Raw genomic sequence first — 55265 nt, 5'->3', positions numbered from 1 at the left:
CCTTGCCCAGGCCTGCCCATGCGCCACCTCCAGCACCTCGCCCTGGGCGCCCACCAAGTCCTCGGCACCGCTCACCACCGGCGCACGCCGCGCACGCAGCGCCATGCCACCGCCCAGCAGCACGGCAGCCGCCGCACTGAGCGCCACACCAAAAATGAGCGGCAAGGGCACCCCCATGCCGGGCACATCGCGGTCAAACAGCAGCAGGCCGCCAGCCACAAAAGCCACCACACCGCCCACGCCCAGCACACCAAAAGCTGGGGTGAGCAACTCGGCGGCCAGCAGCGCAAAGCCCAACACAATCAGCGCCAGCGCGGCGTAATTCACCGGCAGCAGTTGCAACGCAAACAGCGCCAGCAGCAAACAAATGGCGCCCACGGTGCCGGGCACGCCAAAGCCGGGGGACGAAAATTCGAACATCAGGCCGTACACCCCCACCATCAGCAAGATCAGCGCAAAACTCGGGTTGGCGATGACGCTGAGCAAGCGGTGGCGCCCGTCGGGCGGTTGCACCTCAAACGCCAGGCCGTGCGTGCCCAGGCGCAGTTCACCCTGGGCGGTGCGCACCGTGCGGCCATCAATTTGCGCCAGCAGGTCGGGCACGTCGCGGGCCACCACGTCCACCACCCGCTCGCTCAAAGCCTCGGCTGCTGTGAGGCTCACGGCCTCGCGCACCGCACGCTCTGCCCACACCGCATTGCGGCCGTGGCGCTCGGCCAGCCCGCGAATGAAGGCCGCTGCGTCGTTCACCTGCTTGGCCGCCATGGCGTTCACCGGGGCTGCGGGCGGCGTGGTGGGCTCACCGCTGGGCGCAGAGCTGGGTGCACCTTGGGGTGGCTGCGGCAGCCCGGGCAAGCCCATGGCCACCGGCGTGGCGGCGCCCAGCGTGGTGGCCGGTGCCATGGCCGCAATGTGACTGGCATACAGCAGGTAAGTGCCTGCGCTGGCCGCGCGCGCGCCCGACGGGCTGACATACGTGGCCACCGGCACGGGCGAGGCCAAAATCGCCTGCACGAGCTGGCGCATGGCCGTGTCCAGACCGCCCGGCGTGTCCAGCTCCAGCACCACCAGCGGGGCGCCTTGCCGGTGTGCGCGCTGCAGGCCGCGCAACACATAGTCGGCGCTGGCAGGGCCAATGGCATCGTGCACGGTGAGCACCACCACCGGTGCCGCAGGGCCAGTCGCTGGGGCAGCACGCGCACCCCAGCCCACCACCAGCAGACCCACCGCGAGCAGCCAGGCGGCCCAATAAGCGGACCACAACGCGCCGCCTGCAGCGCCATTGCGCGCCCGCTCCGGGAGCGCAACGGGCCCGAAGCCGGTCAGCCCATCAACCCCACCAAGCCCGCCACGGTTCCACGGCATCGCACCCTCCAGCTGGGAAGCGCACCACACCAGCCTGCGGGCTGGCACCTGCGCCACCTTGAACGGGCATGTTGGCCGGGTGCGGTGGGATCGGGCTTGAGTGGGCTCAAGCGAAAGCGCTAAATGCACAAGCGCAGACACGAAAAAAAAGCGGCGGGCCGTGAAGCCCGCCGCTGCAAGGGTTGCCTGCTTAGGCGCTCAAGCGCTCAGGCGCTCAAGCGGTCAGCGCCGGGTAGTCGGTGTAGCCGGCTGCACCGCCGCCGTAAAAGGTGGCGCGGTCGGGCGTGTTGAACGGGCCACCCTGACGCAAGCGGGCCACCAGGTCCGGGTTGGCAATGAAGGGTTTGCCAAAGGCCACCAGGTCGGCGCCGTCGGCCAGGGCTTGCTGGGCCAGGGCCAGGTCGTAGCCGTTGTTCACCATCCAGGCGCCCTGCCCGCCCGCGCTGCGGTAGGTTGCGCGCAAGGCCGCGTAGTCAAAGGGGCGGTCTGCCAACTCACGCGGGCCGCCCGTGGCGCCTTCAATCAGGTGCAAATACGCCAGGCCCAAAGGAGCCAACTGGCGCACCACATGGTCAAACAGCGGCTGCGGATCGGCATCCACCACGTCGTTGGCGGGTGTCACCGGCGACAGGCGGATGCCGGTGCGGCCACCGCCAATGGCACCCGCCACGGCCTGCACCACTTCCAGCAACAGGCGTGCTCGGTTTTCAACGCTGCCGCCATAGGCGTCGGTGCGCTGGTTGCTGCCGGTCTTCAAAAACTGGTCCAGCAAATAGCCGTTGGCGGCGTGTATTTCGACGCCGTCAAACCCGGCTTCGATGGCGGCCAGCGCAGCGCGGCGGTAGTCGTCCACGATGCCGGGCAGCTCGTCCAGCGCCAGCGCGCGCGGCTCTGAGGTGTCCACAAAGGTGGGCACACCGTCCACGATGAGCACGGTTTTGGTGTTCGCGCGAATGGCCGAGGGCGCCACGGGCGCGCCCTGGAGGGGCTGCAAACTGGTGTGCGACACCCGGCCCACATGCCAGAGCTGCGTCACGATCTTGCCGCCTGCGGCGTGCACCGCGTCGGTCACCTGCCGCCAGCCGGCCACCTGCTCGGGCGCGTACAGACCCGGCACATCGGCATAGCCCTGGCCCTGGTGGCTGATGGGCGTGGCCTCGGTGATGAGCAAACCTGCCGTGGCGCGCTGGCTGTAGTAGGTGGCCATGAGCGGCGTGGGCACTGCACCCGGCGCGCGGTTGCGCGTGAGCGGCGCCATGACGATGCGGTTGGCCAGCTGCAGGCTGCCGGCGGTGATGGGGGAAAACAGGGAAGCGTCAGACATGCGTTGTACGGGAAGAACAGGAAGGCCGTGAGTATTGAACATCAGCGGCACTTGCGCAGTCACCCATGCAAAAGACACCCGAGCGCCCGCGAGCAATGCCAGCGCAAACCGCTACTGGTTGCCGCCAATGTGCATCTGGTAGGCCGCACCGTTGGAAAAGGTGCAGGTGCCCGCGCCTTGGTAAGGGGTGTTCATCTGGTATTCGCACGACATGAACAGACCTTGCGGGCTGAACGCGCTGGCCACACCACGGCGCTCTTCGTTGGACACGCGGGTCGCCTCGCCGGTCAAGACCTCCCCTTGGTAAGACACGTTGAACACGCCCTTGCCGGTCATCATGTTGGTGACGGAACCCGTGATCACGCCGGTGCGGGTGGCCACGTCGTTGGACGGGTACAAGCGCACCGGCAAGGTGGCTGGCGCCACGCGCCCAACGGCGGCGGGCGGTACCACGGTGCCCACCGGGGGCAAGGGGTAGTGCTGGTAGATCACGCCGCCGTCTGGCGTGCGCTCGGGCACCACATAACAACCCGTCAAAGCGGCGCTGGCCAGCAACGCAACACCCCAAACCGCGACATCTCGCATGGCAATCTCCTCAACCGTTGATAAAAACCCGCAGGCTTTCAATCTACGTGGGCGAGGGGCCGCGGCCATTGCGTCGCATCAACGGCCCGTGATACCGATGCCGTGGCGACGCGGAAAAGAAAAGGGGGTCAAACTTTGGGAAAACCCGGCAGAGCCCGAAGCGCAGCCGCCACCGCCGGCACGATGCTCACCGCATTGCTGGGGTGGGCAATGCAGTCGGTGCTCCAGATGGCGCCCACGCCAGCGTGGCGCACCAGCTGCTCGGCGCCGGGGGCAAACAGCGCGTGGGTCACCGCCACGTCCACCGACGCAGCGCCGGCTGCGCTCAGCAACTCAGCGGCGCGCGCCAGGGTGTGGCCGGAGCTGGCCACATCGTCGATCAGCACCACCGCGCGCCCGGCCACCGGCAAGGCGGGCAGCTCAATGTCCACCTGCCGGTCGCCATGGCGGGTTTTGCGGCACACGGCGTACGCCCAGCCGTGGCGCTGGGCGGCCACCGCCACCCATTGCAGGGCTTCTTCGTCGGGGCCGACCAGCACCACGTCGCCACGCTGGGCGGCAATGTGGTCGGCCAGCAGCGGCGCGCCGCTGAGCACCACCGCGTCGGGCACGGGCACGGCCTCTTCCAGGGTGGCCACGCGGTGCAGGTGCGGGTCGACGGTGATCACGGCGTCAAACAGCGTGGCCAGAAAAGCGCCCACCACCCGCTGGCTGATGGCCTCGCCGGGGTTGAACGCAATGTCTTGCCGCATGTACGCCAGGTAAGGCGCCACCAGCGTGAGGTGCCGGGCACCCAGCGTGCGCGCAGTTTGCGCCAGCAGCAGCAGCTCGACCAGCTTTTCGTTGGGCTGGTGCAGGCCGCGCCACACCACCACCCGCGCGGGCAGGCTGGCCGGCAGACGCAGGCGCACCTCGCCGTCGGGAAAGCGGTGGCGCACCACCACGGCCAGTGCCAGCCCGGTGGCGCTGGCGGCGGCTTGGGCGGGGGCTTGTTCGTCTTCAAAACACAGCAGGCAACCTGCGGTGTCGGCCAAGGTTTCGGTCATCAAAACTCCACAAAAACATGGGGCACCTGCTCGGCGCTGCCGATGCTGAAGCCGTGGGAACGGGCGCTGGCCTGGCGGGCAAATTCCAGGTCGGCGGGGTAGCTGGCGTACACGCGGTAGAGCACATCGCCCACGGCCACCGGCTCGCCCAGTTTGCGCATCAGGTCCACCCCGGCACCCTTCACCTTGGGCGCCCCAGCCAGGCGGGCAATTTGGGCCATTTGCAGGTTGTCGATGCCGGTCACCACGCCGGACTCAGCGGCCAACACGTCGAGCGTGAGCGCACCCAGCGCCGGGTGGTGGTGGTCAAAATCCCGCCCGCCCTGCGCGGCGATGATGGCGCGCATGTGCGCCAGCGCGCGGCCCGAGTCGAGGATGTCCCTGGCGATCTTGAAGCCATCGCCACCGCGCACGTCGGGGCTGCATTCGATGATACGCCCAGCCAGCCGCAGCGACTTTTGGCGCAGGTCGTCGGGCGCTTGCGGGTCGTTTTCCAGCACCTGCATCACGTCGCGCGCTTCCAGCACCGGGCCCACGCCCCGGCCTACGGGTTGGCGGCCATCGGTGATCACCACGTCCAGCGACAGGTGCATGCGCTGCGCCACGTATTCAAACAACCGGCGCAGGCGCTGCGCTTCGGGCATGGACCGCACCTTGGCGGTGGGGCCAATGGGAATGTCGAGCACCAAATGCGTGGCGCCCGCCGCGATTTTTTTCGACAGGATGGATGCGACCATTTGCCCCGGCGAGTCAATGGACAGCGGGCGCTCCACCGAGATCAGCACGTCGTCGGCGGGTGACAGGTCGGCCGTGCCGCCCCAGGCCAGGCAGCCCTTGTGCTCGCGCACAATTTCGGTGAGCTGGTCAAACGGCAGCTCCACATTGGCCAGCACCTCCATGGTGTCGGCGGTGCCGGCGGGCGAGGTGATGGCGCGCGACGAGGTTTTGGGAAACACCAGCCCGTAAGCCGCCACGATGGGCACCACCAGCATGGACGTGCGGTTGCCCGGGATGCCGCCAATGCAGTGCTTGTCCACCACCAGCGGTTCGCGCCAGTCCAGGCGGCGGCCACTGGCCACCATGGCTTCGGACAAAAAGTACACCTCTTCGCGGTCCAGCTCGCTGCGGTTGCTGGCCACCACAAAGGCGGTCAGCTCGATCTTGGAATAGCGCAGCTCGGCGATGTCGCGCACGATGGCGTGGAAGTCTTCGCGCGTGAGGCGCTCGCCGTTGATTTTGCGAAACAGCGCCGGAATGGACTCCGGCGGTTCGGCCTGCGACACCGAAGCGGGGTGTCCGTCGGCCACTTCGAGCCGGGCAAAGGCGTCTTCCGACACACCGAGCTCGTTGCAGCCGACGATGCTGGCGTCGTCCACCACATTGAGCGACGCCAAAATGCGCTTGCCGTTGGCCCGGATCTCCACCTTGGACAGGGCCTGAAAACCTTCAGCACGGTAAACCGCGCAGTCGCGGTGCAGGTAGGCCACGTTCTCGTGGTAGGTGTCGATGGCCACGCGTTTGAGCGTGAGGCTGGCTGGGGGGTCTTTGTGTGTCTCCATGCCGCCACGATACACCGGCTTGAACCGAGCAAAAACAGATCAGCCCACCACCAGCCGCATCACCGGCATCACCTGCTCGGACTCGGCCCGCCGCTCCAGCGCCAGGCGCATGTTCATTTGCGCCACCTCGGTGTGTTCGGCCGCCAGCGCCTGTGCGCGCGCGCCCTCGCCGCGCTTGAGCGCGTCAAACAGCATGTGGTGCTGCCGGTGGGCGTAGAGCATCCAGTCGCGGTCCAGCGCCACCGTGCCCTGCATCGGCAGCATGGCCGACGCCGGGGCAAACGGCAGCTTGTCGTTCAGCGCCACGGCGCGCTGCAAGGCGCGGTTGCCGCAGGCCTCCAGCAGCAGCGCGTGGAAGCGGTCGTTCATGAGGGCATAAGCGGCATAGCTTTCCATCGTCAGCGGGTGCTCGGCCAGCAGGCGGTCGCCCTCGTCCAGGCAGGCCTGCAGCTCGCCCTGCAACTGGCGCGGCACGCCGTGTTCGGCCACCAGGCGCGCGGCCATGCCTTCCAGGTGCCCACGCACGGCAATGGCGTCGGCCACCTCTTGCGCGGTGAACTGGCGCACCAGGTATTTGCCGGTGTCGTTGGCCTCCACCAGTCCCTCCTGCTCCAGCGTCACCAGGGCGCCGCGCACGGGTGTGCGCGAAGCCCCCAGTCGCTCGGCCAGTTGCTGCTCGGCCAGACGGTGCCCCGGCGCGAACTCACCGCTCAGGATCAGGTCGCGCAATTGCATCAATACGGTGTCTTGCAGGTTCATGGCACAAACTGTACACTGAAACCACAAAACGGTATACCGTTTAGCCATTTCACACCCAACCGCCGCCGGAGACGCCATGAAAGCCGAACACAACGAACGCATCACCCGGGTAGGCCCCGGCACACCCGGGGGCGCGCTGCTGCGCCACTACTGGCAACCGGTGGCCCTGCTCGACGAGTTTGACCCCGCGCTGGACCCGGCCATGGCGGTGCGCCCGGTGAAGGCGGTGCGCGTGCTGGGGCAAGACCTGGTGCTGTTTCGCAATGCCGAAGGCGGCTATGGCCTGCTCGACCGAGACTGCCCACACCGCGGCGCCGACCTGGCCTACGGCCGCAATGAGGGTGATGGCCTGCGCTGCCCGTTTCATGGCTGGAAATTTGACGTGAGCGGCCAGTGCACCGAGACACCGGGCGAGCCCGCGGGCAGCAAGCTCTGCAGCCGCATCCGCCAGCGCAGTTACCCGCTGCTGGAAAAAGCGGGCACCTTGTTTGCGTGGCTCGGCCCCGAGGGCAGCACGCCGCCGCCCTTCCCCGCGCTCGACTGCTTTGAAGCCCCGGCCAGCCACAGCTTTGCCTTCAAAGGCCTGTGGCACTGCAACTGGCTTCAGTCGCTGGAAGTGGGCATTGACCCGGCACACGCCTCGTACCTGCACCGCTTTTTCAACGACGGCTCGCTGGAAGACAGCTACGGCAAGCAGTTTCGCGGCGCCAGCGCGGGCGAGGTGGGCGGCGAGCGCTGGCCCATGACGCGGGTGATGCGCGAGTTTGGCCAACCCGAGATTTCGTTTGAGGCCATGCCCTACGGTCTGCGCCTGACCGCGCTGCGCAAAATGACCGACGCGCTGACCCATGTGCGCGTGACCAACGCGGTATTTCCGCAGACCTTTGTGATCCCGTTGTCCGAAACCATGACCATCACACAAATGCATGTGCCGGTGGACGACACGCACAACTACTGGTACGCCTTTTTCACCAGCTTCGACGGCCCGGTGGACAAAACCACCATGCGCAACCAGCGCCTGGCCACGGTGACGCTGCCCGACTACGTGCCCAAGTCGGGCCGCCACAACCACTGGGGTTTCAACGCCGAAGAACAGCACAACCGCACCTACCTGGGCATGGGCGAAGACGACATCAACGTGCACGACCAATGGGCCTGCGAAAGCATGGGCGCCATACAGGACCGCACCCGCGAGCACCTGGGCACCACCGACAAGGTGATCCTGGCCAACCGGCGCATGCTGCTGCAAGCCCTGGACACGGTGGAGCAAGGCGGCATACCGCCGGGCGTGGCCGATGCCGCCCAGCACGCCCACATCAGCGGGCCCGACACGGTGGATGGCATTGCCCCCGCGCAAGACTGGCAAGCCTGGTGGCAAGCTGCGGTGCAAGCCAAACGCGCAGCGGCCCCGTGGCGCAACCCGGCTGCACCCGCCGAAGCCCCGGCCAACGACACGGCGGGCGCGGCATGAGCCACTTTGCCCACCGCTGCGGCGTGCACAACGCCGCCCGCGAAGCCGCCTGCCTGCAAACTGCCCACCTGATCGAAGCCAGCGGCATCGAGCGCGTGCGCCTGGGCTGGTGCGACGCGCACGGCATGCTGCGCGGCAAAACACTCATGGCCCATGCCGCCATCAAGGCGCTGCGCGATGGCTCGGGCATGGTGGGCACCATGATGCTGAAAGACACCGCCGACCGCACTGCCTGGAAGGTGTTTGAGCCCGGAGGCACGGCCGACCTGCCTGGCTTTGCCGGCGCCGCCAACCTCATGCTGCTGCCCGACCCGACCAGCTTCACCCCCCTGCCCTGGCAAGCCCACACCGGCTGGCTGCGCTGCCAGCCCTGGTTTGCCGACGGCACGCCGGTGGCGCTGGACACGCGCCATGTGCTGCAGCAAGCGCTGGCGCGGCTGGCCCAGGCCGGCTACGGGCTCAAGACCGGGCTGGAGGTGGAATTTCACATCTACCGCATCACCGACACATCACCACAGCTCGACCCCGAACTGGCCGGCTGGCCCGGCCTGCCACCCACGGTGGAAATGATCCACCCCGGCTACAACCTGCAGGCCGAAGCCATGATCGACATGGCCGACGAGCCGCTGGGTATCGTCATGCGCACCGCGCAGGCGCTGGGCTTGCCACTGCAATCGCTGGAAATCGAGCTCGGCCCCAGCCAGGTGGAAGCGGTGTTTGACGCCACCGACGCACTGACCGCCGCCGACCAGATGGTGCTGTTTCGCAACGGCGTGCGCCAGGCGCTGCGCCGCGCCGGCTACCACGCCACCTTCATGTGCCGCCCCCCGTTTCCCCACATCATGTCCAGCGGCTGGCACCTGCATCAGTCGCTGGTGAGCCTGGCAGAAGGCCACAACGCCTGCATGCGCAACAGCCCCGCGCCCAGCACCACACCGCTGGACGCGCAGCACACCCTGTCGGACACCGCCAGCCACTGGCTCGCCGGCCTGCTGGCCCACGCCCGGGGCATGAGCGCACTCTGCACCCCCACCATCAACGGCTTCGCCCGCTTTCGGCCCAACGCGCTGGCACCGCAGTCGGTCATCTGGGGGCAAGACAACCGGGGCGCGATGCTGCGCGTGGTGGGTGGCGCGGGCGACCCCGCCACCCGCATTGAAAACCGCCTGGGCGAGCCCGCCGCCAACCCCTACCTGTACATGGCCTCGCAAATACACGCCGGGCTCGATGGCCTGGCGCAGCGCCTGCAACCGCCCCCCGCCTGCGAAACGCCCTACGCCGAAACCGGCGAGAAAATACCCACCTCGCTGGGCGAGGCGCTGGCCGCGCTGCAGGCAGACGAGGCGCTGCGCGCCAGCCTGGGCGAAGACTTCGTGCGCTATTTCTGCCGCATCAAGCAACACGAAATAGAGCGCCACGCCGACGCCAAAGACAAATCCGACTTCGAGCGCCGCGAATACTTTGCCCGCCTCTGAACCCGACACCTTCACCACGACCGACCATGATCCACATCCGCTTCATCTCTGCCGACCACACTGTGCAAGACCTCCAGGCTGCGCCCGGCCAAAGCCTCATGAAGGCCGCCACCGAAGCCAACATCCGCGGCATTGAAGGCGACTGCGGCGGCACCCTCACCTGCGCCACCTGCCATGTCATCGTCGACCCCGTGTGGGCCAAACAACTGCCGCCGCCCGTGGCCGACGAGACCGACATGCTAGACTTTGCCGCCAGCCCGGTGGAGCCTGACAGCCGTCTGAGCTGCCAGATCCAGCTCACCCCCGAGCTGGACGGCCTGGTGGTGCGCCTGCCAGCCGCGCAGCACTGAACGCAACGCACCCCAGCGGCACCGATAAGATCGTTCACCGACAACCGCCAAGGAAACCCCATGAGCTTCGTCTTCACGCCTCCCGCTGTTGTGTCCGTGCCGGTGCTCGGCACCGCCGAGCGCTTCCCGGTGCACCGCATTTACTGCGTGGGCCGCAACTACGAAGAACACGCCAAAGAAATGGGGTTCACCGGGCGCGAACCGCCGTTCTTTTTTCTCAAGCCGGCCGACACCCTCGTGGTGGCCGACGCGGGCCAGACCGCCACCATTCCCTACCCCAGCCTAACCAGCAACCTGCACCATGAAATCGAGCTGGTGGTGGCCATTGGCCAGGGCGGGCGCAACATCCGCGCCCAAGACGCCTCGCGCCACATTTACGGCTACGCCGTGGGCCTGGACATGACCCGCCGCGACCTGCAAAACGACATGAAAAAACAGGGCCGCCCCTGGTGCATCGGCAAGGCCTACGACCACTCGGCACCCATCGGCCCCATCACCCCTGCCGCGCAGGCTGGCGACATCCACCACGCCGCCATCTGGGTGCAGGTGAACGGACTCGACCGCCAGCGCAGCAACGTGGCCAAACTCATCTGGAGCGTGGCCGAAACCATTGAGCACCTGTCCCAAGCCTGGGAACTGCAGGCTGGCGATCTGATCTACACCGGCACGCCCGAGGGCGTTGGCGCTGTGGTGCAGGGCGACACCATGACCGGCGGTGTGGATGGCCTGACACCCATCAGCATCAAGGTGGCCTAAAACCACGGGTTTACCCTGTGAACCGGTTCTTTATAATTTCTTTTAGTGAAATTAATTTCACCTAGTTAAATTTCAATTGACTTCATCAGCCCAGGTTTTGCGGGTTTGACCTGTAGCCAACGACCGTCCAAAACCCGTACCCTTGCGTGGTCTTTTCCAAGCATTCTTTCCAGCCCGTCCTCCAGGAGAACATCCCCATGATCCAGCGCAGAACCCTGCTCCAATCCGGTGCCGCCGTGGCCCTCGGCGCCCCCGCCCTGGTGGGCTTTGCCCAGCAAAGCGTCACGCTCAAGTTCCACACCTTCATGTCGCCACAGTCCAATGTGTGGCTCAACATGCACAAGGCCTGGATGGACAAGGTCACCAAAGACTCGGGCGGCCGCATCAAGTTCGAAGGCTATCCCGCCATGCAGCTCGGTGGCTCACCGGTGCAGCTGTACGACCAGGCCAAAGACGGCGTGGTCGACATTGTCTGGACCTTGCCCGGCAACACACCAGGCCGCTTCCCGCGCATCGAAGCGTTCGAGCTGCCGTTCATGATGAACAACGCCGAAGCCACGTCCAAAGCCTTCTGGGAATACGTGCAAACCGTGGCCAAAGACGAGTTCCGCGAAGTGCAGCCGATTGCCCTGCAGGTGCACGGCCCCGGCATGTTCCACATGCGCAGCAAGCAGATCAAGACCGCTGAAGACCTGCGCGGCTCCAAGGTGCGCGGCCCCACCCGCCAGATCACCAAGATGCTGTCTTACCTGGGCGCCTCGCCCGTGGGCATGCCGCTGCCGCAAATTCCGGATGCGCTGTCCAAAGGCGTGATCGACGGTTGCGTGATTCCTTGGGAAGTGGTGCCGTCCGTCAAGGTGCACGAGCTGACCAAGTTCCACAGCGAGTTTGACCCCGCTGGCGGCGCCCTGTACACCACCACCTTCATCATGGCCATGAACAAGGCCAAGTACGCCTCGTTGCCGCCCGACCTGAAGGCCGTCATCGACAAAAATTCCGGCATGGAAACCTCGGCCTGGCTGGGCAAGGTCCAGCAGGGTGGCGACGTGCCAGGCCGCGAATCGGCCGTGAAGCAAGGCAACTCGATCTACACCATCCCGGCCGCCGAAGCGCAGGAATTCAAGCGCAAAGCCCGCCTGGTGGAAGTGGAATGGATGCAGGACATGGACAAGCGCGGCTTCAACGGCAAGCAACTGCTGGACACCGCCAAGGCGCTGATCGAAAAGCACGGCAAGACCACCGGCGCCAAAAAGGCCTGATCCCAATCCACGCGCCGGTGCGGTCAATACCCCGCACCCGCACCGTGACTCCAAGGGCTCCGCAAGGAGCCCTTTTTGTTTCCCCCTACACTTTGCACATGCACCGCAGCCCCATACAACACTGCAGACAATGTGGTTCCCCCGTCGCCTACCGCATCCCCGATGACGGCGACACCAAACCCCGCGCCGTTTGCACCGTTTGCAACACCATCCACTACGAAAACCCGCTCAACGTGGTGGGCACCGTCCCGGTGTGGGGCGCCTCGGGTGAATACGTGTTGCTCTGCAAACGCAACATCGAGCCCCGCTTTGGCAAATGGACCTTGCCCGCCGGCTTCATGGAGCTGAACGAAACCACCGCCCAGGGCGCGGCCCGTGAAACGGTGGAAGAAGCTGGTGCGCAGTTTGAGATGGGCGACATCTTCACCCTGATGAACGTGGCCCGCGTGGGCCAGGTGCACATGTACTACCGCGCCCGCCTGCTGAGCGACCAGTTCAACCCCGGCGTGGAAACCATCGAGGCCCGCCTGTTCACCGAAGCCGAGATTCCCTGGGACGAGATCGCGTTTCGCACCGTCAAGGAAACCCTGGAACACTACTTTGCCGACCGCCAGCGCGGGCAGTTCGGCTTTCACGCCATCGACATCGCCTGAGGGCGCCTGGGAGCCCAGCGCCTCCACGGCGCCAGGCTGCGACACGTCAGATGGCCTGAGCCAAGCGCCCCACACCCTCTTCAATCTTCTCCACCCCCACCGTCGCAAAGCTCAGGCGCAGGGTGGCGTGGTCGGGGTTGTTGGCATAGAACGGCGCGCCGGGCACAAAGGCCACGCCTTTTTCAATCGCGCGTTTGGCCAGCTCACCGCCGTCGGCCACCTGGCCGCCAGCGCCGGTAAGGCGGGCCCACACGAACAAACCGCCTTGCGGTTGCACGAATTCAATAGCATCGCCCAGCTCGCGCCGCAGGGCATTGCCCATGGTGCTGGCGCGCTCGGCGTACACGGCGCGCACCTTGGCCAGCGTGGCAGGCATGCGGCCGGCTTTCAGGTACTGCGCCGCGGTGGCCTGGGCAAAGGTGCTGGTGTGGGCGTCGCTGAATTGTTTGCACATGGTGGCTTTGCCCAGCAGCTCGGCGGGGCCGACCATCCAGCCCACGCGCAGGCCAGGGCTGAGCACCTTGCTCAAGCTGCCGCAGTGCACCAGCAGGTCGCGGCTGCCAGGCACGCTGGCGCTCAAGGCCAATAGGCTGGGCGGTGGGGCTTCGCCAAAGTAGAGGTCGCCGTAGGGGTCGTCTTCCACGATCAGTGTGTTGTGCTTCACCGCCATTTCCAGCACACGCTGGCGGCGCTCCAGGCTGAGCATGGCCCCGCTGGGGTTGCCAAAGGTGGGGATGAGGTAGACGAATTTGGGCTTGTGCTGTTCGATCAGCTGCTCCAGCTCGTCGGTCTTCACGCCATGGCCGTCCACCGGCGCGGTGATGAGCTCGGCGCCATACAGGCGAAAGCACTGGATGGTGGCCAAAAAGGTGGGCCCTTCGACGATGACCTTGTCGCCGGGGGAAATGAGGGTTTTGCCCAGCAAATCCAGCGCTTGCTGGCTGCCGGTGGTGACGATCAGGTCTTCGGGCTTCACGCTGGTGTTGCCCTTGCTGGTCATGAAGTCGGCCAGCTGCTCGCGCAGCGGGTTGTAGCCCTCGGTGGCGCCGTATTGCAGGGCGGCGCCGGCTTCTTCGGTCAGCGCGGCGTTCACGGCTTCGCGGATGCCGTCCACGTCAAACATGGCGCTGTCAGGAAAGCCCCCCGCAAAACTGATGATGCCGGGCTTGCCCAGCAGCTTGAAGAGTTCGCGGATGGCGGAGGTTTCAACGTTGTTGAGGCGGTCGGCAAAGGGCGTATTGAAGGGCATGGCGGTGTTTTGCAACGGGGTGAAAAGCGTTGGGCTTGATGTTAGCGCCCCTGGGTCGTGGGGCTCGTGCCGTTCGGTACGACAGACCACGCCAACCAAATGGCTGTGGTTTCCAGCCGTTTTCCGGCCTTGGCTGCGTGGCGAATGCGCATAAATTTACCTGATGAACACGAGTCAGTTTCGGAGAACCCCTTGATGACCACCGCCGCCGCTTTCTTCAAAGACCTGACCTTGCCCACGATGCCCGAGGTAGCCAGCGATCTGATCCGATCGCTGAACGAAGACGATGTGCCCCTGGCCGAATTGCGTGAGGCCATTGCCCGCGACCCCGCCCTGGCCGTGCAATTGCTGCGACTGGCCAACAGCGCCCACTACGGCAACCGAGAGAAAGTGAGCACGCTGGACGAAGCGATTGCCCGCGTGGGCGTGAACCAGGTGCGCGCGTTGGCGCTGGCTTCGTGCTTCAACGACGCCTTTCCGGTCGCGCACGGTATTGACCGGGAGGCCTTTTGGCGTGCCAGCCAAACCTATGGCGGTATGAGCCAGTGGCTGGCGAGCAGCATGGGGTCGGACAGCGAACAAGCCTGGCTCACGGGTTTTATGGTGCGCCTGGGCGAGCTGATCATGGGCATGAAATCGCCGTCGTGCGTGGCGGAGTTCGAGCGTCAGCCGCAGGCGCCGGGTGAGCGTTGGCAGCGTCAAAACGCGCTGCTGGGCTTGACCGAAGGACAGGTGAGCGCCGAGCTGGCGCGCTGCTGGAATTTTCCCGACAACATGGTCCGGGCGCTGGACGCTGCAGCCGACCCCATGGCTGCCCAGCCGTTTTCGCGCCTGGGCGCCGTGCTGCACGTGGCCGAGTTGCTGGCCGCAGCGCCCACCCCGAGCGCCGTGGACGGTCTCCCTGTCGATGTATTGACCGCTTTGAACCTGGACCCGATCTGGATCAGTGAGCGCTTGCCACAGGCCCAGCGCTATGTAGACGCCTCGCGCCTGCATTGAGCAGGAATCCGTTTCCTGCCAAGCAACCCGTTCAAGGGCGCTGGAGACAGCCCGGCCAGCGCAGTGGCTGCGGGGGGCCCCGGTGTTTCCCTCCGCAAAAGCGCCCAACCGAACGGACCTTTCCCCCCTTGTTGAGGATGGTCAACGCAGCCCCTCCTGTGGCGAAATACGCTTGCCCGGCGCAACACCGCCGTAAGCTTCCACGCACAGGAGGACGCCATGCCCAAACCCCCGCCGGCCAACGATCGCCACCAGGAAGTGGGCGACGCGTGGATCACCAGCGTGCAACTTCCTGCAGGTGAGCGGGCACAAAAGCGCTTTTTAAGGCAGTTGCAAACCGCACTCGGCAACACGCGCACGCTGGCCTGCCTGACCCCCGGCCCCAGCAGCCAGGTATTTGTGATTCCACAAGCCGCCGAGCAGCAGGCCCGCCAGGCCGGGGCGCTGGCGTCTGACGCAGCCTGGGACGAGCAACTGCGCCAATGGGGCGCTCGGTCCGTCACCCGCCTGAGCCGCAACTTGCTGTTTGCCATGACGCAGCGTGGCAGCGTGGGAGCAGCCACCCCGCAAGCCGCTGCCAAACTCTCAAAAACCGGCCAGGCGCCCCGGGCGCACACGCTGCACGCCGCTAGCGCGCTTGCGCCGCCGTTTCGCGGCCCGTTTGACTGGCATTTGGACGAGCGTGGCGCCAACGTGGTGAATGCCTGGGAGCTGTTTGCGAGCGACCCGCAGTTTCAGGGCGCCCTGCCCTGGGCTGACATACGCGTGGGCCACATCGACACCGGCTACACCGAACACAGCGCGCTGGCCTGGAGCGGCGGTCACAGCAGCACGGTGAAGGTCAGCGACGGCTACGACTTCTGGGACGGACCCCACCACCCCGACCCGCGCGACGAATGGCTGCCCGGTTTTCCCGGCCATGGCACCCGCACCAGCTGCACCATAGCGGGCTTTCTGGTGGACGGGGTGGAGCCGCCCTTTTATGGCGCAGCACCGGGCGCCGCCATCGTGCCTTACCGCGTGACCGACTCGGTGATCATCGACCACGTGAAGGACAAAGTGGGCGCGGCCATACGCCAAGCGGTAGACGGAGGCTGCGGCGTCATCAACATTTCGCTGGGCGCACTGTTTGGCAGCCAGCACCTGTCCAATGCACTGGACTACGCTTACGAACGCGGTGTCATCGTAGCCTGCGCGGCGGGCAATGTCTGGGGCGAGGTCATTTACCCCGGGCGCTACAACCGCTGCATCACCATGGGCGGCGTGGGGCCCGGCATGCGACCGTGGTCGGGCAGCGCGCGGGGCCAGTATGTGGACCTGTGCGCGCCGTCCGACGTGATACGCCGCGTCAGGGCGCAGCCGTTGCCGCCGGGCACTGCCGCCACCGGCATCGAGCCCAAAATGGACGGTGACGGCACCTCGTATGGCACGGCGCTGTGCTCGGGCGTGGCCGCGCTCTGGCTCGCGTACCATGGCGTGCCCAACCTGCACAGCCGCTATGCCGCAGGCGGCTGTTGGCAGATTCCGCGCGTCTTCAAACACCTGCTGCGCCAGACGGCGGTGGGACCTGCGACATGGGACACCACCGAATACGGCAGCGGCGTCATCAACGCGGCGGCCCTGCTGGCGGCCCCGCTGCCGCCCGACGGTGCGCTGCCCCCGGTGCAACCCGCCGCCGGCGTGTACGACCCCAACGACTGAAGACAGGGGGCGCACGGATAGACTTGGCGCCCATGAAACCCGCCCAGATCGAATCCTTCTTCGCCACGCTGAAAGCAGCCAACCCGACGCCCCAGACCGAGCTGGAGTACACCAGCGTGTTCGAGCTGCTGGCGGCGGTGTTGCTGTCGGCCCAGGCTACCGACGTGGGTGTGAACAAGGCCACCCGCAAGCTGTTCCCTGTGGCCAACACGCCGCAGAAGATTCTGGACCTGGGGCTGGAGGGCCTTGAGGGTTACATCAAGACGATTGGCCTGTACCGCAGCAAGGCCCGTCACCTGATGGAGACCTGCCGCATGCTGGTGGAGCAGCACGGCGGCGAGGTGCCGGGCACCCGCGAAGCGCTGGAAGCCCTGCCGGGCGTGGGCCGCAAAACCGCCAACGTGGTGCTGAACGTGGCCTTTGGCCAGCCCACCATGGCGGTGGACACGCACATTTTTCGCGTCAGCAACCGCACCGGCCTGGCGCCGGGCAAAACGCCGCTGGCGGTGGAGCTGCAGCTGTTGAAGCGCGTGCCCGCTGCCTACGCGGTGGATTCCCACCACTGGCTGATCTTGCTGGGCCGCTATGTGTGCCAGGCGCGCAAGCCGCTGTGCCACCAATGCGCGGTGGCGGCTTATTGCGACCACAAGCCCAAAACGCAGGGCTGATGATTCCAGGGTGGATTCAACCTGAACGAAACAACGCCAGCCCAGCACCGCAACGGCACAGCGCTGTTCAACCCATCCAGGCCTGCACCGCAGGCAGCGCCAGCACCGCTTGTGTGAGCGCGTGCAGCAGCAGCCCCACCAGCGCGCCCACCAGGGTGCCGTTGATGCGGATGAACTGCAGGTCGCGGCCAATGTTGTTTTCCAGCGTGCGGCTCATGTCGTGCGCGTCCCAGGCTTGCACGCGCTGGGCCACGAAGCCCACGATGGTTTCCCGGCTGCTGTCCAGCAGGCGCAGCAGCACCTGCTGCGCCTGGGTGTTGAGCCAGGTGCGCAGCGTGGCGTCGGCCAGCAGCTGTTGGCCGGCGGCTTGCACCACGCTGGCGATGCGCTCGCCCAGGGCGCTTTCGGGTTTCACCGCGTCGGCCCGCAGCGTGCCCATGAGCTCGTGCCACCAGGCTTCAATGGGCGCCTTCCACTGCGGCTGGGCGAGCCAGGCGTCGCGCCACAGGGCCACGCGGGCTTGCCAGTCGGGGTCGGTCTGCAGGCGGTTGATGGACTCGGTCATCCAGCCGTCAAAACGGTGGCGCAGCTCGTGGTCGGGGTCGGCGGCCACGTCGGCCAGGGTGCGGGTGAGCGCGGCCACCAGTTTGCGGGTGGCCAGGCGCGCGGCCATTTGGTCCAGCCCCACGTATTTCAGCTCTTTGAGTTCGCGGGCAATGGCGTCGGTGAGCTTTTCTTGCACCGCCTCTTGCCCGGCCCAGCCAGACAGCTGCTGCAACAGCCCGTTGAGCCACTGCTGGTGGTGGCCGTGCGCGGTGAGTGCGGCCAGCGCCTGCCCGCCCAGGGTGGCCAGATCCACCTCGCGCAGCAGGCGCTGCGCCAGCTGCGCCACCCACTGGCGCGCGGGGGTCTGGTCCAGCGCGCCCAGCAAGGCGGGCGTGGCCTGCTGCAGCCACTGGCCCACGCGCCTGGCCGCGTCGGGCCGGGCCAGCCACTGGCCCAGCGCACCCGCCATGTCCCAGCGTGCCAGCGTGGGCTGCACGTGTTCGGCGGCCAGAAAATGTTCGCCCAGAAAGCGCGCCAGCTGGGCGCCCAACCGGTCTTTGTTGGCCACGATGATGGCGGTGTGCGGTATGGGCAGGCCCAGCGGGTGGCGAAACAGCGCCACCACGGCAAACCAGTCGGCCAGCGCGCCGATCATGGCGGCTTCAGCGGCAGCGGCTACATATCCCCAGGCGCTGTGGCGCGGCTCCAGCACAGTAGCCACCCCATACACCACGCCCGCCAGCACGAGCAAGCCCAAGGCCAGCGCTTTCATGCGGGCCAGGCTGGTGGGGGCGCCAGGGCTTGCGGTGTTCATAGGCTCCAGTGTGCCTGCATCGCAGGCACTTGCTCACCATTCCATGCACAGGTGGCCACCGGGCGCTGGTGCGTCCCGGGGCCACTGGTCCACGCTGGCAATGGACACCGTGCCATGGGCCGCCATAAACTGCACCGCCCGGATCACACCCGCGTGCGTGACCCACACCGCCTCGCGGGCCTGTGACGCGCGCAAGTCGTGCAGGGCGCCGGCCACGCGGTCGATCACCTGCTGCGTGCTCTCGGCGCCACCAAAACGGTGGTGCGCGAAGTCGCCCATCCAGCGGTCAAAAGCGCTGCGGGGCACGGCGTCCCAGGGCTGCAGTTCCCAGTGGCCAAAGTCCATTTCATTCAGGCGCGTGTCGGTGGTGGGCGCGCCCAGGTCGGGCCGCAGCCGCCGCAGTGTGTGCGCCAGTGCCTGCGCTCGGCCCAGGGCCGACACCCACACCGGCAGGCTTGGCGGCAGCAGCTCCGCGGCGGCTTGCGCGGCTTCGCGGGTGAGCGCTTCGTGGGCCGGCACGTCGCTGGCGCCGTAGCAGAGGCCGGCGGCCAGGTCCACCTGGGCGTGGCGCAGCAGCCAGAGCTTCACAGCGCCAACGCCATGGCGAGGTAAAAGCACACCTCGCTCACCTGCTGCGTGGCGCCCAGGCCATCGCCGGTGAAACCCTGCAAACGACGGTGCAGCAGGCGCCACATCCAGCCCATGCCCATGAGCGCCCCCACCACCGCCAGCGCCCACGGGGCGCCCGGCAGCAGCCACCCCGCCAGCGCCATGGCCAGCGCCCACCACAGCAGACCCGCCAGCAACCCGGCCACGGCAATGCTCTCGGCCAGCGGTTTGGACTTGGACTTCGGCGTGTCCCCCACATGGGCCAGCGTGCGGATGACAAACAGCGGCATGAGCCGCGAGGTAACGTGGGCGGCAAACAGCGCCACCGCCGCCAGCCAGGCACCACCGGCCTGCGCCAGCAACACCAGCAGCGCCACCTTGGCAGCCACGGCGAGCACCAGCGCCAGCGCGCCGTAGGTGCCCACGCGCGAATCTTTCATGATGTCGAGCGCACGCTCGCGGTTCATGGACCCGCCCAGGCCGTCCACCAGGTCGGCCAGGCCGTCTTCATGGAACGCACCGGTCAGCAGCACACTGAACACGGTGCAGGCCACCGCCGCCACCCAGGCGGCAGCGGGCTGCGCAGGCAGCGCCTGCCAAGCGCCATAAAACACCGCCGCGCTCAGCCCGCCCACCACCCAGCCCACGCCAGGAAAGTGCGCCGCACTGGCCCGCAGCATGGCCGGGCTGAAGCCCACCCAGCCGGCCAGCCGCCCGGTAACGGGTATGCGGGTGAAGAACTGGATGGCCAGCAGAAAATGGCGAAGCGTGAGAAGCACTCCCCCGCGCCGCTGCGCGGCCTCGCCCCGGAGGGGGGACGCCGCCAGTGGCTCGGCAGAGCCGGTTCCACGGCTGCCCTGGTCGGGGTTCTCGCTCGCCACCCGATCGTCCTCAGCGGGGAATGGCGTCTGTTTCATGCGCTTCGTCCTGACGCGACACGCCGGCCGACTCAAAACTCGCCATCTCGCGCAGGATCGCGCAGGCGCTCGCCAGCAGCGGCCAGGCCAGCGCGGCGCCCGAGCCTTCACCCAGGCGCAAACCCAGCTCCAGCAGCGGCTCGGCACGCAGCTGCGCCAGCATGAGCGCATGGCCGCGCTCGCCCGAGCGGTGCGCAAACACGCAGCGCTGCAACACCGCCGGCTGCAAGGCGCTGGCCACCAGCACGGCGGCACTGGCAATAAAGCCGTCCACCACAATCACGCGGCGCTCCTGTGCCGCTTGCAGCACCGCGCCCACCATGGTGGCGATCTCAAAACCGCCGAATGCCGCCAAGGCTTCCAGCGGGCTGCACGCCTCGGGGTGGCGGGCCAACACATCGCGCAAGATGCCAATCTTGCGTTGCACCGCCTCGGCGTCGAGCCCGGTGCCGGCACCGGTGCAGTCCGCCACCGCCAACCCGGCCAGGCGAGCCAGCAGCAACGATGCCGCCGAGGTGTTGCCAATGCCCATTTCACCCAGCAGCAGCGCGTTGCCCGGCAGCGTTTTCACCAGCGCGGCGCCGTTGGCCAGCGCGGTGTCGCACTGGGCAGCGGTCATGGCCGGGCCTTCGAGTGCATCGGCGGTGCCGGGGGCGACCTTGTGAATCACGAGGCCCGGTCGCGGCGCAAAGTCGTGGCGCACACCGCAGTCCACCACCGTGAGGCCTATGCCGTGCTGGCGTGCCATCACGCTCACCGCCGCCCCGCCAGACAAAAAGTTTTCCACCATCTGCCAGGTGACGTCGCTCGGGTAGGCCGACACGCCGCGCGCGGCCAGGCCGTGGTCGCCGGCAAACACCACCATCTGTGGACTTTTCAGCTCGGGAGACTCGGTGCCCAGGATCAGACCGATGCGCTGCGCCAGCGTCTCCAGGCGGCCGAGCGAGCCCAGCGGCTTGGTCTTGTTGTCCAGCAGGTGCTGCAGGCGGGCGGCCAGGGCCGGCTGGGCGATGTCGTCAAGGGTCGGTACGGTGTAGGTCATGGCGGGGTTCTTTCTTCAGTTTGTCTGGATCAGGGCTTGCAGCACCCCGGGCTCGGTGTGCTGCTCAATAAAGTCGGCCAGGCCGTCAAACACGCTGTCCAGCGTGGGCGCCGAGGCGCCAAACAAGGCCTGCAACACCTGCGGGTCTTCAAACAGGCCGTGCACATACACGCCGAGCACATTCCCTGCCCCGTTCTGCCAGGCCAGGCCGTTGGGCAAGACCGGCCGGGCCACGTCACCCGCCGCGGCCATGGCCGGGTGCTGCGCGGTCTGGCCGTGGTGAATTTCATAGCCCTGGGCTGACACGCCCGAGAGCGCCGCCCAGTAGCCCACCAGCTCGGTGAAGCGGGTGTGTGTGTGGCGCACGGTTTTTTCAGCGTCAAAAGCGGTCACCAGCGGCAGCAAACCCAGACCCGGGGCGTTGCCCAGGTTCATCGGTTCAATGCCGTGGGTGTCGATCAGCGCCTCGCCCAGCATTTGCAGGCCGCCGCAGATGCCCATCACCGCCCCGCCCCGCGCGGCATGCTCGGCCACAGCGCGGTCCAGCCCTTGCGCGCGCAACCACGCCAGGTCGGCGGCGGTGGCCTTGGAGCCCGGCAGCACAACCCAGTCGGCCCCGGCGCAGTCGGCGGGAGTGCGCGCCCACACCAGGCGCACACCCGGCACGTTCTTGAGCGGCTGAAACTCGTCGAGGTTGCTGATGCGCGGGTAGGCAATGACCGCGATGGTCTTGGTCACCGCACCCGCTGCCCGGGTCTTGTCATCAAAAACACCGTCTTCTTCGGGCAGGCCGTGCTGCCACCACATCGGCAGGGTGGCCACCACCGGCACACCGGTGAGGTCTTGCAGCATCTGCGGGCCGGGCGCCAGCAGCGCGGCATCACCGCGAAATTTGTTAAGCACAAAACCGTGAATCAGCGCGCGCTCGTCGGCGGGCAGCAGCGCCCAGGTGCCGTACAGGTGGGCAAACGCGCCACCCCGGTCGATGTCGGTCACCAGCAGGCACCGGGCCTGGGCGTGGCGGGCCACGCGCATGTTCACGATGTCGCTGGCGTGCAGGTTGATCTCGGCCGGCGAACCGGCACCCTCAATCACCACCACGTCGTTTTCAGCCCGCAGCGCGTCCAGCGCGGCGGTGATGTGCGGCCAGACTTTTTCACTGCGCCCGCGCCACGGCATGTCGCTCAGTTCGCGGCTGACTTCGCCCATCAACACCACCTGGCTGCGCGTGTCGGCCTCGGGTTTGAGCAGCAGCGGGTTCATGCGCACGTCGGGTTCTGCGTTGGCCGCAAGCGCCTGAAAGTACTGGGCCGAGCCGATCTCGCCCTGCCCGCCTGATACGCCGGCCACGACCCGCGCGTTGTTGCTCATGTTTTGCGCCTTGAACGGCGCCACGTTCAAGCCCTGTCGCGCGTAGTGGCGGCACAGCGCGGTGGTCAGCCAGCTCTTGCCGGCACCGCTGGTGGTGCCGAGCACCATCACACACACGGCCGTCATAGGGTGGTCTCCTGTTGGTTGCGAAAGGCTGCCACCAGGGCATTTTGGGCGGCGGGCGGCTGCACGCTCAGGCGCCAGTGGCCCGGCAAGCCCATGCTGGTGGTGTCGCGCAGCTTGATGCCTTGCGCGCGCAAGCCGGCCACGTTCACCGGCCCGGGCGCCTGCGCGCACAGGTAGTTCGCGTCGCTGGACAAGCACTGCCAGCCCAGGCTGCGCAACAGCGCCAGCTGCTGCGTTTTCCATTCGCGCAATTGCTCACGGCTGTGCGCCAGCCAGGCCTGCGTGTCGGGCTGCACCCAAGCGGTGAGCATGGCCACGGCGTGGGCGCCCAGCAGCCACGAGGGCGCCAGGCTTTCCAGTGTCGCTTGCAGCGCACCGGCGCCGAGCGGCGCAATGGCGTAAGCGCCGCGCACGCCGGTGAGCGCCAGCGCTTTGTTGGGCGACCAGAGTTGCCAAACGGTGTCCAGGGCAGCGGCGTCCAGACTGCAGCGACCAGCCAGGCGCAAAGGCTCATAAGCGCGGTCCAGCACCACCACGCCGCCCTGCTCCGCCACGGCCTGCGCCAGGGGTTCGGCCATGCCCTGCGGGCTCGACGGCTCACACAGCCACAGCAAGTTGGCGGCAGCCGGATCGGCCACGCGCTGCAAGCCCCAGGCCGCTGCGGCCCGCGCGTAGTCGCCATAGGCCTGCGCGGGTTGCCACACGCTGTGCCCGCCGGCACGCACCACCGCTGCGGTAATGCGCGCAATGAACTCGCTGGCACTGCCGGCCACCACGATGCGCTCGGCCGACACGCCATGAAACGCCGCCAGCGCTGCGCGCAACGCCGCGTAAGCGGGATCGGGGTAATGCTGCGCATCGGCCTGCGCCAGCGCGGCCAGCGCCACGGGGCATGGCCCACACACGTTGGCGTTGGTGGAAAAGTCCCACCGGGGAACGCCTTGGGCGTCCGGCCCACCGTGCTCTTGGCGCGTGGGCATGTTCATGCCGCGTGGATCCAAAGCCCCGCCACCAGAACCCCAGCGGCCAGCGCCGCCAGCGCGCCCACCACGCGGCCCGCCAGTTGCAGCGCCCGCGCGGTGTCTGCCGCCTGCGGGCTGCGCCCTGCGGGGTGCAGCGTGTACACGCCGGGCTTGGCCAGGTGCACGTCCAGCGCCAGCGCCATGGCGGCCATCGGCCAGCCGCTGTTGGGCGAGGGTGTGAGACGCGCCTGAGCGCGCACTTCGCGCCAGCGCCCCACCGCGCCCAGCCCGGCGAGCAACACCGCCGTGATGCGCGCCGGCAGCCACGACAACACGTCGTCTGCCCGCGCCGCCCACTTGCCAGCCCAGGTCCAGTCACGGCCCTGGCGCTCGCCCCGGTAGCCCCACATGGCGTCGGCCGTGTTGGCGAAGCGGTAGAGCGCCGCGCCTGGCAGGCCGGCCACAGCGAACCAGAACAGCGGCGCGACCACCGAGTCGTTGAGGTTCTCGGCGAGGGTCTCGATGGCGCTTTCGCGCACCTGGGCCGCGTCCAGGGTGGTCACGTCGCGGCTCACCAGCCAGGCCAGCCGGGCGCGCCCTTCAGCCAGTGACGACGCCAGCGCAGCCTCCACCGCCCGCACCTCGTCGCGCAACATGCGCCAGGCTAGCAGCGGCTTGAGCAGCACGCCCAGCGCCAGCGCCTGCAGCCACCCTGGCCCGGCGCCCAGCGCGCGGGCGAGCGCCCAGGCGCTCAGCGCCACCAGCGCGGCACCCAGCAGCCAGGCCAGCGCGCCGCGCGCGAACACGCGCCACCGGTCGGCTTGCGGCGTGGGCACCGGGGTGGCGATGCGCTGGCCGGCCCAGCCCAGGTAACGCCCCATCCCCACCACCGGGTGCCAGCGCGCCGCCGGCTCGCCCCACAGGCGGTCCACCCCCAGCGCCACCAGCACCGCGAAGGCGCCGATGGCTACCGGTGACAGCGCCTGCGGGTCGGTCATGGCGTGGCGCCTTGCAGCGCGGCGGCGTCGGCGTCAGCCAGGGCCAGACGCCCGGCCGCGGCCGCGTGCAGTGCCGCCAGCAGCTGGTCCACGTCGTCGGCCTGGTGCGCGGCCGACAGGGCGATGCGCAAACGGGCCGTGCCCTCGGGCACGGTGGGCGGGCGGATGGCGGGCACCCACAGGCCCTGCGCACGCAGGCGCGCCATCACGTCCAGCGCGGCGGCGTTGTCGCCAATCACCAGCGGCTGGATCGCGGTGTCCGAGGGCGTGAGCGCCCAGCCGGCGGCGTCGATGGCCGCGTGGGCGCCCGGCGCCAGGCCCCGGCGCAGCTGCGCGATCAGCGCGGCCAGGTGCTGGCGGCGGCGCTCGCCCTCGGCACCGAGCACGCAGCGCAGGCCGGCGCGCACGGCCTCGGCCAGCAGGGCCGGCGCGGCGGTGGCGTAGGTGTAGCTGCGCGTCTTTTGCAGCAGCCACTCCACCAGCCGCTCGGGCCCGGCCACGAAGGCGCCGGCCACGCCCAGCGCCTTGCCCAGCGTGGCCATGTAGAGCACGCGCGGCGAAGCGCCCGCGCCGGTGAGGCCGGCGGCGGCCAGCGCGCCCCGCCCCTGCGGGCCCAGCACGCCAAAGCCGTGTGCGTCGTCGAGCAGCAGCAAGGCATCGTGCCGCTCGCACAGCGCGTGCAGGCCGGTGATGTCGGCCACGTCGCCGTCCATGCTGAACACCGCGTCGCTGATCACCAGCTTGCGGCGCGCCGGGCTGGCCGCCAGCAAGGCGTCGAGCCGGGCCAGGTCGCCGTGGGGGAAGCGGTGCACCGTGGCCTTGGACAGGCGCGCGCCGTCGATCAGGCAGGCGTGGTTCAGCGCGTCGGAAAACAGCGCGTCGCCCTCACCCACCAGGGCCGGCACGGTGCTGGCGTTGGTGGCGTAGCCGGCATAGAAATACAGCGCGCGCGGCAGGCCCACGGCCTCGGCCAGCTCGCGTTCCAGCGCGGCGTTGGCCACGCTGTGGCCGCTGACCATGGGCGAGGCACCGGAGCCCACGCCGTAGCGGTCCACTGCGGCGTGCACCGCCTGGCGCAGCAGCGGGTCTTGCGCCAGGCCCAGGTAATCGTTGCTGCAGAAGGCCAGCAGCGACACGCCGTCCACGTTGAGCCGGGCACCCGGCTCGGGCTTGACCGCGCGGCGCACGCGGCGCAGCGACTGTGCATCCAGCGCGGCGAGGCGTTCGTCAAATTCGTTCAGCCAGCTCATGGCCATCCTTTCATTGCCATGTTGCAGGCAGGTCCAGCACGATCTGGCGTGCCTCCGGGGTGTGCGGCTGCCAGGGCACCACGCCGAGCAACGGCGCGCCCAGGCGCTGGCACAGCGTGGCGATGTTTTCGTCGCGGCAGACCATGGCAGGGTCCACGGTGTTGGCCACCCAGCCGGCCAGCTGCAGGCCGTCGGCGCGGATGGCTTCGGCGGTGAGCAGCGCGTGGTTCAGGCAACCCAGGCGCAGGCCCACCACCAGCACCACCGGCAGGGCCAGCGCCACCGCCAGGTCGGCCAGGGTCTCGTTTTCGTTCAGCGGCACGCGCCAGCCGCCCGAGCCTTCGACCAGCACCACGTCGGCCAGGCCACGCAGCTCCCGGTGCGCCGCCACCAGCTCGGCCACGCCCACGCGCCGGCCCGCGCGCGCGGCCGCCAGGTGGGGCGACAGCGGCTCGGGCAGCGCCACCGGGTTGTCCAGCGCGGGCGGCACGGCCACGGTGGACGCGGCGCGCAAGGCCCGCGCGTCTTCCGCCACCCACTCGCCACCTTGCAACACCAGGCCGGCCGCCACCGGCTTCATGCCGACCACGCGGGCATGGTGGCGCGCCAGCGTGTGCAGCAGCGCGGCGCTCACCAGGGTCTTGCCCACGCCGGTGTCGGTGCCGGTGACGAAGCAGCCGTTAAACGCCATCGGGCACCCCGCTCACCGGCACCGGGCCGGTCTCTTCGGCCAGCGTGGCGTCGAGCGCGGTCAGCGCGCCACGGGCCAGCAGCTCGCCCTCGGCCTCGTCGATCACATAGGGCGGCATGGCGTAGAGCGTGTGGCCGATGGGCCGCAGCAGCAGCCCCTGCGCCAGCGCGTGGCGGGCGTAGCGGCGGCCGAAGTCGGGCAGGCTGCTGAGCACGTCCCACGCGAAGACCATGCCCTTGCGCCGCGCGTGGCGCACGCGCGGGTGGTGGGAGATCGGCGCGAACTGCGCGGCCAGCCGCTCGCTGGTGCCCAGGTTCTGCCGCAGCGCGTCGGTCTGGTCAAACAGGTCCAGCGTGGCCAGCGCGGCGCGGCAGGCCAGCGGGTTGCCGGTGTAGCTGTGCGAATGCAGGAAGCCGCGCGCCACCTCGTCGTCGTAGAAGGCGGCGTACACCGCGTCGGTGGTGAGCACCACCGACAGCGGCAGCGTGCCACCGGTCAGGCCCTTGGAGAGGCAGAGAAAGTCGGGCCGGATGCCCGCCTGCTCGTGCGCGAACAAGGTGCCGGTGCGGCCGAAGCCGACCGCGATTTCGTCGAGCACCAGGTGCACCTGGTGCTGGTCGCAGAGTTCTCTCGCGCGCCGCAGGTACACGGGGTCGTGCATGGCCATGCCAGCGGCGCACTGGATCAGCGGCTCGATGATCACGGCGGCGGTCTCGTGCGCGTGTTCGGCCAGCCAGTCGCCCAGGGCGGCGGCGGCCCGCTCGGCCACGTCGGCCGGGGTTTCGCCGGGCGCCGCGCCGCGGGCGTCGGGGCTGGGCACGGTGGCGGCCAGCCGCACCAGCGGCGCATAGGCTTCGCGGAACAGCGCGATGTCGGTCACGGCCAGCGCGCCCACGGTCTCGCCGTGGTAACCCCCGGCCACGCCGACGAACCGGCACTTGTCGGCCCGGCCCGCGTTGCGCCAGTGGTGGGCGCTCATCTTCAGCGCGATCTCGGTGGCGCTGGCGCCGTCGCTGCCGTAGAAGGCGTGGCCAAGGCCGGTCAGCGCGGCCAGCCGCTCGGAGAGCTCCACCACCGGCCCATGGGTGAAGCCGGCCAGCATCACGTGGTCCAGCGTGTGCAGCTGGTCGATGAGCGCGGCGCGGATCGCGGGGTGGTTGTGGCCGAACAGGTTGACCCACCAGGAGCTGATCGCGTCGAGGTAGCGCCGGCCTTCGTGGTCGTGCAGCCACACGCCTTCGGCCCGCGCCACGGGAATCAGCGGCAACGCCACACCCTCGGGCGCGTGCAGCTTCATCTGCGTGCACGGGTGCCAGACGGCGGCCAGGCTGCGCTGGCGCCAGGCGGCGTTGGCCGACACGGGCTGCGTCACAGCTCGGCGCCCAGGGGCCGGATGACCGGGTCGCCGGCCTGCGGACCGGCGGGCTCGCTGCGGGTCTCGACGATGCGGTTGGCGGCGTCGGGGAACACCAGCTTCGGCACGGCCTCGTCGAGCTGGTCTTCGTGCACCATGCCGAAGGCCGCGATGATCACCAGGTCGCCCACGCTGGCGCGCCGGGCGGCCGAGCCGTTGAGCGAAATGATGCCGCTGCCGCGCGGCGACCTGATGGCGTAGGTGATGAAACGTTCGCCGTTGTTGACGTTCCAGATGTGGACCTGTTCGTTGGGGCGGATGTTGCTCGCCTCCAGCAGGTCTTCGTCGATGCCGCAGGAGCCTTCGTAGTGCAGCTCGCAGTGGGTGACGGTGGCGCGGTGGATTTTGGATTTCAGCAGGGTGCGGAACATGGGGGATCTCCTCAAGCGCCGAAGGTGTGGCGCGTTTTCAGGCCCACGCGCTGGAGCAGCGCGCGATCGGCCTCCACGTCGGGGTTGCCGGTCACCAGCAGCTTGTCGCCATAAAAGATGGAATTGGCCCCGGCCAGGAAGCACAGCACCTGGGTCGATTCGTCCATCTGCCGGCGCCCGGCCGACAGACGCACCTTGGCATTGGGCATGGTGATGCGGGCCACAGCGACCGTGCGCACAAACTCCAGCGGGTCGAGGTCGGGCTCGTCGGCCAGCGGCGTGCCCGGCACCTTGACCAGGTGGTTGATCGGCACCGATTCGGGGTACGGCGCCAGGTTGGCCAGCTGCGCGATCAGACCGGCGCGCCCAGCGCGCGATTCGCCCATGCCCACGATGCCACCGCTGCACACATGGATGCCGGCCCCGCGCACGTGGCCCAGGGTGTCCAGCCGGTCCTGGTAGTCGCGGGTGGTGATGACGTTGCCGTACAGCTCGGGTGCGGTGTCGAGGTTGTGGTTGTAGTAGTCCAGCCCGGCGCCCTTGAGGCGTTGCGCCTGGTCGCCCGTGAGCATGCCCAGGGTGCAGCAGGCTTCGAGGCCTTGGTCCTTGATCACACGCACCAGTTCTTCGACCTTCTCCAGGTCGCGGTCGGTGGGCGCGCGCCAGGCCGCGCCCATGCAGAAGCGCGAGGCACCGGCCGCCTTGGCGCCCAGCACGGCTTCGCGCACGGCGTCGGGTGTCATCATCTTGGTGGCCGGCACGCCGGTCTCATAGTGCACCGACTGCGGACAATAGCCGCAGTCCTCCGGGCAGCCACCGGTCTTGATCGACAGCAGTGTGGCCAGCTCCATCTCGGTGGGGTCGTGGTGCTCGCGGTGCACGGTCTGGGCGCGGTGCATCAGCTCGGGCAACGGCAGGTCCAGCAGGGCCTGCACCTCGGCGACGGGCCAGCGCTGTGGCGTCTTCGACACGCTCTTGACGGGGCGGTGCAGTGTCACGGGGGTTTCAACGATCACGGTCATCGGGGTTCTCCAGGTGGGTCAGTCTTCAATACCGCGCTGAGCCGGGATACCCGCCTTGAAGGCGTGCTTCACCAGTGTCATTTCGGTCACGGTGTCGGCCAGCTCGATGATTTCAGGCGGGCAGCGCCGGCCCGTGATGACCACATGGGTGTGCTTCGGGCGGTCGCGCAGGGTTTGCAACACGCCCTCCAGCGGCAGCCAGCCGTAGATCAGCGGGTAGGTCAGTTCGTCGAGCGTGACCATGAAATAGTCGCCGCTCAAAATGGCGGCGCGGGCTTTTTCCCAGCCGTCGCGCGCGAGCTGGGCCGAGTGTTCCAGGTCCTGGCTTTTCCAGCTGAAACCGTCGCCCAGTCCTTCGATCGGAATACCGATCTGCTCAAACATGCGGTGCTCGCCAAAGCGCGCGGAAGGCACCTTCATGAACTGAAAAATCTTCACCAGCTTGCCGTGCACGTGCGTGCGGCCAAAGGCGCGCAAGGCCAGACCAAAGGCGGCCGTGCTCTTGCCCTTGCCGTCGCCGGTGTGCACGATCAACAGCCCGCGTCGCTCGCCCTCGGGTTTTTCATAGCGCTTCTCGGTGGGTGCCGATTCAATTTCCATGGCTCGATGTCCTGTCAAAAAAAGGGGATTTATTGGGGTAGCGCCACCCAGCGCGGGCCCAGCGCATGAATGGCGATGCGGTGCTCGAACACCGCTTCCAGTGCCCGGTGCGCAGCGGCTTGCTGGGCCGAACCGGCGTGAACAATGCGGCCCTGCTGCATCACCACCACCTCGTCGGCCATGAGCGCCAGCGTGATTTCGTGCAGCACGCTGACCACGGTTTTCCCCTGCGCCACCAGGCTGCGCACCAGCGCAATCCAGTCGGCCTGGTGCGGCGGGTCCAGGTTGGCCAGCGGTTCGTCCATCAGCAACACATCGGCTTCCACCGCCAGCAGCCGCGCCAGCAACACGCGCTGGCGCTCGCCGCCCGATAGCGCGCCCAGCGGGCGGCACTGCCAGTCCCAGGCCTGGGTCTGGCGCAGCGCGCGCTCCACCGCCGCGTGGTCGGCCGGGCTGGGCGGGGCCAGCCAGGCCTGGTGCGGCAGGCGCCCGAGCAAGGCCACGTCGTACACCGTGAGGTCGTCGGCGCTGGCTTCACCCGCGCCGCTTTGCGCCAGCCAGGCCAGCGCCCGGGCGCGCTCACGCGGCGCCATGCGCGCCATGGGCTGCCCGTGCAGCAGCACGTCGCCCTGGCAAGGCAGCACCCCCGCCAGCGCACGCAGCAGGGTGGACTTGCCCGCACCGTTGGGGCCAACAATGCTGGTCCAGCGGCCAGCGCCCAGCGCCAGGTTCACGCCTTGCAACACCTGGCGCTGGTTGTGGCCCAGGCCCAGCGTGGCGTGCAGGTCCAGCGTTTGCAAGGCTATGGCAGAGTGGGCCTTGTTCAACATGCTATCACCCCACCCGCTTGCGCATGAGCCACAGCAGGTAGCCACCGCCCAGCACCGCCGTGAGCACGCCCACAGGCAGCTCTTGGGGCGCCAGCAGGCCACGGGCCAGGGTGTCAGCCAGCATCAGCAACACGCCGCCCATGAGGCTGGCCAGGAGCACCAGCCAGGCGTGGGTGGTTTTCACCACCGCGCGCACCAGGTGCGGCGCGGCCAGGCCCACAAAGGCGATCAGCCCGGTTTGCGCCACGGCGGTGCCGGTGGCCAGGGCCAGCACACCCACCAGGGCCGCGCGCAGCGGCCCCAGCGGCAGGCCCAGGCTGAGCGCGGTGGACTCGCCCAGCGCCAGCCCGTCGAGCACGCGCGACAAGCCCCAGGCCAGCAACAGGCACACGAAACCAATGCCGGCCATCAACGCGCAAGACGCCCAGCCCACAAACCCGGTAGAGCCCAGCATGAAAGCCTGCATGGCCTGCAAAATATCTGGCGTGGTGAGCGTGACCAGCGAGGTGAGCGCACCCAGCACCACCCCCACCACCACACCAGCCAGCAGCAGGCGCAGCGTGTGCTGCACCCCACGCGCCAGCGCCAGCGTGAGCAGCACCGCCAGCACCGCACCCACAAAGGCCGCGCCGGTGAGCCCCAGGCGCACCACCCATTGCGTGGCAAACGGCGAAACGCCCAGCCCCGCCAGCGCCAGCGCCACACCCAGCGAGGCACCCGAGGCACTGCCCAGCAAAAACGGATCGGCCAGCGGGTTGCGAAACAGGCCCTGCGCCACCGCGCCCGCCAGCCCCAGCAAGGCGCCGGCGGCAAACGCGCCCACGGTGCGCGGCGCACGGATCTCCCACACAATCTGCGCCGCCACCGGGTCGGCCAGCATGTTCCACACCGCCTCCAGCCCGGTGCTGCCCACGCCCAGCCCCAGCACCGCCAGCACGCCGCCACCCAGCACCAAACCCACCGCCAGCCACAGCGGGCGCGCAGACGTTGTCCGCTCGGCCGTCACAGCGGTTTGCAGCGTGGCGGTGTTCACGGCGCTTTCTCCTGCAGGCAACGCGCCATCAGGCGGGCGGCCTCGGCCATGCGCGGGCCGGGCCGCACCAACACGTCAGACTCGTTGTTGGGGAACACACACAGCCGCTCTTCGCGCACGGCGCGGATGCTGCGCCAGCCGGGGCGCTGCGTCATGCCCTCAAAGTTGCGGTCGCCCACCATGATCACGTCCGGGTTGGCGCGCACCACAAACTCCGGGTTGAGCTTGGGAAACGGCCCCAGGCTGGCGGGCACGATGTTTTGCACGCCCAGCCGGGTCAGCGTTTCACCAATGAAAGACGACGTGCCCGCACCATACGGCGCCCGGTTCACTTCGAAGTACACGCGGGTGTTTTTCACGCGCGCCGGCAGCGACTGCGCCGCCGCCGACACCGCCGCGTCAATGTTCCGCCAGATGCGCTGGGTGGCCTGCGCGTCCACGCCCACCACCTGCGCCACCTTGCCCAGCACGCGCTGCACATCGGCGTGGCTCTTGGGCTCGAGCGCCACCACCTTCAGCCCCAGCGACTCCAGCCGCTCCACCACCCGCGACGATTGCGCCAGCAGCACCACGTCGGGCCGCAGGGCCACGATGGCCTCCACGTTCGGGTCAATGCCACCCCCAACGCGCGGCAGCGCGGCAATGGTCGCTGGCCAGTTCGAGTAACGGTCCACCCCCACCAGGCGGTGGCACTGGCCAAGCTCACACACCGTCTCGGTCAGCGAGGGCAACAGCGAAACAATGCGCTGCGGTGGCGCGTCCCAGCGCACGGTCACACCCCGGTCGTCGGTCACCTGCAGCCCGGCCGCGTGCACGCTGCCCAGCAGCAGCGCCCAGCCCGCCAGAAACACCCACAGCAAACCCAAGCGCTTGCTGATTTTCATGCCGCACCTTTCAACACCAGCGGCAGGCCCGCCGCCATCAGCGTGACGCGATCACACGCGGCCGCCACCGCCTGGTTCAGCTGGCCCAGCGCGTCCACAAAGGCGCGCACCTCGCGCCCCATCGGGATCACGCCCAGCCCAATTTCGTTGCCCACCAGCACCACCGGCCCACGCGCCTCTTCCAGCGCACCGCACAGCGCATGGCAGGCCGCCTGCAAGCCGTCTGCGCTGGCCGCCTGGCTCGCGTCGGCCGGCATGAGCTGGTTGGTGAGCCACAGCGTGAGGCAGTCCACCACCACCAGCGTGTGGGGCGCACTGTGCTGGCGCAGGGCCGCACCCAGCGCCAGCGGCTCTTCCACCGTGGCCATGCCCGGCACGCGCTGCGCCCGGTCCAGCTGGTGGCGGGCAATGCGCTCGCGCATCTCATCGTCCCAGGGCTGGGCGGTTGCAATCAACACCGCGCGGTGGTCGGGCGCGGCGTTCAGCCAGGCGCTGGCCAGCAGCTCGGCGCGGCGCGACTTACCACTTTTCTGGCCACCCAATATGAATTCGCTGCGTTCCATGTTCATCGTGCCATCCAGTTCGTCACGATGCGGTGCATCTGCGCCACACCGTCGGTGAGCGCCGCCGGGCCGGGCTGCAAAATGTCGGCCGACTTGATCTCAAACAGCTGCCCGGTCTTCACCGCCGCCACGTCCTGCCAGCCCGCGCGGGCCGCCACCTTTTCAGGCCGAAACTTCTTGCCGCACCACGAGCCGATGATGATGTCCGGATTGCGGCGCACGATCTCGGCGCCGTCGGCAATGATGCGGTTTTTGCCCAATGACTCAACAGCCAGCTCGGGAAACACATCGTCGCCACCGGCCAGGCCCAGCAGCTCAGACACCCAGCGAATGCCGCTGATGTGCGGCTCGTCCCACTCTTCAAAAAACACGCGTGGGCGGCGCTTGCCCGCCGCTTCCAAGGCCGCCACCGCTTGGGTAATCTCGGCCAGCCGCTGGTGCGTGGCGTCCATCCAGGCCAGCGCCGACTCGGTGCAGCCCACCATGGCTGCCACCTGGTACAGCATGGAAAAAATCTCGTTCACGCTGCGCTGGTTGAACACCGTCACCTGCACGCCAGCGCGTATGAGCGACGCCGCAATGTCGGCCTGCAAGTCGGAAAAACCGAACACACAGTCGGGCTGCAGCGCCAAAATTTTGTCCACCTTGGCGGTGAGAAATGCGCTCACCTTGGGCTTTTCGTCTCGCGCCCGACGCGGGCGCACGGTGTAGCCACTGATGCCCACAATGCGGTGCTCTTGCCCCAGCAGGTAAAGCCATTCGGTGGTTTCTTCGGTCAGGCAGACAATGCGTTGTGGGCCGAGGTTCACGACAAAGCCTCCGGTAAAAACAAGGCCGCAGCGGCGGCCGGGCTGGACGCCAGCCAGACATGGAAGTAGCTGGCGCGCAGAGAGCCACGCTGGTACAGCGCCTCGCCCGGGCCCACCGCGCCACCACGTGCTGACGCCGTGTGCAGCACCGGCACCAGGGCCGTTTCGCAGCGCGAATAATGGAACGTGTGGCCGCGCAGTTCGCCCGAGGCCAAGCACAGCTTTTGCGGACCCAAGGCAGCCAGCCGAGGCTGCATGCGCACCACACCGGGCAGCAAGCCCCATACCGAATGGCTCTGGCCCTGCTGGTCCACGATGGCGTCAAACAGCACCATCATGCCGCCACACTCGGCCCACACCGGGCGCCCCGCGGCCACATGGGCCGCCAGGCTGTCGCGGCTCGTGTGCGCCGCCGACAAGGTATCGGCGTGCAGCTCGGGGTAACCCCCGGGCAACCACACCGCGTCGCATTCGGGCACAGGTTCGTTGGCCAGCGGAGAAAAAAATACCACCTGCGCGCCCAGCGCACGCAACGTGTCCAGGTTGGCAGCGTAGATGAAGCAGAACGCCGCATCGCGCGCCACGGCCACCGTTTTGCCGGCCAGCAGCGGCGCCACAGGCGGCACCTCTGGCGGTGGTTCAAATTCGACCGCCCAGCGCGCCAGCGCCGTCCGGTCCATCTGGCCCAGCGGCGTACCCAGCAAAGCGTCTGCTGCGGCATCCAGCCGGGCAAGCGCATCGGGCAGCTCGCTGGCCACTGTCAGGCCCAGGTGACGCTCAGGCAGCGTGAAAGCAGCGTCACGCATCACGGCGCCCAGCCAGGTGGACGGCGCACCCGCATCACCGGCGGGCAGCGCGGCCTGCAGCATTTGCGCATGCCGCTCGCTGGCCACGCGGTTGGCCAGCACCCCGGCCCAGGGCAAGCCCGGGCGGTAGTGCTGCAAGCCAAACGCCAGCGCGCCAAACGTGCCCGCCATGGCCGACGCATCGATCACCGCCAACACGGGCAACCCAAACTGCCGCGCCAGATCCGCCGCACTGGGCTCGCCATCGAATAGCCCCATGACCCCTTCGACGATGATCAGGTCGGCCTCCTGCGCAGCGGCGTACAGGCGTGCCCGCACATCCGCCTCGCCGGTCATCCACAGATCCATGTTGTGCACCGGCTGGCCCGTGGCCAGCTCCAGCCACATCGGGTCCAGAAAGTCGGGTCCGCATTTGAACGCCCGCACCCGCAAGCCGGCGCGCGCATGCAGACGCGCCAGCGCAGCGGTAACCGTGGTCTTGCCCTGGCCGGAGGCCGGGGCGGCGATGAGGATGGCGGGCGTCTGCATACTTGAGATCAGTCAGTCCACTGCAACGAGACGAACAAATTGCGTCCTGGCGTCGTGAAGCCGTTCGCCAGTGAATAGGTTTTGTCGCCGAAGTTGTTCAACCGGGCAATGACGCTCCAATTTTTATCCCACTGATAGCTGGTACCCAGGTTGAGGACGCCATACCCAGGCAAGGTGACGTTGCTTGCGGAGTCAAAACGATCTCCCGAAAGCCTCAATTCGGCAAATGGCCCCCATGCGCCAACACGATGATTTAGCTGGGCACGGACCGTATTGCGCGCCACTCGGGATACCCGTGCATTGGTCGGCTTCAAACGCGGATCGGCGTAGTCATAGGAAGTGGAAAGATTTGTGTCCGCCCACGACCGGTCCCAGTTGAACGTCACACCTTTCAGGACCGCCAGGCTTGACTGGGCATTGGTCGCTGTGTTGATGAACCCTTTGACGTCGTTCTGGTACACCACGACACCCGCCCGGTTTGAACCTTCGCTATATCGAAGACCGATCTCATGGGACTTGCCTTCCTGCGGTTTAAGCGCCGTGTTGCCAAAGCCAGGGAAATACAACTGGTTGAATGTAGGCGCCTGAAACGTAGTGCCCGCATTTCCCACCAACCGCCAAGCGCTATTGAGCTTGTACCCCCCGGAGACAGACCAGGTGTTGAAGCTGCCGAACTGTGAATTTTTGTCATGTCGCACGGTCAACAGTGCATCCCAATCCTCGGCGCGCTTCGCGCAGGACGCCACAAACCCGCGCGTCGTACGTTCACGAATGGTGTAGGGGGTAGAGCTGTCCACCTCGTCCCGGCGTTGTTCAGCCAGCAGCGTTAGGGTGTCCTTGCCGATGCGTAGGTCGTTTTGCCATGACAACTGCCGGCGGGTGGTGTTGAATCTGCTCTCCCCCGCCAGGGTGTTGTCCGACTCCCGCCAATAACGACTGGGCGAAAAATCCCTAGATTGCCCCACTTTCACAGTGGATAGCCAGTCCGGGCTCCATTTTGCGGCCCAGTCGAGCGACAGCTGGCGTATCGAGGGCTCATTGACCGCCCGGAGATTGCCTGCGTTGGTGCCTGTCGGCGCGGGAAGAGGCGCTCCGTCAAATTCGTACTCGCCTTCACTGGCCAGCAATTTGAAGTTGAGCACATGCCGCTCGCTAAGCGTCCACTGAAGGCTGCCGTCCACACTCGTGAAGCGGTAACCATCTTCGTCTTTGTTGAAACCTGACGCTGCTGGCGTCTTCACATTGATGCCGTCGGCACGTTCCTCCGAAGCACCCAAGCTGTATCCCCAAGCGCCGCTACGACCTTGAAGGTTGGCGCCAAACTGGGCTTGCCCATCGCTACCCAGCCCTACCGTCACAGACCTGTGCAATCCGTCGGCAGGTTCCCGAGTAAAAACCTGAATCACTCCGCCAACAGCATCGGGGCCGTAAAGCGCAGCTGCTGCGCCACGCAGCACCTCCACCCGTTCGATGCGCTCCAGTGGCAAGCTTTCAAGAGAGAACGAACCCAGAGTGGCCGAGCCCACACGTACACCGTTTACCAGCAAAATAGTCTGCGAAGCAGAGGCTCCCCGGAGCGACACATTGGTGGAAGACCGGTAGCTGCCATTGGTCACCAGCTGAACCCCTGGCAATACCGCCAAAACATCGCCCAACGATTGAAGCCCAGCGTTTTGAAGTGCCTCGCGGTCAATGATCGACACATCGGCCAGCACATCGGTGAGTGGCTGCTCAACCCTCGTGGCTGTGACCACGGTTTCACCCAGTGTGGTGACAGGCAGATTTTGGGCGTGAGAAGAAAGTGTGGCCAGAACAGCCAGCGAGAGCACGGCCAAAGGCGCGCGCAGAGGACGATTTTTCATGAAAAACTAACAACGGATGTGCCGTCACCGCCTTCCCCGACGGTGCATGAGCGTCACGGCGGCGCGTCCTTTTCAGACGCACCGCCACCTCGTTGGCCGGTATCCGGGCTGGCAGAACGACCTTCATCACCTTCCCAGGCGCTTGGCAGCGCCCAGTGGTTGTGAGATGAAAGCGGAGTCACCTGAAATGGCTTCAGGGTTCTCGTCTGCTTACCGTTGCGGGGGCAGCGCAGGTTAGGTCGGTTCATGTGAACTTTCCCTCCTGCTTCCCGTTGAACTGCGGCATGTGAACCACACCGCGAGCACCAACAGCGTGCATTCTAAAGCGTGAGAACTTGCGACAACCCTACAATGTGAAAACTTCGAACCGACACCATGGCAGATCCCAAGCACCTTGACCAGATCACCGAGCGCGTAGAGCGCTTGCTGCTGCGCCATGAAGAGCTGCAACGCACCAACACCCTGCTGCACGAGCAGGTTCAAGCGCTGCAGGCCGAGCGCGACTCGCTCAAGTCACGGCTCAATGCGGCCCGAGCCCGCATCGACGCGCTGCTGGACCGCCTGCCTCAGCCAACAGCTAGCGCGGCGCACACCGCAGCAGACACACCCAGCAAGGACCGCGCATGAACAAGCCTGCGAGCAAACAAATTGAAGTGCAGATCATGGGCCAGAGCTACTTGCTGGCCTGCCCCGTGGGGGGTGAGTCTGCGCTACTCGATGCGGTGGAGCGCGTGGACACCGCCATGTGCCGCATCCGCGATGCCGGCAAGGTGAAGGCGCGCGACCGCATCGCGGTGCTGGCCTCGCTCAACCTCGCGTTTGAGTTGTCGCAAAAAGAATCCACCACCACCGCCGCGGCACCGGCGGCTGCGCCGAGCAACGGAGCCATGCTCAACGGCTCTGCAAACGATGCCTCCCCGCACACCCAGACCCGCCTGGACGATCTCATGCGGCGGCTCGACAAAACCCTGGGCAGCGACGGCCAGCTGATTTGACGCTGGACCGTTGCACCGACCACCCGATGTCATCAACAAGGGCCGATTGGCCCTTCTTTTTTATCTGAACGCAAACCGCACAAGCCCTGTTCAGGGCCTACAATTTGTCTGTCTGCAGTGCGCGTCGGGCTTTATATTTCCTTGAACCAATGCTCATAGAGCCCGGGCTTGGTACATTGCGTGGCGGGTGTGAGCATCTCGCGTCAGATGAACCCGAAGTCACGCTGCCCTTGCCCACCTGAACCCCGGTTCAGGATGCCGGTCCGGCGGCACTTGCAGACACCCTATTCTTCAGGTTTGGCGTTCGGCGGCGAAAGTTGAGCGTAACTTTCACCAATCCCCCATGCTGCTTGACCCCTTGCTGATCGCCCAACTCGTGCTGTTGGGCCTGTGTACCGGCTTTCTCGCCGGCTTGCTGGGCATCGGCGGCGGCATGCTCATGGTGCCGTTCATCACCATCATCCTCAGCGGTCAGGGCGTTGCTCCTGACCTCGCGGTCAAGATGGCGATTGCCACGTCGATGGCCACCATCATCTTCACATCCATCTCCAGCGTGCGTGCGCACCACAAGCGCGGCACGGTTCGCTGGGACATCGTCAAACGCCTGGCGCCCGGCATTGTGCTGGGTTCTGCGCTGGCCAGCGTGGGCGTTTTTGCGCTGCTCAAAGGTGCCTGGCTGGCCCTGTTTTTCGCGGCTTTCGTCAGCTTCTCGGCCACCCAGATGCTGCTCGACAAAAAGCCCAAACCGTCTCGCACCTTGCCGGGCACTGCCGGGCAGATCAGCGCGGGGACGGTCATTGGTTTTCTGTCGGGCCTGGTGGGCGCCGGCGGTGGGTTTGTCAGCGTGCCCTTTATGACGTGGTGCAACGTGGCCATTCACAACGCCGTGTCCACCAGCGCCGCCCTGGGCTTTCCCATCGCACTGGCCAACGCGCTGGGCTATGTGGTGGCGGGCCAGGGCGTGGCTGGCTTGCCCGCAGGCTCGCTGGGCTACATCTCATTGCCCGCCCTGGTGGTGATCGCCACAGCCAGCGTCATCATGGCCCCGCTGGGGGTTCGGGCCGCCCATGCTTTGCCCGTCAAATCACTCAAACGGGTGTTCGCGAGCATCCTGTATGTGCTGGCGGCCTACATGCTCTACAAAGGCCTCAGCGTGTGAGTGCGCGCACTGGGCGCGCCAGGCGCCCAAAATTCTCAGGCATGCAAGGCGGTTGAGGACACCACAACACCGTCCTCGTCCGCGTAGAGCCATTCGCCAGGCCGCACCCAGACCCCTTGAATCTGAACCGCCACATCGCGCTGCCCTTCGTTGCGCTTTTCGGTAGGCAGCGGCATGGCCGCCAAGGCGCGGATACCCGTCTGGCACAGGGCCAACTCGGCCACATCGCGCACGCAGCCGTCCACCACCACGCCGGCCCAGCCGTTGCGCGCGGCAGCAGCGCCCAGGTTGCCGCCCACCAAGGCACGGCGCAATGAACCGCCGCCATCCACCACCAGCACACGGCCTTCGCCCGGGCTGTCCACGGCAGCCTTCACCAGGGTGTTGTCTTCAAAGCATTTGACGGTGACCACCCGGCCTGCAAAACGTTGCACGGCGCCGAAGTCTCGAAACACCGGCGGCAACACCCGGAAGGCGCCAGAAGCGTCGTTTTTGTGCGCGTCGCAGAGATCGCACGTAGCGAAAGCAAGGATTGAAGTAGAGGTTGTTGGCATGGCAAAACACAAGGGGGAAAGAAAAAAACTTTGACTTGATTTTGAGTCTGTGCGAAGGCTCTGACAGACCCCTTGCAGCGACTGCGGGCAAAAATGTTGTTTTCGTACGCAATAACCCCACTGCTTACTATGAAAAACTGCAAAAAACAGCGTTCGCCACCTTGGAATGGCGATGCAACTCTATTAGCATCCGAGACACCGGTGTGAGAGCGCATTTTTGCACTGGCGCACATTCCACTTCTAGAAGGAAATACAACCATGGCAACTGCGAAAAAAGCTCCTGCGAAAAAAGCGGCTCCCGCCAAGACGGCTGCGGCACCGGTCAAGAAAGCTGCTCCAGCCAAAGCGGCTGCAGCACCTGCAAAAAAAGCAGCACCTGCGAAAAAGGCAGCTCCTGCCAAAAAAGCAGCCCCAGCCAAAAAGGCTGCGGCGCCTGCCAAGAAGCGCACCCCCAATGCCGCCTTCATGAAGGCCATGACCCCCAGCGCAGCGCTGGCCGCCATCGTGGGCGCAACCCCGCTGCCACGTACCGAGGTGACCAAGCAGGTCTGGGCGTACATCAAAAAGCACAACCTGCAAGACGCAGTGAACCGCCGCATGATCAACGCCGACGCCAAGCTGAAGGAAATCTTCAAAAAGGCCCAGGCTTCGATGTTCGAGATGACCAAGATGATCAACGATCACCTGAAGTGATCTGACGCGAATGCCCATGGCTTTCGGGCCGGGCTTGAAGCAACAAAAGAGCCGGCGAAAGCCGGCTCTTTTGCTTGGGGCGCAGCACAGGAACCGAGCGTGGCCCTGGAGCAGAAGGCACCCCAAGATAAATGCGGGCAGAGCCAATCGCGCATCCGATATATGAGAAACTGAATACCATAATTACTACCAATGAGGTATGACTTCCCCATCGTCCCCGCCCCTCCTGTCGGCTGAAAACTTCGCCCAAGAAGTCCTTTCAGCCCCGACGCTTGGACTGCACCAATACAAAGTGGTGCTGGTGATCGATCTGGTGGAATCGGTGCACCTGATGGCGGCCAACGAAGCGGCTGTGGTTGAACGCTGGATGGGTTTTATGCGCCATGCTGAGCACGATGTGCTGCCCCGCCAAAACGGGCGCTTGGTGAAAAGTCTGGGCGATGGACTGCTGGCCGAGTTTGACCACCCTTCCCAGGCGGTGCAAACCGCCATGGCGCTGCACCGGTATTTCGACCCCGTCAACCAGAGCCTGCCCGCCGCAGAGCAGATGCATCTGCGCGCAGGCATCAACGCTGCCCATCTGTATGTGGACACGCACGACGTGTACGGCCACGGCGTGAACTTGGCTGCACGCGTGGCAGACCTCGGCGCACCGGGAGACACCGTGGTCACCGCAAGCGTGTGCGACGGCATCGTGGACGGCATCGATGCGCAGATTGAAGACATGGGTGAGAGCTACCTCAAGCACTGGCCAGAACCGGTGCGAACCTGGCGCGTGCATCCCGTGGAAGAGGCCAAAATGGTCTGGCGGCACGCCCAACGCGAAGCCGTACCGATCGACTTTCGCCCTTCCATTGCGGTCGTGCCCTTCGAAGCGCGCAACCCTTCACCGGAATACTTCGTTATTGGCGAGCTAATTGCCGACGGCGTGATCGCACAGCTCTCCCGCAGCCAGGATTTGCGCGTGATCTCGCGCCTGTCCACCACCGCTTTCAGGGGGCGCAGCACCAGCCATGGCGAGATAGATGCCCGGCTGGACGCAGCCTTCGTGCTCAGTGGCAACTACACCACTTTGGGCAGCAAGGTGGTCATCATGGTCGAGCTGGCGGACACCCGCCGAAACGAGGTGTTGTGGGCGGAGCGCCTGAGTGGCGACACCATGGACCTGATGGAAGTGCACAGCGAATTGATGGCCACCATCAGCACCGCCTGCGCCCGTGCCCTGCTCAATGCCGAAGTACAGCGCAGCCTGGTGCTTCCCCTGCCCAAACTGGACAGCAACAGCCTCATGCTCGGGGGCATCACGCTCATGCACCGCTCCACCCCGCGCGATCTGAAGCGCAGCCGCCAATTGCTCGAAGCTGTGGCTGAGCGACACAAACGCGTGGCCGCGCCCTGGGCCTGGCTGGCCAAATGGCACATCATGCAGGTGGTGCAAGGCCTGACGTCCAACCCCGCCGACGACTTCCGCCGAGCGATGAGCGTGGCCGACAAAGCCCTCGACCTGGAGCCCAACAGTTCCATGGCGATGGCGATCAAGGGGCACGCCATGTGCCACCTTGGTCACGACCTGGATGCGTCCAAAGCGCTGTTGAACAATGCCACGCAGATGAACCCCAACGATCCCATGGCGTGGCTCTACCGTGGCTTCTGGTCCTGCATGTGGGGGAACGCCACGGTTGCGGTTTCCGAGTCGGAGCAGGCACAAAGCCTCTCGCCGGTGGACCCGCAGCGTTTCTACTTTGAAATGCTGCTGGCCAACAGCTACCTGATGGCGGGACAACTGAGCGACACCATTTCGATGTGCCAGTCGTCATTGCAGAAGAACCGCTACCACGCGCCCACGCTGCGCGCGCTCCTGACGGCACAACACGAGTCCGGCCAGACCGCCGAAGCCCGCAAGACCTTTGACGTCTTGTTGTCGCTGCAGCCCGACCTGACGGTCTCCAAGTTCCTTTCCTACGGAAGCACGAGCTCTTTGCGCCAACGCGGTGCGGAGGCGCTGAAAAGTCTGGGCCTGCCTGAACATTGATGAGGGGAAAATCATGAGCGGTATGAGCGGTATGAGCGGTATGAGCGGTATGAGCGGTATGAGCGGTATGAGCGGTATGAGCGGTATGAGTGGCATGAGTGGCATGAGTGGCATGAGTGGCATGAGTGGCATGGGAGTCGTCACCGTGGAGTCGACCATCCTCAGTCGTGCCGCCACCGTTGGCCCTTTTCGCGGTGCGGTGCTCCACGCCAACGAACCAGGTTTCGACAAACCGACCAACCTCGCCCTGTGGGCCGATGGGCCTCGCATCGAAGCCTGTTTCAGTGAACTCACCGAAGGTCTGTCTTTCAAGACCCGCAACGGACCCAAAGAGGCTGAACTGGGGTTTGCCAACTTGCAAGCCACCAACATACAGCGCCAGCTTCTGGTGAGCCTGCGCGCGCCCAGCAAGGGGCAGTTCAAGAAACAACTCGACTTGGTGGCCGCCTACGCCGACCTGCGCGCCGATCGCGCTGCAGAGGTGGTGGCGCAAATGGGGCTCCCTGTGGCGTTTTGGTCGTCTGTGGTTGGGCTCACCGCCCACCGCCACCCCAAAACGCGCCAACTCATGGAACTGGTGTATTTGCTGTGCGTGCAAACGGAAATGCGTTTCAAGCACATCTTTGCCTGCCTGCGGCCTGTGGCGTTGTCGCCCCAGATCCAGCCCATGATCGAAACACCAGGCCATGGCAGCTGGCCCAGCGGGCACGCCACGGAGGCATTTGCGATCGCCTTGCTCCTGGAGAAACTGCTGAACGCCGCATCCCACCCGGACGCCGCACTCCCCAACGGCACCGCTTGCCGAGAAGATCTGCAACGCCTGGCCGCACGCATTTCAACCAACCGGGTGGTGGCGGGTCTTCATTTCCCCGTGGACAGTGCCTGCGGGCGCCTGCTGGGCACCGCGCTGGCCGAGTTCCTGGTGGCCCGCGCCACGGGCGGCAAAGTGCACGCGAGCGGCTTCAATGCCCGCGATTACCAAAAGGCCGACGGGCATGCACTCGATTTCAGCCTGCATCAGTCGCTCGACGACGGCCAGATCGGCTATTCGCGCGCGGGCAGCGGCTACTCTGTAGGCAGCGCCCCGCTGCTGGGCTGGCTTTGGGAGGAAGCGCTCAAGGAGTGGGCATGAAGGCCACGCCACCTAAACCTTGGCAGCCCCTGCCAAAGGGCGTTTTCACCGGCACGAATTGGAGCCACCCCGGCGCCACTGCCAGCGAAGACCCGTATCTGATTTGGGCCGAAAGCGAGGACTTTGCCGGCTACCGCCTGGGTTCAGGTCGCAAGCCGCCCAAGTGGCTGCCCATCGTGATCGAGCTCACACCCCAGGCTACCGTGCGCGCGCTGGTGGACGCTGCGTCCACGCGCTGGCTGCAAATCCCACGGGCATACCTCAACGCCAACCTGCCCACGCTGCGCTATTGCACAGCCCGCGTGCGTTCGGCCTTCTTTGACCACCTTCGGCACAACGCCCACCTGCGCAGCCTGATTCAGCGTTACGAGCTGGGCTTGCCGGTGGGGCAATACACCCATGCCATCGCGCATCCGTGCGCCAAACAGGAGCGCGTGAACGAGCCCGGGCCGGCGTCCTCACCCGACGCACGGCTGACCGGCAAAGTCCTGGGCGTGATCGACGGCGGCCTGGCCGTGGCCAACGCCACCTTCCGCAGCAACCACGGGAGCGGTCCCACCCGTGTGCAGCACTTGTGGCGGCAGAGCAACTGCCATGGCGGCGCCTGGCCTGGGCAGGCGGTGCGCGGGCGCAACGCGGTGGCACTGGACCCCGCACGTGCCGGCCCCACCCCAGACGACATGGGCTATGGCCACGAACTCACCAGCGCAGCCATCAACCAGGCCATGGCCCAACACTCACACCAAGGGCAGCTGGACGAAGAGGCGCTTTACGCCTACCTGCAAATGGAGGACCTGAGCCGCCCGGTCAACCACGGCACCCACGTGACCAGCCTGGCCGCGGGCGCCGGTCTGCCGCTGAGCCCACACCATGACGAAGCCAGCCAGGTGAGCCTGGTCGCCGTGCAGCTCGACTGGGCCAACGTGCTCGACACATCCGGCGGAGCCCTGAACGTCAGCGTTCTCGACGGCCTCATGTTCATCCTGGCCCGGTGTGCCGATTCGGCCGAGGTGGTGGTCAACATCAGCTGGGGCACGCTGGCTGGCCCGCACGACGGCAGCTCCATTCTTGAAGCTGCCATGGACCAGTTGATTGAATTGCGAAACGGTCGTCTGCAGATCGCCGTACCGGCGGGCAACGCGTACCAGAGCCGCACCCATGCCAACGCCACGCTGCAGCCTGGTCAGTCCCTGACCTTAAATTGGCGCGTGCTGCCCGACGACCACACCGAGAGCTTCCTGGAACTATGGCTGCCAGAGGGCGCTGAGGGCGTGACGGTGGCCGTCAGGCCGCCAGGCCATGCCCAATCGCTGCCGCCCGTGGGCATGGGTCAGTCGGGTTTGTGGGGAGGATGTTCTTCATCGAAAGGGCCAGACGCAGCCCCGGTGTGTGGCCTCATCTACCCCAGCCGTTCGGCCCTGGGCCGGCAAGGCACCTGCGCCCTGCTGGCACTGGCACCCACCTTCAGCCACAGGGCATCCGTCACCACCGCACCCTTTGGCAAGTGGGAAATCACGCTGACCAACAGGGGTGAACAGGCCGTGGTGTTCGACGCCTACATTGAACGGGACGACGTGGTGCTCGGCCAAAACACCGGAGCCAAGCAGTCGTATTTTGAAGACGCGCTCTACGACACCAGCGGCAACCCGGAAGCCTGGGTAGACCATCCAGGCAACCCCACGCCCATTCGCCGCAGCGGCACGTTCAACAGCCTGTCCACGGGGAAACGCACCGTGAGCGTGGGCGGCACGCGCCGCGAGGCCGACCCCAAGAGCCCTGTGAGTCCGTTCGCGCTGTATTCGCCCCAAAAGCCCGACCCCGACGCTGGCCGCCCCCAACGCCCAGGCGTGAAAAAGGTGCCGGACAGACTGGCCGCAAGCGACGACAACCCGGCGCTTTGGGGCGTGCTGGGTGCCGGCAGCCTGAGCGGCAGCGTGGTGCGCTTGGCGGGCACCAGTTCGGCTGCGCCGCAAATCGCTCGCGAGCTGCTCAATCGCCACTGAACTCCCTGGGAAAGGGACACTTGGCCTGCCTGCGGGAGGCAGCCTGGTGTGGCGCTACCAGCGCGCGGGCAATGGCTTGAGCAGCCAGATCCAGCGTTCGCGCACTGCGATGTAGCCGCCCGCCTCCAGGTCGCGCAACAGGCGGCTCACCATTTCCCGCGAGCAAGCCAGGTGCTGAGCCATCGTCTGGTGGGTGAGCCGCTCTTGCAGCACACGCTCGCCGTTGGCGTCGTACTCACCCGCCATCTGGTTGAGCAAACGCACCAGCCGGCCATACACATCGATCAGGGCAATGCTGCGGGCACTTTCGGTGGCGAGCCGAGCGCGGCGAATGACACGCCCCAGCAACTCCATGGCAAATTCAGGCTCTTCAGAGATGTAGGCCAACAGCGTGGCGCGGGTCACCACCGAGCAAATGCTGCTCTCCAAGGCTTCCACGTTGGCGGAGCGGGGCCCGCCATCCAGCGACATCTCACCCACGTATTCCAGCGGGCCATGCACGCCCAAGGTCAGCTCTTTGCCGGTGTTGTCGGCTAAAAACGAACGCAAGCGCCCCTGTTGCACGATGTAAATCGTGTCCCCGACCTCGCCCTCTTGAATGAGAAGTGCCCCACGCCGGTAACGGCGCGGCGTGCCAAGCGCCGCCAGCGCTTCAACATGGCGGGTCGGGAGGGAACTGTCAGGCAGAGCGGTGTTGGGGGGCATCCAGCGTCACGGGTGGGCAAAGTCCGTGACATTGTGGGGCATGGGTGTGATGATTCGCAAGGCAGGCACCACGGGCGGCAGGCTGTTGACCCGGCGCATGAGCTGGCGGATGCTGGCGCACCCGGTTTTTTCGCGCAGCGATTTCACCTGGCTGCGCACCGTGGATTGCGCCACGCCGTTTTCCTGGGCAATGTCGGGCACCGCCAAGCCCCGGCACAGCCCGATCAGCACCAGCTCTTCGCTGGGGCTCAGGCCTTGTGCTCGGGCAAACATGCGGACCGCGAGGTTGTCGCAAGCGTTTTGGCGCGACAACAGCACCAACACCGAAGGCGCGTCATTTTCGAGCGGGTGGCTCAGGGGGATGAAAGCAGCGGGCAGTTCGCGCCCTTCCAGGTTGAGCAACACCAGGCGGCGCTGCCCCCGGCAAGCGTGTTCGATCGCGAGTTCGATCTCTTCGGTGAGCTCGGTGGTGGCGCCCATCAGCACATTGCCGTGAGAAAAAACGATTTTCCCCCCGTGCAGTTCGTGGCGGGCGAGGTGGTTGGTATGCTGAATGCGGCCCTTGGGGTCCACGACGAGGATGCCGTAATCGATCTCGTCAAGCACCCGCAGCATCTGGCTGAAACCCAGCCCCGGCGACAGAGACCTCGAGGTGTTCGCCTGTGCGCTGGTACCCCATCCCATTTCGTTCGCTGGCCACATGGTCATCTCTCCTTCAAGGTTGATGACACTTTAGGCAGGAAGCGCAGCCACAGGGTGTACCGTGGTACCACCATAGTTGTGATTTATTACCCGAAAGTTTGCATCCATACAACTTTCAAACAAGGCTGAAATACCAACACAGTCCCTCGCACAAGAAGGAACGTCGCCGGTTTGACCCGCTCAGGCCTGCGCCCTGAGCGCGTTGTTGCGAATAGCGGTGAGCGTGCCACGGGTGGTGATGACCTCAGGGTCCAGCCGCACCTCAATGACCGTTCCAGTCGTTGCCATCAGGGCTCGCTGCAAGCCAGGCTCAAATTCGGCTGTGTGGTTCACGCATTCGGCCGCATAACCGTAGGCGCGTGCCAGCGCGCAGAAGTCGGGGTTGGCCAGGCTGGAGCCGCTCACATGCGCGGGGTATTCGCGCTCCTGGTGCATGCGGATGGTGCCGTAGGTGCCGTTGTTGAGCAGCAAGATGATGGTCTTGGCACCGTGCTGTACAGCCGTGGCCAGCTCCTGGCCATTCATCAAAAAATCACCGTCGCCGGCGATGGTGAAGACCGTGCGCCCGGTGAGGATGGACGCTGCAATGCCGGCGGGCACGCCGTAGCCCATGGCGCCATTGGTGGGAGCCAGCTGGGTCTTGTGGCCTTTGGCCAGACCGGTGTAGCGGTAAAAGCGGTGCAACCAGCTGGCGAAATTGCCCGCGCCGTTGCTCAGCACGGCATCGCTCGGCAAGTGGCGCTGCAGGGTGTGGATGATCGCCGGCATGTCGATCGTGCCCGGCAACTGGATGCCGCCGTTGGCCTCGTCCACATTGGCTTCAAAGTCGGCATGGCAGGCCTGCGTCCATTGGCCCCAGGCCACACCCGGTGGTGCCGTCAACACTTCCAGGCTGCGCGCCGCCGCGTTCATGGTGGCGTTGATGGCCAGTGTGGCCTGGTACACGCGGTTCAGCTCTTCGGCGCCGGCGTGGATGTGGACCAGTTTCTGTTTCGGCACCGGCGCTTCGACCAGCGCGTAGCCGCCCGTGGTGGCCTCGCCCAGGCGCGGGCCAATGGCGATCAGCAGGTCGCTGTCGCGCACGCGCGCAGCCAGCGCGGGGTTGATGCCCAGACCCACGTCGCCGGCGTAGTGGGGGTGGTGGTTGTCAAAGCAATCTTGAAACCGGAACGCATTGGCCACTGGCAGCTGCCAGTTTTCAGCAAAGCGCTGCAGCGCAGCGGCAGACTGCGGCGTCCAGCCGCCGCCACCGGCGATCACCAGCGGGCGCTCGGCCTGCAACAGCAGTTCGCGCAAGGTGCGCAGCGCGCCCGGGTCGCTCCAGGCTTGCACCGGCTCCACACGCGGCAGCGGCTCTGCCTGCACGGTTTGCGTCAGCATGTCTTCGGGCAGCACCAGCACCACGGGGCCAGGCCGGCCGTTCATGGCGGTGGCAAAGGCCCGCGCCACATATTCGGGAATGCGGCGGGCGTCGTCGATGCGCTCCACGCGTTTGGCCATGCCTTTGGTGCTGGGGCCGAAAAAGCTCAGGTAGTCGACCTCCTGAAAAGCCTCGCGGTCTCGCGCGTCGCTGGCCACATCGCCCACAAACAGCACCATGGGTGTGCTGTCCTGAAAGGCGGTGTGCAGACCAATGGAGGCATTGGTTGCGCCCGGTCCGCGCGTCACAAAACACACGCCCGGACGGCCGGTGAGCTTGCCCTGGGCTTCGGCCATGAAGGCGGCGCCGCCCTCTTGCCGGTTGATCACAAAACGGATGCGATCGGCGTGGGCGTGAAAGCCGTCCAGCACGGCCAGGTAACTTTCACCGGGCACCCCAAAAGCGTGGGTGGTGCCTTGGGCAATCAGGCATTCAACGAGCAGGTGGCCAGCGAGTTTTTCGGTCATGCCGTCCATTGTGCCGTGGCCCCGCCGTCAGGCTGTCCTGCGCCCGACACCCACCGCCGCCAGCACCGAAATGGCCAGCACCACGGCCGCCCCGGCCAGGGTCAGCGCGTACCAGCCGCGGTCCATGAAGGTGCCAAACACCAGCGGTGAAATGGCAAAGCCCACATCCAGTCCCGAGTAGACCGTGCCATAGACCCGGCCCGTGGCGCCTTTGGGCGTGGCTTTTTTGATCATCATGTCGCGGCTGGGCCCACCCACGCCCACGGCAAACCCGGTGGCAGCCAGCGCCGCCATGGTGCCCACAGCACCCAGCCAGCCGGTGGCGCACACCAGCAACAGGACGGCACCACTGGACATGGAGATGGCCACGACCCGGTCACTCGACCAGCGGTGGCTGTGTCCATAAGCGGCCACGAAACCACCCACCAGCATGCCCAACGCACCACACAACATGTAGGCACTGACGGTGAGCGTGGCCGCTTCCACGCTCACGCCGTGCATCGCTTTCAAAATGGAGGGTGCAAAGCTTTGCACCACGGCCAGCGTCATGGTGGACAGCAGAAAGAACGCAAAGCACCACCACACCACCGGCAGTTTCAGGTAGGCCAGCTCGGCGCCCTTGGGCGCGTCGGCATGGCGCACAGCTACCTCGGTGCGCAGCTTGTCGCGCTGCCAAAACAGCAGCCCCAGCACGCCCACATACAGCAGCGCCGCAGCGTAGTAAGCCACCCGCCAGTCGGCCAGCGCGGTGATGCCCACCAGAAACACAGGCGCCAGCGCCCAGCCCAGATTGCCGGTGAGCCCGTGCGCGCTGAACGCGTGGCCCAGGCGCGCGGGTGACACGCGCTGGTTGAGGATGGTGAAATCGGCCGGGTGAAATGGCGCGTTGCCCAGGCCTGCGAGCATGGCGACCAGCACCAGGCCACCGTAGCCCGTGGCCTGCGAAGCAGCGAGTGCGGCCAGCAGAAAAAGGCTAACCGCCGCAAACAGCACAGGGCGCGCACCAATGCGGTCCACCACAAAACCCGCCATGGCCTGGCCTGAGCCCGAAATCACGAAAAAGATGCTCATGAGCAGCCCCACGTCGGAATAGCTCAGGCCGAAGTCGCGCATGAACACCGGAAACAGCGGCGCCAGCAGCAAATGGGAGAAATGCGAGGTGCCGTGGGCCAGGCCCACCAGGCCAATCACGGCGGCGTCCTGCTTCAACGGGACGGGATTGGCGAGCGCCGTGGCATTCAGGGTGGCAGTGGTCATGTCGGCATGTTACGGGTGGTGCTGCGGGCTGAAATGCGCTAAAAAGACAAGCATTGTTGAATTTCAGCCAACCCACCGCCCTGGAGCCACCGCCCATGCAACGCCGACCACCCCGCCGCGCCGTTCCCCTGGGCGACTCGAAGCACTTTCAACCCAGCCCCGCACAGCCCATACGCTGCCGCCCGCGCCTGCTGGAGAGCGAAAACCAGCTCGAAACCCACGACCACCCCTGGGGCCAGCTGGCCTACTGCGCCAGTGGCTTGCTGCGGGTCACCGTGCTGGCCAATGGCGCGTTGGGCACCGACCAGCACAGCCCGGAAACCACCACCATCGTGCCGCCTTCCCGCGCGCTGTGGATTCCCCCCGGCGCCAAACATGCGGTGACGATCGTGGAAGCCGCCCAGCTGCTCACGCTGTATGTGGACGCCAGCGTGGTACCCGCGCACTGGACCCGCTCGCGCGTGCTGGTGGTGTCGCCATTGCTGCGCCAGCTTATTTTGGCGATCGACCAGCCCCATCTGAACCAGCCCGCCACCCGTGCCCAGGCCGTGCACACGCTGCTGATTGCCGAAATGGACCACGCCGCCACACAGCCACTGGGTGTGCCCATGCCCAGCGCCCGCCACGGGGACCGGCGCCTGCGGGCGGTGTGTGAGGCGGTGATGCAGAACCCCACGCAACACGCCACGCTGGCCGAATGGGCGTCGCTCAGCGGCGCCAGCGAACGCACGTTGGCACGGCTGTTTCGCGACGAGCTGGGCACCAGTTTTCAGCGCTGGCGCCAGCAAGTGGTGCTGGCACACGCACTGCCCATGCTGGCACGAGGCCTACCGGTGAGTCAGGTTGCTGCGGCCAGCGGCTACGCGAGTGACAGCGCCTTCAGCGCCATGTTCAAAGCGGCCTTGGGCCAACCACCCACCCGCATGGGTGCCCGCGCCGCGGACCCACACTGAGCCTGCGGGTCTGCCTGGCGGCCTTCAGGTCAGCGCCCACAAAGCCCCCGCGCCTGCGCATCCCAGCACCACCCACAAGGGAGAAAGCCGCCAGCGGATGAGTGCCAGCAGCGCCAACAGGGCCAGCGCGAAGTCTGCCGGCGTGTGAATGGCGCTGGGCCACACGGGATCAATCAGGGCGGCCACCAGCAGACCCACCACGCCGGCGTTCAAGCCCGTCATGGCGGTGCGCACGCCAGGGCGCTGGCGCAGTGCCTCCCAAAACGGCAGCAGCCCCACCACCAGCAGCAAGGCTGGCGCAAACACCGCCAACAACAGCAGTGCCCCGCCCTGCCAAGGCGCGAGCGGGCCCAGCACCGCCGGGTTCATCACCGCGCCGAGGTAAGCCGAAAAGGAAAACAGCGGGCCCGGCATGGCCTGGGCCGCACCGTAGCCGGCCAGGAAATCGGCCGCATCCACCGCGCCGCTGGGCACCACAGACGACTGCAGCAGCGGCAGCACCACATGCCCGCCACCAAAAACCAGCGCGCCGGCGCGAAAGAAACCGTCCACCTGCGCCAGCAGCGCAGAACCGCTGCCTGCGGCCCACAGCGGCAAGCCCAGCAACGCAGCAGCCAGCAACAGCAACGCGGCCCAACCCGCTGCGCGTGGCAAGCCAAAACCCCGGTGCGTGTCAGCGCCGGCGCCGGCCTGGGGTGGTGGCAGCCAGCGGGCTCCCACCGCAAGACCCGCCAGCGCACACACCGCCATGGCCAGCAGCTGGCCCCAGGCCAGGCCTGCGCCGGTGAACCATGGCACGCCCAAAGCCAGCGCAGCAGCCACCAAAGCAAGCGCACGACGTGCCGCATCGGGGCACAGGCTTCGGGCCATGCCCCACACCGCCTGCGCCACCACCGCCACAGCGGCCACCTTCAGCCCATGCAATGCGCCTTGCCACAGAGGCGAAGCCTGCAGCGTGGCCAGCTGCGTGACCCCATAGGCAAAACCCACCATGAGCACAGCAGCCGGCAGCGTGAAGCCCAGCCAGGCCGCCGCCAAACCGCCCCAGCCCGCCCGCTGCCAGCCGAGCACCATGCCCACCTGGCTGCTCGCTGGGCCGGGCAAAAACTGGCACAGCGCCACCAGATCGGCGTAGCTGCGCTCGTCCAGCCAGCGCCGGCGCTCGACAAACTCGGTGCGAAAAAAAGCCAGGTGGGCCACGGGGCCGCCAAACGAGGTGCAACCGAGGCGCAGAAAGATCAGAAAAACAGCAACGACCCGCTGAAAGCGGGACGACTCGTCATGCACCGGGCGCTGCGGCATCACCGCCCCCGCTGGTCTGAGCGCCTGCAGGATGGGACAGCAGTTCCAGCACACGCTCGGGCGGGCGGCACAGACGGACCCCCAACGGCGCCACCACAATCGGGCGGTTCACCAAAACGGGGTGCGCCACCATGAAACCGATCAGGTCCGGTTCGGTCCAGTTGGGGTTGCCCAGGTCGAGCGTCTCGTAGAGCGCTTCTTTGCTGCGCATCAGATCGCGTGCGGACATGCCCATGGCGGCCAGCCATTGGGTCAGCTGGGAGCCGCTGAACGGAACGTTCAGGTATTCCACCACCTGAGGCTGGACACCGGCCTCGTGCAGCATCGCCAGCACCTTGCGCGAGTTGCTGCAGCGGGGGTTGTGGTAGATCGTGATGGGCGCGTGCATGGGCGGGCAAATGGTGTGTGTATCTTCCAAAACCTCGCATTCAAACACACCCCGCACCCAGCCCCGGCCTGTCGGTGTTGCGGTGGCGGCCTGAACGGCCGCGCCTATCAAGCTTCAACGGTAAGCCAGGCGTGCCTGCTTCATGTCGATGAGCCCTTGCACCACCTTCTCCAGCGCGTCGTGGCGCAGGCTGCGCATGCCCTCGTTCACGGCGGTGTCGAAGATCTCGGAAGGCCGTGCCCGGCTTTGAATGAGCTGCTTGATGGCCCGGCTGTTTTGCAAAATTTCGTACACACCCAACCGGCCTTTGTAGCCTTTGCCCGCGCAATGTTCGCAGCCCACGGCGTGGCGCGTCTGGATGCTGCCAATCGTCTCGGCGCCGGTGGCCTTGAGCAGCCTGGCTTGCGCCTCTTCGCGGCTGAGTGCGCTGCCGTCCATGTATTCACTCAGCAATTCTTCCCAAGCGGCCTGGTCCAGCGGTTGGCTTTGTGCGCAGTGCGGGCACAAAGCCCGCACCAGCCGCTGCGCCACGATTCCCAGCAACGAGTCGGCAAAATTCATCGGGTCCATGCCCAGGTCCAACAAGCGCACCACGCTCTCGCTGGCGTTGTTGGTGTGCAGGGTGGACAGCACCAGGTGCCCTGTCAGTGACGCTTCAATCGCAATCTTGGCGGTCTCGGCGTCGCGCACCTCACCAATCATGATGATGTCTGGGTCGGCACGCAAAAAACCGCGCATGGCGCTGGCAAAGGTGAGGCCGATCTTGGGGTTCATCTGCACCTGGCGCAGCCCCGGCTGGGTGATTTCAATCGGGTCTTCCGCCGTCCAGATCTTGCGCTCGGCGGTGTTCACCTCAGCCAGCATCGAATGCAACGTGGTCGTTTTGCCCGAGCCGGTGGGGCCGGCCGCCAGCACCATGCCGAAAGAGCGCTGTGAAAACCCCGCAATCAGCGCTTGGTCGCGCGGCTGCAGACCCAACTGGGCGAGCGGCAGGGGCTTGGCCGACTCCAGCAACCGCAGCACCACGTCTTCCAGGCCGTCGTGCGTGGGCATCACCGCCACACGCAGTTCAAGCGCCTTGCCGCCGAACTCCGAAAAATCGATCTTGCCGTCTTGCGGGCGGCGGCGCTCTGCAATATCGAGCCGGGCCATGATCTTGATGCGCGAGACCAGTGGCCCGCGCAGCTTGGCCGGCACCCATAGGTAGGGCTCCAGATCGCCATCGCGGCGGAAGCGGATCGCCGTCAAGGCGTCGCCCGGGTTGCTTTCAATGTGGATGTCCGAGGCGTGTGTGCGCTGTGCCTCGGTGATCATCTGGTTCACCAGGCGCACCATGCCCGCCGACTCGCTGGCCGATACCAGTTGCTCGGCTTCCGCGCCACTGCCCACCTCCACCATGGCCTGCATCACCAAATCGTCCAGCACAGCGTGTTCCGGGTTGGCATGGGACGTGGGTTGGGGCATCAGGCGCCGTCGAACCTCGGCGACGATGGCCGCCGGGCTGTTGGTGTGTCCGCTCTGCGCCAGTTTGTCCTGCACCGCCAGCCGCCGCTCAATGGCTTCACGGCTGGCCCACACCAGGCTCACCGAGTGCCCGGTGATGGAGCACAGTTGCTGGTGCAGTTCGGCGCTGGTGGGCGCACACGAGGCCACGAAAAACTGCTCGTTGGCCATGCCCAGCGGCACCACCGTGAGTCCGTGGGCTTCACGCAAAGGCAAAATATCAAACGCATGGGCTTCGCAGTTGAACCCCAGCACATCCACCTCAACCAGGCCCGCCACACGCGCCAAAGCCCGGTGCAGCTCGTCGCTGGTCAGCAACAGACGCTGCACCAGTTCAGGCGAACGCGAGCGCAGCAGGTCGGGGTCTTCAGCGGCCAGCTGCTCCAGCGTGGCAACATCCAAAATGCGCAACTGGCGCAGCGCCTCGCGCAGATTCACAATGGGCAACCGGTGTTGGGACTCAATGGCCACCATCAACAGTGGCAGGTTGTAAACAGACTGCCAAGCGCTGGGCGCAGACACGCCATGCTCCAATTCCATCGGGGAAGAAAATGTCATCCGGTTTCCTCAAGGTTGATCACTTCGTTTGCTCACCAATGAACTTAGGGCAACGCTGATTAAGTACTGCTCGAGCGTGGTGTTTACCTGTACCGTTGCAGTACAGACGAACAGGCAGATGAAGATGAAACAGCAAACCCTTGCCATGGCCGCCGATCAAGCTGAAGGTTTTGAG

The 55265-nt window shown here is 66.6% G+C and carries 52 protein-coding genes, 1 other RNA gene and 1 riboswitch (1 of these 54 running past the window's edge); of the genes, 18 read left to right on the top strand and 35 right to left on the bottom strand.

Annotated features, from left to right (window positions below; genetic code table 11):
* From AC0GNR_RS00265 to AC0GNR_RS00240, 6 genes are all read right to left on the bottom strand, one after another.
* Positions 1–1365, bottom strand: partial view of an NfeD family protein gene (locus AC0GNR_RS00265; protein WP_472899016.1) — the 5' portion only. The gene continues 153 nt to the left of window position 1, outside the view; the window shows 1365 of its 1518 coding nt (coding positions 1–1365); its start codon is at positions 1363–1365; the stop codon falls past the left edge of the window.
* Between the two features lie 214 nt (positions 1366–1579).
* The gene (locus AC0GNR_RS00260; RefSeq protein ID WP_472899015.1) at positions 1580–2689 is read right to left on the bottom strand and encodes an alkene reductase; all 1110 of its coding nucleotides are present in this window, start codon (positions 2687–2689) and stop codon (positions 1580–1582) included.
* A gap of 111 nt (positions 2690–2800) precedes the next feature.
* Positions 2801–3274, bottom strand: a complete 474-nt coding sequence (locus AC0GNR_RS00255) for a hypothetical protein (protein WP_472899014.1) — start codon at positions 3272–3274, stop codon at positions 2801–2803.
* 128 nt (positions 3275–3402) lie between these two features.
* On the bottom strand, positions 3403–4320 hold the full coding sequence (locus tag AC0GNR_RS00250; protein WP_472899013.1) for a ribose-phosphate diphosphokinase: 918 nt from the start codon (positions 4318–4320) through the stop codon (positions 3403–3405).
* Positions 4320–5879 (bottom strand): thymidine phosphorylase family protein, encoded by a 1560-nt coding sequence (locus AC0GNR_RS00245; protein WP_472899012.1) that lies wholly within the window; start codon positions 5877–5879, stop codon positions 4320–4322. The genes AC0GNR_RS00250 and AC0GNR_RS00245 overlap by 1 nt, the downstream gene beginning before the upstream one ends.
* Before the next feature lie 39 nt (positions 5880–5918).
* A complete protein-coding gene (locus AC0GNR_RS00240; RefSeq protein WP_472899011.1) occupies positions 5919–6638 on the bottom strand; it encodes a GntR family transcriptional regulator in 720 nt (239 codons plus the stop codon).
* A gap of 76 nt (positions 6639–6714) precedes the next feature.
* On the opposite strand from AC0GNR_RS00240, the gene AC0GNR_RS00235 reads away from it, so the two are divergent.
* From AC0GNR_RS00235 to AC0GNR_RS00210, 6 genes are all read left to right on the top strand, one after another.
* Positions 6715–8109, top strand: coding sequence for a Rieske 2Fe-2S domain-containing protein (locus tag AC0GNR_RS00235; RefSeq protein WP_472899010.1), 1395 nt, complete (start codon positions 6715–6717; stop codon positions 8107–8109).
* Positions 8106–9584, top strand: a complete 1479-nt coding sequence (locus tag AC0GNR_RS00230; protein ID WP_472899009.1) for a glutamine synthetase family protein — start codon at positions 8106–8108, stop codon at positions 9582–9584. The genes AC0GNR_RS00235 and AC0GNR_RS00230 overlap by 4 nt, the downstream gene beginning before the upstream one ends.
* 26 nt (positions 9585–9610) lie before the next feature.
* Positions 9611–9934 (top strand): 2Fe-2S iron-sulfur cluster-binding protein, encoded by a 324-nt coding sequence (locus AC0GNR_RS00225; protein ID WP_472899008.1) that lies wholly within the window; start codon positions 9611–9613, stop codon positions 9932–9934.
* Positions 9935–9994: 60 nt separating this feature from the next.
* The gene (locus tag AC0GNR_RS00220; protein WP_472899007.1) at positions 9995–10690 is read left to right on the top strand and encodes a fumarylacetoacetate hydrolase family protein; all 696 of its coding nucleotides are present in this window, start codon (positions 9995–9997) and stop codon (positions 10688–10690) included.
* 197 nt (positions 10691–10887) lie between these two features.
* A complete protein-coding gene (locus tag AC0GNR_RS00215; RefSeq protein WP_472899006.1) occupies positions 10888–11949 on the top strand; it encodes a TRAP transporter substrate-binding protein in 1062 nt (353 codons plus the stop codon).
* A gap of 98 nt (positions 11950–12047) precedes the next feature.
* Complete coding sequence (locus AC0GNR_RS00210; RefSeq protein ID WP_472899005.1) at positions 12048–12602, top strand: NUDIX hydrolase; 555 nt, start codon at positions 12048–12050, stop codon at positions 12600–12602.
* Positions 12603–12648: 46 nt separating this feature from the next.
* Here AC0GNR_RS00210 and AC0GNR_RS00205 read toward each other — a convergent pair whose 3' ends face one another.
* Positions 12649–13851: an aminotransferase-like domain-containing protein gene (locus AC0GNR_RS00205; RefSeq protein WP_472899004.1), complete on the bottom strand. Its 1203-nt coding sequence runs from the start codon at positions 13849–13851 to the stop codon at positions 12649–12651.
* Between the two features lie 195 nt (positions 13852–14046).
* Here AC0GNR_RS00205 and AC0GNR_RS00200 point away from each other — a divergent pair, with 195 nt between their 5' ends.
* The 3 genes from AC0GNR_RS00200 to nth all read left to right on the top strand — a co-directional run bounded on the left by AC0GNR_RS00200 (position 14047) and on the right by nth (position 17219).
* The gene (locus tag AC0GNR_RS00200; protein WP_472899003.1) at positions 14047–14850 is read left to right on the top strand and encodes an HDOD domain-containing protein; all 804 of its coding nucleotides are present in this window, start codon (positions 14047–14049) and stop codon (positions 14848–14850) included.
* A 219-nt stretch (positions 14851–15069) separates the two neighbouring features.
* Positions 15070–16551: a S8 family peptidase gene (locus AC0GNR_RS00195; RefSeq protein ID WP_472899002.1), complete on the top strand. Its 1482-nt coding sequence runs from the start codon at positions 15070–15072 to the stop codon at positions 16549–16551.
* 32 nt (positions 16552–16583) lie between these two features.
* Positions 16584–17219, top strand: a complete 636-nt coding sequence (nth, locus tag AC0GNR_RS00190) for an endonuclease III (protein ID WP_472899001.1) — start codon at positions 16584–16586, stop codon at positions 17217–17219.
* A 67-nt stretch (positions 17220–17286) separates the two neighbouring features.
* Here the strand turns inward: nth and AC0GNR_RS00185 are convergent, their stop codons facing one another.
* The 20 genes from AC0GNR_RS00185 to AC0GNR_RS00090 are packed head-to-tail and all read right to left on the bottom strand — an operon-like array spanning position 17287 to position 37267.
* Positions 17287–18579 carry a DUF445 domain-containing protein gene (locus AC0GNR_RS00185; protein WP_472899000.1) on the bottom strand — a complete coding sequence of 431 codons (1293 nt, stop codon included), beginning with the start codon at positions 18577–18579 and terminating at the stop codon, positions 17287–17289.
* A gap of 33 nt (positions 18580–18612) precedes the next feature.
* Positions 18613–19197 (bottom strand): histidine phosphatase family protein, encoded by a 585-nt coding sequence (locus AC0GNR_RS00180; RefSeq protein WP_472898999.1) that lies wholly within the window; start codon positions 19195–19197, stop codon positions 18613–18615.
* A complete protein-coding gene (locus tag AC0GNR_RS00175) occupies positions 19164–20105 on the bottom strand; it encodes an adenosylcobinamide-GDP ribazoletransferase (RefSeq protein WP_472898998.1) in 942 nt (313 codons plus the stop codon). The genes AC0GNR_RS00180 and AC0GNR_RS00175 overlap by 34 nt, the downstream gene beginning before the upstream one ends.
* The gene (cobT, locus tag AC0GNR_RS00170) at positions 20080–21147 is read right to left on the bottom strand and encodes a nicotinate-nucleotide--dimethylbenzimidazole phosphoribosyltransferase (RefSeq protein ID WP_472898997.1); all 1068 of its coding nucleotides are present in this window, start codon (positions 21145–21147) and stop codon (positions 20080–20082) included. Before cobT ends, AC0GNR_RS00175 begins: the two co-directional genes overlap by 26 nt.
* A 15-nt stretch (positions 21148–21162) precedes the next feature.
* On the bottom strand, positions 21163–22644 hold the full coding sequence (locus AC0GNR_RS00165; RefSeq protein WP_472898996.1) for a cobyric acid synthase: 1482 nt from the start codon (positions 22642–22644) through the stop codon (positions 21163–21165).
* Positions 22641–23630 (bottom strand): aminotransferase class I/II-fold pyridoxal phosphate-dependent enzyme, encoded by a 990-nt coding sequence (locus tag AC0GNR_RS00160; RefSeq protein WP_472898995.1) that lies wholly within the window; start codon positions 23628–23630, stop codon positions 22641–22643. The genes AC0GNR_RS00165 and AC0GNR_RS00160 overlap by 4 nt, the downstream gene beginning before the upstream one ends.
* Positions 23627–24604: an adenosylcobinamide-phosphate synthase CbiB gene (gene cbiB / locus AC0GNR_RS00155; protein WP_472898994.1), complete on the bottom strand. Its 978-nt coding sequence runs from the start codon at positions 24602–24604 to the stop codon at positions 23627–23629. The genes AC0GNR_RS00160 and cbiB overlap by 4 nt, the downstream gene beginning before the upstream one ends.
* Positions 24601–25860 (bottom strand): aminotransferase class I/II-fold pyridoxal phosphate-dependent enzyme, encoded by a 1260-nt coding sequence (locus tag AC0GNR_RS00150; protein ID WP_305659807.1) that lies wholly within the window; start codon positions 25858–25860, stop codon positions 24601–24603. The genes cbiB and AC0GNR_RS00150 overlap by 4 nt, the downstream gene beginning before the upstream one ends.
* Positions 25861–25864: 4 nt before the next feature.
* Complete coding sequence (gene bioD / locus AC0GNR_RS00145; RefSeq protein WP_305334225.1) at positions 25865–26545, bottom strand: dethiobiotin synthase; 681 nt, start codon at positions 26543–26545, stop codon at positions 25865–25867.
* The gene (gene bioA, locus AC0GNR_RS00140) at positions 26535–27917 is read right to left on the bottom strand and encodes an adenosylmethionine--8-amino-7-oxononanoate transaminase (RefSeq protein ID WP_305334224.1); all 1383 of its coding nucleotides are present in this window, start codon (positions 27915–27917) and stop codon (positions 26535–26537) included. Before bioA ends, bioD begins: the two co-directional genes overlap by 11 nt.
* On the bottom strand, positions 27914–28330 hold the full coding sequence (panD, locus tag AC0GNR_RS00135) for an aspartate 1-decarboxylase (protein ID WP_304839308.1): 417 nt from the start codon (positions 28328–28330) through the stop codon (positions 27914–27916). Before panD ends, bioA begins: the two co-directional genes overlap by 4 nt.
* A gap of 11 nt (positions 28331–28341) precedes the next feature.
* A complete protein-coding gene (gene bioB / locus AC0GNR_RS00130; RefSeq protein ID WP_472899293.1) occupies positions 28342–29343 on the bottom strand; it encodes a biotin synthase BioB in 1002 nt (333 codons plus the stop codon).
* Positions 29344–29370: 27 nt separating this feature from the next.
* Positions 29371–29952, bottom strand: coding sequence for a cob(I)yrinic acid a,c-diamide adenosyltransferase (gene cobO, locus AC0GNR_RS00125; RefSeq protein WP_305334222.1), 582 nt, complete (start codon positions 29950–29952; stop codon positions 29371–29373).
* A 29-nt stretch (positions 29953–29981) separates the two neighbouring features.
* Complete coding sequence (locus AC0GNR_RS00120; protein WP_370870946.1) at positions 29982–30782, bottom strand: ABC transporter ATP-binding protein; 801 nt, start codon at positions 30780–30782, stop codon at positions 29982–29984.
* A gap of 4 nt (positions 30783–30786) precedes the next feature.
* The gene (locus AC0GNR_RS00115) at positions 30787–31815 is read right to left on the bottom strand and encodes a FecCD family ABC transporter permease (RefSeq protein WP_370870945.1); all 1029 of its coding nucleotides are present in this window, start codon (positions 31813–31815) and stop codon (positions 30787–30789) included.
* Positions 31812–32699, bottom strand: coding sequence for an ABC transporter substrate-binding protein (locus AC0GNR_RS00110; protein ID WP_472898993.1), 888 nt, complete (start codon positions 32697–32699; stop codon positions 31812–31814). The genes AC0GNR_RS00115 and AC0GNR_RS00110 overlap by 4 nt, the downstream gene beginning before the upstream one ends.
* Complete coding sequence (locus AC0GNR_RS00105; RefSeq protein WP_472898992.1) at positions 32696–33268, bottom strand: bifunctional adenosylcobinamide kinase/adenosylcobinamide-phosphate guanylyltransferase; 573 nt, start codon at positions 33266–33268, stop codon at positions 32696–32698. Before AC0GNR_RS00105 ends, AC0GNR_RS00110 begins: the two co-directional genes overlap by 4 nt.
* Entirely contained in the window at positions 33265–34071 is an 807-nt protein-coding gene (locus tag AC0GNR_RS00100; protein WP_472898991.1) for an ABC transporter substrate-binding protein, read from the bottom strand. Before AC0GNR_RS00100 ends, AC0GNR_RS00105 begins: the two co-directional genes overlap by 4 nt.
* Positions 34068–35405, bottom strand: coding sequence for a cobyrinate a,c-diamide synthase (locus tag AC0GNR_RS00095; RefSeq protein WP_472898990.1), 1338 nt, complete (start codon positions 35403–35405; stop codon positions 34068–34070). The genes AC0GNR_RS00100 and AC0GNR_RS00095 overlap by 4 nt, the downstream gene beginning before the upstream one ends.
* An 8-nt stretch (positions 35406–35413) precedes the next feature.
* On the bottom strand, positions 35414–37267 hold the full coding sequence (locus AC0GNR_RS00090) for a TonB-dependent receptor plug domain-containing protein (RefSeq protein ID WP_472898989.1): 1854 nt from the start codon (positions 37265–37267) through the stop codon (positions 35414–35416).
* A 77-nt stretch (positions 37268–37344) separates the two neighbouring features.
* Positions 37345–37592, bottom strand: a riboswitch (cobalamin riboswitch).
* Positions 37593–37642: 50 nt separating this feature from the next.
* On the opposite strand from AC0GNR_RS00090, the gene AC0GNR_RS00085 reads away from it, so the two are divergent.
* The 4 genes from AC0GNR_RS00085 (at position 37643) to AC0GNR_RS00070 (ending at position 39421) form a co-directional block, all read left to right on the top strand.
* On the top strand, positions 37643–37894 hold the full coding sequence (locus AC0GNR_RS00085) for a DUF904 domain-containing protein (RefSeq protein WP_472898988.1): 252 nt from the start codon (positions 37643–37645) through the stop codon (positions 37892–37894).
* Complete coding sequence (locus AC0GNR_RS00080) at positions 37891–38262, top strand: cell division protein ZapA (RefSeq protein ID WP_472898987.1); 372 nt, start codon at positions 37891–37893, stop codon at positions 38260–38262. Before AC0GNR_RS00085 ends, AC0GNR_RS00080 begins: the two co-directional genes overlap by 4 nt.
* 106 nt (positions 38263–38368) lie before the next feature.
* Positions 38369–38548, top strand: a non-coding RNA gene (gene ssrS, locus AC0GNR_RS00075) — 6S RNA.
* A gap of 57 nt (positions 38549–38605) precedes the next feature.
* On the top strand, positions 38606–39421 hold the full coding sequence (locus AC0GNR_RS00070; protein WP_472898986.1) for a sulfite exporter TauE/SafE family protein: 816 nt from the start codon (positions 38606–38608) through the stop codon (positions 39419–39421).
* A 35-nt stretch (positions 39422–39456) separates the two neighbouring features.
* Here AC0GNR_RS00070 and rraA read toward each other — a convergent pair whose 3' ends face one another.
* Positions 39457–39975: a ribonuclease E activity regulator RraA gene (gene rraA, locus AC0GNR_RS00065; RefSeq protein WP_472898985.1), complete on the bottom strand. Its 519-nt coding sequence runs from the start codon at positions 39973–39975 to the stop codon at positions 39457–39459.
* Positions 39976–40233: 258 nt separating this feature from the next.
* On the opposite strand from rraA, the gene AC0GNR_RS00060 reads away from it, so the two are divergent.
* The 4 genes from AC0GNR_RS00060 (at position 40234) to AC0GNR_RS00045 (ending at position 45835) form a co-directional block, all read left to right on the top strand.
* Positions 40234–40668: an SWIB/MDM2 domain-containing protein gene (locus tag AC0GNR_RS00060; RefSeq protein ID WP_472898984.1), complete on the top strand. Its 435-nt coding sequence runs from the start codon at positions 40234–40236 to the stop codon at positions 40666–40668.
* A gap of 199 nt (positions 40669–40867) precedes the next feature.
* On the top strand, positions 40868–42700 hold the full coding sequence (locus AC0GNR_RS00055) for an adenylate/guanylate cyclase domain-containing protein (protein ID WP_472898983.1): 1833 nt from the start codon (positions 40868–40870) through the stop codon (positions 42698–42700).
* 13 nt (positions 42701–42713) lie between these two features.
* Positions 42714–43832, top strand: coding sequence for a phosphatase PAP2 family protein (locus AC0GNR_RS00050; protein ID WP_472898982.1), 1119 nt, complete (start codon positions 42714–42716; stop codon positions 43830–43832).
* Positions 43829–45835: a S8 family serine peptidase gene (locus tag AC0GNR_RS00045; protein ID WP_472898981.1), complete on the top strand. Its 2007-nt coding sequence runs from the start codon at positions 43829–43831 to the stop codon at positions 45833–45835. The genes AC0GNR_RS00050 and AC0GNR_RS00045 overlap by 4 nt, the downstream gene beginning before the upstream one ends.
* Positions 45836–45889: 54 nt before the next feature.
* Here the strand turns inward: AC0GNR_RS00045 and AC0GNR_RS00040 are convergent, their stop codons facing one another.
* The 4 genes from AC0GNR_RS00040 to AC0GNR_RS00025 form a co-directional block, all read right to left on the bottom strand.
* The gene (locus AC0GNR_RS00040) at positions 45890–46540 is read right to left on the bottom strand and encodes a Crp/Fnr family transcriptional regulator (RefSeq protein ID WP_472898980.1); all 651 of its coding nucleotides are present in this window, start codon (positions 46538–46540) and stop codon (positions 45890–45892) included.
* A gap of 6 nt (positions 46541–46546) precedes the next feature.
* Positions 46547–47242 (bottom strand): helix-turn-helix transcriptional regulator, encoded by a 696-nt coding sequence (locus AC0GNR_RS00035; protein WP_472898979.1) that lies wholly within the window; start codon positions 47240–47242, stop codon positions 46547–46549.
* A gap of 180 nt (positions 47243–47422) precedes the next feature.
* Positions 47423–49129 (bottom strand): thiamine pyrophosphate-binding protein, encoded by a 1707-nt coding sequence (locus tag AC0GNR_RS00030; protein WP_472898978.1) that lies wholly within the window; start codon positions 49127–49129, stop codon positions 47423–47425.
* 27 nt (positions 49130–49156) lie between these two features.
* Positions 49157–50386 (bottom strand): MFS transporter, encoded by a 1230-nt coding sequence (locus AC0GNR_RS00025; protein WP_472898977.1) that lies wholly within the window; start codon positions 50384–50386, stop codon positions 49157–49159.
* Between the two features lie 95 nt (positions 50387–50481).
* On the opposite strand from AC0GNR_RS00025, the gene AC0GNR_RS00020 reads away from it, so the two are divergent.
* Positions 50482–51339 carry an AraC family transcriptional regulator gene (locus AC0GNR_RS00020; protein ID WP_472898976.1) on the top strand — a complete coding sequence of 286 codons (858 nt, stop codon included), beginning with the start codon at positions 50482–50484 and terminating at the stop codon, positions 51337–51339.
* Between the two features lie 24 nt (positions 51340–51363).
* Here AC0GNR_RS00020 and chrA read toward each other — a convergent pair whose 3' ends face one another.
* From chrA to AC0GNR_RS00005, 3 genes are all read right to left on the bottom strand, one after another.
* Positions 51364–52641 (bottom strand): chromate efflux transporter, encoded by a 1278-nt coding sequence (gene chrA, locus AC0GNR_RS00015; RefSeq protein ID WP_472898975.1) that lies wholly within the window; start codon positions 52639–52641, stop codon positions 51364–51366.
* Positions 52619–53059: an arsenate reductase (glutaredoxin) gene (gene arsC, locus AC0GNR_RS00010; protein ID WP_472898974.1), complete on the bottom strand. Its 441-nt coding sequence runs from the start codon at positions 53057–53059 to the stop codon at positions 52619–52621. Before arsC ends, chrA begins: the two co-directional genes overlap by 23 nt.
* 84 nt (positions 53060–53143) lie before the next feature.
* Positions 53144–55090 (bottom strand): GspE/PulE family protein, encoded by a 1947-nt coding sequence (locus AC0GNR_RS00005; protein WP_472898973.1) that lies wholly within the window; start codon positions 55088–55090, stop codon positions 53144–53146.
* Between the last annotated feature and the right edge of the window lie 175 nt (positions 55091–55265).

This window comes from Hydrogenophaga sp. LT287 (assembly GCF_055702805.1).
This window is presented reverse-complemented; position numbering and strand designations above follow the sequence as displayed.

What these genes read in the sequence shown, in the direction of transcription:
- AC0GNR_RS00260 (WP_472899015.1), bottom strand. Translation starts at nt 2,689, where the DNA reads ATGTCTGACGCTTCCCTGTTTTCCCCCATCACCGCCGGCAGCCTGCAG.
- AC0GNR_RS00255 (WP_472899014.1), bottom strand. Translation starts at nt 3,274, where the DNA reads ATGCGAGATGTCGCGGTTTGGGGTGTTGCGTTGCTGGCCAGCGCCGCT.
- AC0GNR_RS00250 (WP_472899013.1), bottom strand. Translation starts at nt 4,320, where the DNA reads ATGACCGAAACCTTGGCCGACACCGCAGGTTGCCTGCTGTGTTTTGAA.
- AC0GNR_RS00245 (WP_472899012.1), bottom strand. Translation starts at nt 5,879, where the DNA reads ATGGAGACACACAAAGACCCCCCAGCCAGCCTCACGCTCAAACGCGTG.
- AC0GNR_RS00240 (WP_472899011.1), bottom strand. Translation starts at nt 6,638, where the DNA reads ATGAACCTGCAAGACACCGTATTGATGCAATTGCGCGACCTGATCCTG.
- AC0GNR_RS00235 (WP_472899010.1), top strand. Translation starts at nt 6,715, where the DNA reads ATGAAAGCCGAACACAACGAACGCATCACCCGGGTAGGCCCCGGCACA.
- AC0GNR_RS00230 (WP_472899009.1), top strand. Translation starts at nt 8,106, where the DNA reads ATGAGCCACTTTGCCCACCGCTGCGGCGTGCACAACGCCGCCCGCGAA.
- AC0GNR_RS00225 (WP_472899008.1), top strand. Translation starts at nt 9,611, where the DNA reads ATGATCCACATCCGCTTCATCTCTGCCGACCACACTGTGCAAGACCTC.
- AC0GNR_RS00220 (WP_472899007.1), top strand. Translation starts at nt 9,995, where the DNA reads ATGAGCTTCGTCTTCACGCCTCCCGCTGTTGTGTCCGTGCCGGTGCTC.
- AC0GNR_RS00215 (WP_472899006.1), top strand. Translation starts at nt 10,888, where the DNA reads ATGATCCAGCGCAGAACCCTGCTCCAATCCGGTGCCGCCGTGGCCCTC.
- AC0GNR_RS00210 (WP_472899005.1), top strand. Translation starts at nt 12,048, where the DNA reads ATGCACCGCAGCCCCATACAACACTGCAGACAATGTGGTTCCCCCGTC.
- AC0GNR_RS00205 (WP_472899004.1), bottom strand. Translation starts at nt 13,851, where the DNA reads ATGCCCTTCAATACGCCCTTTGCCGACCGCCTCAACAACGTTGAAACC.
- AC0GNR_RS00200 (WP_472899003.1), top strand. Translation starts at nt 14,047, where the DNA reads ATGACCACCGCCGCCGCTTTCTTCAAAGACCTGACCTTGCCCACGATG.
- AC0GNR_RS00195 (WP_472899002.1), top strand. Translation starts at nt 15,070, where the DNA reads ATGCCCAAACCCCCGCCGGCCAACGATCGCCACCAGGAAGTGGGCGAC.
- nth (WP_472899001.1), top strand. Translation starts at nt 16,584, where the DNA reads ATGAAACCCGCCCAGATCGAATCCTTCTTCGCCACGCTGAAAGCAGCC.
- AC0GNR_RS00185 (WP_472899000.1), bottom strand. Translation starts at nt 18,579, where the DNA reads ATGAACACCGCAAGCCCTGGCGCCCCCACCAGCCTGGCCCGCATGAAA.
- AC0GNR_RS00175 (WP_472898998.1), bottom strand. Translation starts at nt 20,105, where the DNA reads ATGAAACAGACGCCATTCCCCGCTGAGGACGATCGGGTGGCGAGCGAG.
- cobT (WP_472898997.1), bottom strand. Translation starts at nt 21,147, where the DNA reads ATGACCTACACCGTACCGACCCTTGACGACATCGCCCAGCCGGCCCTG.
- AC0GNR_RS00165 (WP_472898996.1), bottom strand. Translation starts at nt 22,644, where the DNA reads ATGACGGCCGTGTGTGTGATGGTGCTCGGCACCACCAGCGGTGCCGGC.
- AC0GNR_RS00160 (WP_472898995.1), bottom strand. Translation starts at nt 23,630, where the DNA reads ATGAACATGCCCACGCGCCAAGAGCACGGTGGGCCGGACGCCCAAGGC.
- cbiB (WP_472898994.1), bottom strand. Translation starts at nt 24,604, where the DNA reads ATGACCGACCCGCAGGCGCTGTCACCGGTAGCCATCGGCGCCTTCGCG.
- AC0GNR_RS00150 (WP_305659807.1), bottom strand. Translation starts at nt 25,860, where the DNA reads ATGGCCATGAGCTGGCTGAACGAATTTGACGAACGCCTCGCCGCGCTG.
- bioD (WP_305334225.1), bottom strand. Translation starts at nt 26,545, where the DNA reads ATGGCGTTTAACGGCTGCTTCGTCACCGGCACCGACACCGGCGTGGGC.
- panD (WP_304839308.1), bottom strand. Translation starts at nt 28,330, where the DNA reads ATGTTCCGCACCCTGCTGAAATCCAAAATCCACCGCGCCACCGTCACC.
- cobO (WP_305334222.1), bottom strand. Translation starts at nt 29,952, where the DNA reads ATGGAAATTGAATCGGCACCCACCGAGAAGCGCTATGAAAAACCCGAG.
- AC0GNR_RS00120 (WP_370870946.1), bottom strand. Translation starts at nt 30,782, where the DNA reads ATGTTGAACAAGGCCCACTCTGCCATAGCCTTGCAAACGCTGGACCTG.
- AC0GNR_RS00110 (WP_472898993.1), bottom strand. Translation starts at nt 32,699, where the DNA reads ATGAAAATCAGCAAGCGCTTGGGTTTGCTGTGGGTGTTTCTGGCGGGC.
- AC0GNR_RS00105 (WP_472898992.1), bottom strand. Translation starts at nt 33,268, where the DNA reads ATGAACATGGAACGCAGCGAATTCATATTGGGTGGCCAGAAAAGTGGT.
- AC0GNR_RS00095 (WP_472898990.1), bottom strand. Translation starts at nt 35,405, where the DNA reads ATGCAGACGCCCGCCATCCTCATCGCCGCCCCGGCCTCCGGCCAGGGC.
- AC0GNR_RS00090 (WP_472898989.1), bottom strand. Translation starts at nt 37,267, where the DNA reads ATGAAAAATCGTCCTCTGCGCGCGCCTTTGGCCGTGCTCTCGCTGGCT.
- AC0GNR_RS00085 (WP_472898988.1), top strand. Translation starts at nt 37,643, where the DNA reads ATGGCAGATCCCAAGCACCTTGACCAGATCACCGAGCGCGTAGAGCGC.
- AC0GNR_RS00080 (WP_472898987.1), top strand. Translation starts at nt 37,891, where the DNA reads ATGAACAAGCCTGCGAGCAAACAAATTGAAGTGCAGATCATGGGCCAG.
- AC0GNR_RS00070 (WP_472898986.1), top strand. Translation starts at nt 38,606, where the DNA reads ATGCTGCTTGACCCCTTGCTGATCGCCCAACTCGTGCTGTTGGGCCTG.
- rraA (WP_472898985.1), bottom strand. Translation starts at nt 39,975, where the DNA reads ATGCCAACAACCTCTACTTCAATCCTTGCTTTCGCTACGTGCGATCTC.
- AC0GNR_RS00060 (WP_472898984.1), top strand. Translation starts at nt 40,234, where the DNA reads ATGGCAACTGCGAAAAAAGCTCCTGCGAAAAAAGCGGCTCCCGCCAAG.
- AC0GNR_RS00055 (WP_472898983.1), top strand. Translation starts at nt 40,868, where the DNA reads ATGACTTCCCCATCGTCCCCGCCCCTCCTGTCGGCTGAAAACTTCGCC.
- AC0GNR_RS00050 (WP_472898982.1), top strand. Translation starts at nt 42,714, where the DNA reads ATGAGCGGTATGAGCGGTATGAGCGGTATGAGCGGTATGAGCGGTATG.
- AC0GNR_RS00045 (WP_472898981.1), top strand. Translation starts at nt 43,829, where the DNA reads ATGAAGGCCACGCCACCTAAACCTTGGCAGCCCCTGCCAAAGGGCGTT.
- AC0GNR_RS00040 (WP_472898980.1), bottom strand. Translation starts at nt 46,540, where the DNA reads ATGCCCCCCAACACCGCTCTGCCTGACAGTTCCCTCCCGACCCGCCAT.
- AC0GNR_RS00035 (WP_472898979.1), bottom strand. Translation starts at nt 47,242, where the DNA reads ATGTGGCCAGCGAACGAAATGGGATGGGGTACCAGCGCACAGGCGAAC.
- AC0GNR_RS00030 (WP_472898978.1), bottom strand. Translation starts at nt 49,129, where the DNA reads ATGACCGAAAAACTCGCTGGCCACCTGCTCGTTGAATGCCTGATTGCC.
- AC0GNR_RS00025 (WP_472898977.1), bottom strand. Translation starts at nt 50,386, where the DNA reads ATGACCACTGCCACCCTGAATGCCACGGCGCTCGCCAATCCCGTCCCG.
- AC0GNR_RS00020 (WP_472898976.1), top strand. Translation starts at nt 50,482, where the DNA reads ATGCAACGCCGACCACCCCGCCGCGCCGTTCCCCTGGGCGACTCGAAG.
- chrA (WP_472898975.1), bottom strand. Translation starts at nt 52,641, where the DNA reads ATGCCGCAGCGCCCGGTGCATGACGAGTCGTCCCGCTTTCAGCGGGTC.
- AC0GNR_RS00005 (WP_472898973.1), bottom strand. Translation starts at nt 55,090, where the DNA reads ATGACATTTTCTTCCCCGATGGAATTGGAGCATGGCGTGTCTGCGCCC.